Raw genomic sequence first — 55961 nt, forward strand, 5'->3', positions numbered from 1 at the left:
CGCCCTCCGTCGTCGTAGGCCTCGAAGGGCTCAGCTGTCCTCGCGTCGCACCGACAGCAGGTCCTCCAGCTGCTCCTCGCGGGCCTGGGCGGCGACGAAGAGGAGTTCGTCGCCCGCTTCCAGGGAGTCCTCGCGGGACGGGGTGAGGACGCGGGTGCCGCGGATGATCGTCACCAGGGACGTGTCCTCCGGCCACTCCACGTCGCCGACCTGGGTGCCGGCCAGGGCCGACTCCTCCGGCAGGGTCAGCTCGACGAGGTTGGCGTCGCCGTGGCTGAAGCGCAGCAGGCGGACCAGGTCGCCGACGCTCACCGCCTCCTCGACCAGGGCCGACATCAGGCGCGGGGTGGAGACCGCCACGTCCACGCCCCAGGACTCGTTGAACAGCCACTCGTTCTTGGGGTTGTTCACGCGGGCCACGACGCGCGGGACGCCGTACTCCGTCTTCGCCAGCAGCGAGACGACCAGGTTGACCTTGTCGTCGCCCGTCGCGGCGATCACCACGTTGCAGCGCTGCAGGGCCGCCTCGTCCAGCGACGTGATCTCGCAGGCGTCGGCCAGCAGCCACTCCGCCTGCGGGACGCGTTCGACCGAGATGGCGGTCGGCGCCTTGTCGACGAGCAGGACCTCGTGGCCGTTCTCCAGCAGTTCGCCCGCGATGGAGCGACCCACCGCGCCGGCACCGGCAATGGCGACCCTCATCAGTGACCGCCCTCCTCTTCGGGACCCTTGGCGAAGGACGCCTCGACCTTGTCGACCTCGTCGGTGCGCATCATCACGTGCACCAGGTCGCCCTCCTGCAGCACCGTCTGCGACGTGGGCAGGATCGCCTCGCCGAGCCGGGTGAGGAACGCGACGCGCACGCCCGTCTCCTCCTGCAGCTTGCTGATCTTGTGGCCCACCCACTCCGTGGACGCGTGCACCTCGGCGAGCTGGACGCCGCCGGTGGGATCCCGCCACAGCGGCTCGGCGCCCGAGGGCAGCAGACGGCGCAGCATCTGGTCGGCCGTCCAGCGGACCGTGGCCACGGTGGGGATGCCCAGGCGCTGGTAGACCTCGGCGCGGCGGGGGTCGTAGATACGGGCCGCGACGTTCTCGACGCCGAACATCTCGCGGGCCACGCGCGCGGAGATGATGTTCGAGTTGTCACCGCTGGAGACCGCGGCGAAGGCACCGGCCTCCTCGATGCCCGCCTCGCGCAGGGTGTCCTGGTCGAAGCCGACGCCGGTGACCCGGCGGCCTCCGAACCCGGGGCCCAGACGGCGGAAGGCGGTGGGGTCCTGGTCGATCACGGCGACCGTGTGCCCTTGTTGCTCCAGGGTCTGCGCCAGAGCGGAGCCCACCCTTCCGCAACCCATGATGACGATGTGCACGGCGTTTACCCCGCACTCCTCGTGAGGCGTCTGACTTGCGTGAACGTGGTGCTCATATCCTTCTCTCGGTTCGCCGGGCAACAGGCGCGGGCCGGTCGCGGACCGCTGGGCAACATCATGCCGGGGAATGCCGTGGATGATCCCTCGCGGTTCGGATCGTGGGCTCGCCTGTGCCTCAGTCCACCGTAACGTTCGGCTCGCCGCGTCCCGTACGAGCCCTCAACGGCGGTTGAAGCTGCGCAGGCTGGCCAGCACCAGGGCGCCGAGTCCGGCGAGCGAGACGAGGGCTCCGACGAGCTGAGCGGTCGTCTGCGACATGAGGTCTCCCGGATGTGATGAGCGTATCGACGCAGGTCATGGAGGCACGCGCGGGCCGCCCGGACCGGCGCCCGGCGCGTGCGCGGCACGGAATTCACCCCCACGCCGCGCGCGATTTCACCCGGATGTGCTCCGACCCAGGCTGGGGGCCTACGATTCTCTGTTGTGTCCAAACTGACCGACGTGCCCAAACGGATTCTGATCGGGCGCGCGCTGCGCAGTGACCGGCTCGCGGAAACGCTCCTGCCGAAGCGCATCGCCCTGCCCGTTTTCGCCTCCGACCCGCTGTCCTCCGTGGCATACGCGCCCGGAGAAGTACTGCTGGTCCTCTCCATCGCGGGCGTGTCGGCTTACCACTTCAGCCCCTGGATCGCGGTCGCGGTCGTCGTGCTGATGTTCACGGTGGTCGCCTCCTACCGGCAGAACGTGCACGCCTACCCCAGCGGGGGCGGCGACTACGAGGTGGCCACCACCAACCTCGGCCCCAAGGCGGGCCTGACGGTCGCGAGCGCCCTGCTCGTCGACTACGTCCTGACCGTCGCCGTCTCCATCTCCTCCGGCATCGAGAACCTCGGCTCGGCGGTCCCGTTCGTCGTCGAGCACAAGGTCGAGTGCGCGGTCGGCGTGATCGTGCTGCTGACCCTGATGAACCTGCGCGGCGTCAAGGAGTCCGGCAGCCTCTTCGCGATCCCGACGTACGTGTTCGTCGCGGGCGTCTTCATCATGATCGCGTGGGGCGCGTTCCGCGGCCTGGTCCTGGACGACACCATGCGGGCGCCCACGGCGTCGTACGAGATAAAGCCGGAGCACGAGGGCCTCGCGGGCTTCGCGCTCGTCTTCCTCCTCCTGCGCGCCTTCTCCTCCGGCTGTGCCGCGCTCACCGGTGTCGAGGCGATCTCCAACGGCGTCCCGGCCTTCCGCAAGCCCAAGTCGAAGAACGCCGCGACCACGCTCGCGATGATGGGCCTGCTGGCCGTCACCATGTTCTGCGGCATCATCGGGCTCGCCATGGTGACCAAGGTCCGCATGGCCGAGAACCCGGCCGTCGACCTGCTGAAGGACGGTGTCGCGGTCGGCGCCGACTACGTCCAGAACCCGGTGATCACCCAGGTCGCCGAGGCCGTCTTCGGCAAGGGCAGCTTCTTCTTCATCGTGCTCGCGGCGGCCACCGCGTTGGTGCTGTTCCTGGCGGCCAACACCGCCTACAACGGCTTCCCGGTGCTCGGCTCGATCCTCGCCCAGGACCGCTACCTGCCGCGCCAGCTGCACACCCGCGGTGACCGGCTCGCCTTCTCCAACGGCATCGTGCTCCTGGCGGGCGCGGCCATCCTGCTGGTGTGGATCTACGGCGCCGACTCCACCCGGCTGATCCAGCTGTACATCGTCGGTGTGTTCGTGTCCTTCACGCTCAGCCAGATCGGCATGGTCCGCCACTGGAACCGCCTCCTGGCGACGGAGACGGACCAGGCCAAGCGCCGCCACATGATCCGCTCCCGCGCGATCAACACCTTCGGCGCCTTCTTCACCGGACTCGTCCTGGTCGTCGTCCTCGTCACCAAGTTCACGCACGGCGCCTGGGTCGCCCTGCTCGGCATGGTGATCTTCTACGTGACGATGACGGCCATCCGCCGCCACTACGACCACGTCTCCGACGAACTCGCCGCCCCCGAGGGCCCGAGCGACGACAGCGTACGGCCGTCCCGCGTGCACTCGGTCGTCCTGGTCTCCAAGATCCACCGCCCCGCGCTGCGCGCCCTGGCCTACGCCAAGCTGCTGCGCTCGGACACCCTGGAGGCGCTCAGCGTCAACGTCGACCCGGCGGAGACCAAGGCGCTGCGCGAGGAGTGGGAGCGGCGCGGGATCGACGTACCGCTGAAGGTCCTCGACTCGCCCTACCGGGAGATCACGCGGCCGATCATCGAGTACGTGAAGGGGCTGCGCAAGGAGTCACCGCGCGACGCCGTGTCGGTGATCATCCCCGAGTACGTGGTCGGCCACTGGTACGAGCACCTGCTGCACAACCAGAGCGCCCTGCGCCTGAAGGGCCGGCTCCTCTTCACGCCGGGCATCATGGTGACCTCGGTGCCGTACCAGCTCCAGTCCTCGGAGGTGGCGAAGGCCCGGGCCGGCAAGCGGCAGGAGTGGAACGCGCCGGGTTCGGTGCGGCGCGGGCCGGCCCAGGAGAGGGCGAAGGAGCCGGACGGCCGGCGCTGACGGCGGGGCGGGGCGTCGGCGGGGAGCACGTAGACTGGTGGGCTGTTGTCAGGCCCTCCACAGCCCTTGGGGAGAGGGCCGCATCCCCTCTCGATCTGGAGTCACCCCGCCATGCAGGCAGAACCGAAGAAATCGCAGGCGGGGTCCCTGGTGGGGGAGGAGTACGAGGTCGAGATCGGCCCCGTCGCCCACGGCGGGCACTGCATCGCCCGCACCGACGCCGGCCAGGTGCTGTTCGTCCGGCACACGCTGCCCGGCGAGCGGGTCGTGGCCCGGGTGACCGAGGGCGAGGAGGGCGACCGCTTCCTGCGCGCCGACGCGGTCGAGATCCTGTCCGCCTCCAAGGACCGCATCGAGGCGCCCTGCCCCTTCGCCGGCCCCGGCCGCTGCGGCGGCTGTGACTGGCAGCACGCCAAGCCGGGGGCGCAGCGCCGGATGAAGGGCGAGGTCATCGCCGAGCAGCTGCAGCGGCTCGCGGGGCTGACGCCGGAGGACGTCGGCTGGGACGGCACGGTGATGCCGGCCGAGGGCGACAAGTTGCCGGCCGGGCAGGTGCCGCAGTGGCGGACGCGGGTGCAGTACGCCGTCGACGCCGACGGCCACGCCGGACTGCGCCGGCACCGCTCGCACGAGGTGGAGCCGGTCGACCACTGCATGATCGCCGCGGAGGGTGTCAGCGAGCTGGGCATCGAGAAGCGGGACTGGACGGGTATGGCGTCGGTGGAGGCGATCGCGGCGACCGGTTCGCAGGATCGCCAGGTGATCCTGACGCCTCGGCCGGGCGCGCGGCTGCCGATCGTGGAGCTGGACCGCCCGGTGTCGGTGATGAGGGTCGGCGAGAAGGACGGCGGGACACATCGGGTGCACGGCCGCCCGTTCGTCCGCGAGCGCGCGGACGGCCGCACGTACCGCGTCGGCAGCGGCGGCTTCTGGCAGGTCCACCCGAAGGCCGCGGACACCCTGGTGACGGCGGTCATGCAGGGCCTGCTGCCCCGCAAGGGCGAGATGGCCCTCGACCTCTACTGCGGCGTGGGCCTCTTCGCGGGCGCCCTGGCCGACCGCCTCGGCGACAAGGGCGCGGTCCTCGGCATCGAGTCCGGCAAGCGTGCCGTGGAGGACGCCCGGCACAACCTCGCCGACTTCGACCGGGTGCGGATCGAGCAGGGCAAGGTGGACGCCGTACTGCCGCGCACCGGGATCACCGAGGTGGATCTGATCGTGCTGGATCCGCCGCGGGCGGGGGCGGGACGGGGGACGGTGGCGCATCTGGCGTCGCTCGGGGCGCGGCGGATCGCGTATGTCGCCTGCGATCCGGCGGCGTTGGCGCGGGATTTGGGGTACTTCCGGGAGGGGGGGTATCGGGTGCGGATGCTTCGGGCGTTCGATCTGTTTCCGATGACGCACCATGTTGAGTGCGTGGCGATCCTTGAGCCTGCCGGAAAGGGCGCCTGACCTGCAGGTTCGGGCGGTGTGCGTTATGTGCGCCGTGGGCGTTGCGGGCGATGTCTTGACGCATGTTTGACGCACGCGGCGCATGTTTGACGCACGTTCTGACGTGCCGTCAGGCGCCTTGGGCCGCAGGGCGTCAGGGCGGGGTTCTGGGACGGCGGGTAGCTGGGGAGTCCTGTTCAGAGGGTTCAGGCGCTTGAGATGTGCGTCGGCGAACTCGAGCCATGCCTCGGCTCTGGTCTTCTCCTGTCCGGTCGGCAGGGCTTCTAGCTGGGCTCGGGCGGCGGCGACGTATTCGCTCAGTCTGGTCGCGTGGCGCCATGCTTCCGCCTGGGCTTCGAGGTGCTTCACGTGGTATGCCTCGGTGTAGTCGATGCGGGCCTGCTGCATCGCGGGCTTCCCAGCGCAGTCTCCGCTGTCTGGCCGCTTCCACGTCTGCCAGTCGCTTGCGTTCGGCGGCTTCTCCGCGGAGGGCCACTTCCTGTGCGATCTCTGCACGACGGCGGCGTCAGTCTGCACCCTGGCCTGCCATGAGTGCTCCTGACGCGCCTGGGGCGCCCCATGGTCTCGGGGTGCCCCAGACGCGTTGGTGCCGGTCCGGCTGATGGTCAGTGGTAGGCGTGGACGACCGCGTGTCCCTTGCCACGGCCGATCATCCACTTGTTGACCGGGGTGGTGATCAGGAAGGCGACCCCGAAGCCGCCGAGCAGGGCGTACCAGAACAGCCCGTCGGAAAGGTGGGCGTCCATCGCACCGGGGGTGAGGGCGATGATCGCGTTGTCCACCAGCTCCATCACGGCGATGGAGACGGTGTCGGCGGCTAGCGCGACCTTGACGGCGGTCTTGAGGTTCAGGCCGGCCCGGATCACCGCGAACAGTGTGAAGGAGTAGCCGAAGAGGAAGGCGAGCGTGATCGCCAGGACCATGGTGGGCACGTTGCCCCAGAGCAGGGCGGTGCCGATGACCATGCCGAGGATCTCGCCGATGGCGCAGCCGGTCAGGCAGTGCAGCGTCGCCTTCGCGGCCGTTCCCCAGGACGCCCCCGTTTGTCCGCCGTGCTGGGCGTGACCGTGGTGGCCCTCGTGGGTGGCATGGTCGTGCGCGGTGCCGGTGTGGTGAGCGGTGTGGTCCATGACCTCTTCCCTCAATTTCATCCGGAGCAGCCCGGGTTCCCGAGCCCCACTGCTGTGAATCCTATACCCCTAGGGGGTATATAGGTAGGTGGGGGAAGCGGGAGTCCGTTCGTCGAGCTTCGGCTGCTCCCTTGGCCGGCGAGCATCAGTGCACGTGCGGGCCACCGGTCATCTGCGGCTTGCCGCGAGGTACGAGGCCCAAGGCCACCGCGGCACTCGCGGCGGCCGCGACGGCGCAGACGGTGAAGGCGTCGGTGAAGCCGCCGACGGAGCCGTACTCGATGCCCGAGGCTGCGACCGTGGAGACGACTGCCACGCCGATCGAGCCGCCCACCTCGTGGAAGGTGTTGACGACTCCGGAGGCGAGGCCGGCCTCGTGGTGGTCGATCATGCCGAGCGCGGTGGTGGTGGCGGTGACGAAGACCGTGCCGAGGCCGAGGGAGGCCATGATGAAGCCGGGCAGTAGACCGGTGTACGCGCTGCTGTCGGCGGACAGTCGGGTCAGCGGTGCGGAGCCGGCGGCGGCGATCACCATCCCGGTCACGGCGACAGTGCGGCTGCCGATCCGGCCGACGAGCCGGGAGGCGAGATGTGCGCCGAGGCCCGTGGCGACGGCCATGGGAAGGAAGAGCAGGCCGGTCTTCAGCGGGCTGAAGCCCAGGACGTGCTGGAGGTAGACCGAGCCGAGGAAGAAGTACGCGATCAGCAGCGCGGTGGCGATCAGCATCAGGCACGCGCCCGCGAGGACCGGGCGCCGGGTGAACATCCGCAGGTCCATCAGCGGGGCCCGGCTGGCTCGTTCGACCGCGGCGAAGCCCGCGTACAGTGCCACCGCGGCGGCCAGCGGCAGGAGCGTGGCCGTGTCGCACCAGCCGGCGTCACCCGCCTTCACCAGGCCGTAGATGAGCGAGCCGGTGCCCCCGGTGACCAGGAGTGCGCCGGGGATGTCGAGCCTTGTCGGCTGCGGGGCGCGGGCGGGGACGAGCGTTGGCAGCGCCGCGAGAACGGCCAGGCCGATGGGTACGTTGATGTAGAAGACCCACTGCCAGCCGGGTCCGTCGGTCAGCGCCCCGCCGATCAGGACCCCTGCCGCCGCGCCTGATCCGCCGATCGCGGCCCACACGCCCAGAGCCTTGTTGCGCTCGGAACCGTGGAAAGTGGTGGTGACGATCGACAGCGCCGCGGGGGAGAGCAGGGCGGCTCCGATGCCTTGGGCGATTCGCCCGCCCAGCAGCAGCGCCGTGTCTCCGGCGAGCCCGGTGACCAGGGAGGCCGCAGTGAAGATCGCGAGCCCGGCGAGGAGCGTGCGGCGGGCGCCGAGGGCGTCGGCGAGGCGGCCGCCGAGCAGCATGAGGCCGCCGAAGCACAGGGTGTACGCGGTGACCGCCCAGGTCAGCGTCGCCCGGTTGAGGTGGAGGTCGGCGGCCATGTCGGGCAGCGCGACGTTCACCACGGTGACGTCGAGGATCAGCATGAACTGCGCGACGCAGATGACCGCCAGGGCAGCCCAGCGTCGCGGATCGGCCGGCGGGTGGTGGTGGTCCTGCGCGTGGTGGTGGTCCGGTGCGTGGTGGGTGCCGGTTGGGGGGTGAGTCATGACGTGTCCTTGTCGCGAGATGCGGAAGTGGTGCGGGAGGGGGCGAAGGCGAGCGCGATGGCGATGCCAAGCGCGGTGACGCCGACCCCGGTGGCCATCGCCGGGCAGGTGCCGGGCGGCCGCGAGCGCCGTACCGACGGACTCGTGGGCGGAGCCGAGCAGGCCGGGCGGCATGGCACCGGGTTGCGGATCCGCGGCGAGGTCGTCGCGATAGCGGTCGCAGAGCAGGCTGCCGCTGACCGCGACACCGGTGGCCGCGCCCAACTGGATCGCGGCGGTGTTGGTGGCCGAGCCGACGCCGAGCTCCGTGTCCGGCAGGGAGCCGACGATCGCGTCACTCGTGGACGGAAAGCAGGCTCATGCCGAGCACGGCCAGGTGAGCCAACGACTTCCAGTGCCCGGCGGAGCCCCGGAGTCTGGCGGTGTGGCGAGCGGTTGAGCATTCGATGACACGGGATCTCCTCCCGTCATGGAGCGGACACGGTCTGCCTCCGCCCGCAACTGAACTGTACGGCCCAGTACATGTGAACTCAACCGTTCAGTTCAGTCAATTGCTAAGATCGGCCCATGAGCGTGGAAAGCGTCAGGCAGCCCCCCAGCGGCCCGCGTGCCGAACTCAAGCGGCAGGCCATCGTCCGGGCGGCGCGCGAGCTCTTCCTGCGGGACGGCTTCGGCGTCGGTATGGACGCCATCGCCGCCGAGGCGGGCGTGTCCAAGGTGACCGTCTACAACCACTTCGGCAGCAAGGAAGCGCTGTTCAGCGCGGTCATCACCAGCGCGCTGGACGAGCCCCTCGCTCACGCCTCATCGGCCGCGCTGGAAGGGCTGGCCGAGGCCGAGGATCTCCGTACGGCCCTCATCGACGCCGCCCGCACCTGGGTGCACGCCATCAGGACAAACAAGGACGTCATCGCCCTGCGCAACCTGATCGCTGCCGAACAGCACCGCTTCCCCGAGCTCGGGCGGGGCTGGCAGGGACACGGTCCGGAGGGCCATCACCCGGCCGTCGCCGGGGCCCTGCGCACGCTCGCGGACCAGGGGCGGCTGGTCATCCCCGATCTGGAGGCCGCGATCATCCAGCTCTACGCCCTGCTGGTCTTCCCCCACATGGTCTTCAGCACCTACGGCACCCGCATCGAGGACGGCCTCACCGATCGCCTCATCGTCAGCGGGGTGGACATGTTCCTCGGGCACTACGGCCCGGTGCGGGACAGCTGAGTCCCGCACCGGGCGTGGAGATCCCTCAGGCGCTGTAGGCCACGAGCGTCATCATCCCGGCCTCGCCGTGGTAGGCGTTGTGGCAGTGGAGCATCCACTGGCCGGGGTTGTCGGCGTCGAAGAACACGGACAGCTTCTTCTTGGGCAGCACGATCGCGGTGTCCTTGCGCGGGCCGGAGCCGCCGAGCTGGTAGGTGTGGCCGTGCAGGTGCATCGGGTGCCACATGGTGGTGTCGTTGACGAAGTCCAGCCGGACCCGCTGGCCCTCCTCGATCAGGATGGGGTCGGCGTCCGGGCTGGCCATGTCGAACGGTTTGCCGTTGATGGCCCAGTCGTAGTGCGTCATGCCGCCGGTGAGCCTGACCTGGTGCGTGACGTCGGTCTTGGCGGACTTCAGCCGCACGTCGTCGGCGGCGCGGAGCCGTGAGGCGGTCATGACCGCGCCGTCGAGTTCCTTCGGCCGTGCGATGGCCGCGGGTGCGCTGCCCGAGCCGGTGCGCACGAGGGCCCGGCCGATCGCGTTCTTGCCCTCTGCGAGCGCGACCAGTGGGAAGACGCCGTCCTGGAGGGTGACCAGCACGTCGTAGCGCTCGCCCATCCCGACGAGGACTGCGTCCGTCTGCTGGTGCTGGACCGGGAAGCCGTCGGTGTGGGTGATGGTCAGCCGGTGGCCGCCGAGCGCGACGCGGTAGGCGGTGTCGCCGCCCGCGTTGATGATCCGCAGGCGCACCTTGGTGCCGGGCTTGCCTCGGTAGACGTCCGGGTCGGCGGGAACGCGTCCGTTGACCAGGTGGTACGGGTATTTCACGTCGCCGGCGTCGCCGCCGAGCAGGTCGCTGTCGGCGCCCATGAGCATGAACGTCGACGACATCCCGTCCGGCGAGCCGGAGGCGGACGGCGACGCGTCGCCGTTCATGTCTCCCATGCCGTGCATGTCGTGGCCCCCCATGCCGGAGCCGGAGTCGCCGCCCATGTCCATGCCGGCCATGCCCTGCTTGAGTTCGGCGAAGACCTCGTCGGGGGTGCCGGTGACGCCGTCGACCCAGTCATCGAGGACGATCACCCACTCGTCGTCGTAGGTGAGCGGCTCGCGCGGGTCCTCGACGATCAGCGGGGCATACAGGCCGCGGTCGAGCTGGACCCCGACGTGGGGGTGGAAGAAGTACGTGCCGGGGGCGTCGGCGATGAACCGGTAGGTGAAGGTGCTCCCGGCGCGCACGGCGGTCTGGGTGGCCGGGGGCACGCCGTCCATGTCGTTGCGCAGGGCGATGCCATGCCAGTGGATCGATGTGGCGGTCTTGCCCGGGAGCTGGTTGGCGAGCTCGGCGGCGAGGGTGTCTCCGGCTGACAGCCGGATCTCCTTGCCGGGCGTGCGCCCGTCGAAGGCCCAGGTCTTGGCCTTGACTCCGCCGCCCAGGTCAGTGGTGGCGGGAGCCGCGGTGAGCGTGACCTTGTGCTGCCTGCCGGTGCCGGCCCGCCTCTTCTCCGCGGCGGCGACCGCGGAACTGGACGGGCCGACCAGAGCCGGCGTGGCGGTGGAGGTGGTGCAGGCGGCGAGCGCGCCCGCACCGGCGGCGCCGAGTCCGGCGAGCAGGAGGGAGCGGCGGTCGATGCTGTTCACGATGTGAGTCCTCTGGGTCGAACTGCCTGTGGGCTGCGGAGGAGACGGCACACGGGTGCCGTGGACGCGGCCTAAATGCGCAGTCGGGAGAGGACTGACAAGTCGGGTGGTGCGCGGCTGATCGTCCCGGCGGGCGACCGCCCGGGCATGGCCTGGTGCGGATCCGCTGCCGGTTCGGCATGGCCCTGTGGCGGCGGGGCGAGCTGGACCGTATCGACGCTCGCGGTGATGCAGTGCTGCATGCCGGGCTCGGCGCAGGCGCTGCTGTCGGCGCCGTGCGTGCCCGTGGGGTTGGCGGAGGAATCCTGTGGGGCGGTGGCTGACGAGGACGTCATGCCAGGCAGGGCGTGCCCGGAGTGTGTGGACTGCGCGGTGTGTCGCGCCGGGGGCGTGATCGCTGCCGTTTCGTGGTGCACCAGGACAACCAGCACTGCGAGCAGGGCGACGACGGCGCCGCGGGTCCAGCGGACGTCGCTGAGGTGAACCGTCGCCATCGTCACCGCCTCTGCCAGGACTTGTCCTCTCCGAGCCCGCGTCTCCTGAGGGCTCGCTTGGGCGCTCAATATACCCCCATGGGGTTTCTGGGGTGTCGGTCGCCAGTACAGGACACCCTGCTCGAAGTGCGGGCCGGAGCGTTGGCCGGGCCGGCATTGCCTCGTGGGGCGCCGTGGGTAGGCTGTGGCGTCCAAGGAGAACCAGCAGCGCCTGCATGGGCGTCGGGCGAGGCGGTAGGAGCGGGTCTGTGGGTAGCGGTATGAGGGCGAGCGGCGTCGCCGTGCGTCTCGTGCTGCTGACTCTGCTGCTGCTCGGCGTCGGTGTGCTGCACACCCTGAGTCACGCCGGAGCACATGGCGGTGTGTCGGCCCCCGCCGCGGTCGCGCACTCTCACGAGGCGGATGCCGTCGGTGCGGAGCAAACGGGTGCTGCGCACGCTCCCTCGGTTGCCCAGGTGAGCGTGGACGTGGAGCAGCAGGAGCTGCAGCACCGTGCGCATGCCGAGGGGACGACCGCGGCCGACTGCTTCGCGCTGATCCCTGTGGGGGCGGGGCTGGCCCCGCCGCCCTGCACGGCGGTGTCGAGCGGTGCGATGGGCCTCGGCGTGTTCACCGCCGGTGTGGTTCGGGAGCCCGGTGGTGGCCTGGAACTGGCACAGCTGTCGGTTCTGCGGATCTAGGCCGAAGGTGATCTGACGCGCTCACGCCAGCGCGTCGCGCATCGGCGGGCCGCGCCTTCTGCGCCCGGCACGCCCTTTCCCCTTCACTGTCCACGCTCCGGCGGGCCGAGCCACGCACTCGCGGGCCGGCCCGCGCTGAAAGGCGTTCTCCTTGTCCCAGCATCACCTGGCCCATCGCGCCGCCGTACCCGCGCCGAGACGGGCACCGCACGCGGATGAGCCGTACGGCGCCGCTCCTCAGCAGACCGTCCCCGCGCGGGACTCCGCCGGACCCCGAACAGAGCCGAGTCCCTCCCCTGGGGGTCGCGCGGCGCGGCGACGGGGCCGCCGCCGTGCCTCGAAGCGCACACCTCTGCTCGGCAACTACATCGGCTACGCCGCCACGTTCGTCGGCCCCGGGCTTATCAGCGGCGCCGTCGTGCATCATCCGCTGGATCCCGCCCGCTACACCCTCATCGCCGTCGCCGGTGCGGCGGTCTTCCTTTTCGCCACCGTCCTCAACGAGTTCGTCCTCACGAAGCGGCGTCCGGGGGCCACCAGGGTGCTGGGCATTGTGGCCGCGTCGCTCGCCCTGTCGTTCGGCGTCGGCATGCTCAGCGGTGGACTGCAGCACTTCGAGGACTTTCCCGAACGCGCCGCGATGCTCATTCCCTTCGGGCTGGTCCTGTCGTTCGTCGCCTACGTGCTGCGGCACGAACCCGCCCGCCGGCGCAGCATCGTCGGTCCGGTGGGGGTGCTGGTCCTGATCACCGCGGCCCTCGCCTTCGTCGGCCTGCGCGGCATCGCCGACCAGATGGCCGCCGAGTCGGGCGGTGGCGGGCACAGCCATGGCGAGGAGACCACCGAGGAGACGGAGACGCCGGACGCGGAGAATCCCGGCCACGGTCACGACACCGGCAGTGGGACATCCGTCCCCAAGGAGCCCGCAAGGACCACATCACCCGCCGAGACCGAGGAGGCTGGGCACGGCGACGACGGACACAGCCACTGACGCCCGGCCCGTGCAGGGCTCCCGGTCACGGCGTCGCCTACGAACGGTTCGGGTCCGGACCATGGGCGGAGTGGGGCCCATGGGGGTGCGCCGGATGTGCGGTGGCGTCCGTGTGTCGGGGGTCTTCCGGTGCGCCGACGGCGCTGGGTTGCAGCCCGGTGAGGGTGACGGTGACGAGCCGGTGCACGGCCGGCCCGGCGGGCAGGTCGCCGGCTGCGGTGAGGGCGTGCAGGCAGAAGCTCGCGAGTTCGCCGGGTGCGGTGTCATCGCGGACGGCGCCGGCTTGTACGGCCTCGGCGAGCAGTTCCTCGACCATGGCGTGGAGCCTTTGCTGCGCCTGGGTGACCTGGCGGTCGCGGTGCAGGAACGCCGCGAGGTCGCCGTCGTGGTGCTTTCGTGAGGCTTGCGAGATGAGGGCGAACGCCCGCAGCACCGCCTCCAGACGCTCCTTGGCGCCTTCCGTCCGGTCCCGAACCTCGGCCAGGTGGTCGAGATGGTGGCCGATCTGCCGCTCGTGCCAGGCCAGAAGGATCGAGTCGACGTCCGGGAAGTACTTGTACAGCGTCGCGCGGCCGATCCCGCAGTCCTTGGCGATCCGCGACATCGTCACCGACGTCAGCCCATATTCGGCGACCAGCGCCGCGGTGGCTTCCAGGACCGCATCCCGCACGGCGGCGCGGTGCGCGTCGATCGTCTCGTTCCAGAGCTTGGGCACGGTGCCAGCATACGATCCGGCACTGCTGTGACACTCTGGATTGACAGAGACACTGTGTCTCGATAAAGCTGGAAGTCGTCCGGGGACCCGGACGATCAGGACAGACGGGAGAGCGCGACATGGCCGGCTCGACCCTCCCTCCCCGCCACAACGCTGCCCTTCACGGGCCGCAAGACCTGTACGTCACCAGGCCGCCCTGGGACATCGACCGGCCCCAGGCGGCATGGTGTGGTCCCTGCGGCAGGATGCCCGGCGGCTCGGCGAACTGGGCGAGTCGTTCGACACGGTGCTGGACTGCGGGCTCTTCCACATCTTCGACGGCCACGACCGCGCCGCCTACGTCGATGCTCTGCGTTCCGTCGTGTCGCAGGGTGGCCGCTACTTCATGCTCGGCTTCAGTGACCGGCAGCAGGGCGAGTGGGGGCCGGTGCACAAGCTGACGCGGGCGGAGATCGAAGCCGCGTTCGCCGATGGATGGAGGTTGGACTCCATCGAGCCGTCCACGATCGAGATCACCACCGACCCGGACGGCATCCGGGCGTGGCTCGTGGCCCTCACTCGTACCTGACCACCTGCCCTGCGCGGCGGGCTCCGGTGTGCCGCCGTCCCCACGAACTGAACCCGCGCACTAAAGACGTCGGCCCGGCAGGCCGACAGAACAGGAACGCCATGCCAGCCGCCGAAGCCCGTGTCGAGACCGAACGGCCCAGCCGGTACCTCGTCCAGCTCTGCAAGCACTTCTCCAACAAGGGCCGCCACCTCGGCCAGAGACTCCATGGTCATCAAGGTGGTGATGGGCAGGCGCTCCGTGAGATGCGGGCCGTGGCCGAGCAGGCGCAGGTCGAGTGGTCCGACACCGAAGGGCAGGTCACCCTCCCCTGGGGGCAGATCATCCTGCGGGCCACGCCGGGAGTTCTGGTGCTGCGTGTCGAGGCAGCCGCAGAGGACGACCTGAGCCGACTGCAGGACCTTGTCAGCGGGCACGCAGAGAGGTTCGGCCGGCGCGACGGACTCCGGGTGAACTGGCAACCCACCAGTTCACCCGCGGGTACTGGCGAAGCCGCCGCCGGTGTGCCCCAGGTGCAGGCAGGGGGCGCGGTGCGACGCCGTGGGCACCTCAAGGTGGCGGGTCTCGTGGCCGCCGTCGTGATCGTCCTTGCTGTGCACCTGGGGCTCGGCAGTGTCCTAGTCTCCAACTGGCGGTGGACGGGGTGGGCCGCCGGCGGCCTCCTGGCGGTCGTCCTGGTGAAGGTTGCGCTGCTGGGCGGGTTCGCCCTCCGTCGAGGCCGAGCCTCGAAGGGCCGCTGACCATGCCCGATCGCCTGGGGCCCCTGGACGGGTGCCGGCTCAGTGCCCGCAGCTCGCCTCGACGTCGAGGCGCTTGGTGAAGGTTCGGCCGCCGTCCTTCGACTCGTACACGCCGTTCTGCGTTGCGGCCAGGATGCGCTTGGGGTCGACGGCGGTGAGTGCCTGGGGTTGGCCCCCCGGCACGGCGGCCAGTGCCTTCCATGTGCCTCCGCCGTCGGTGCTGAGGTGCAGTTCGCCGGTGGTGTCGATTCCGTACAAGGCATCCTTGGCCGGCCAGGAGAGGAAGGCCATCACGGGCTGCTTACCTGCGGTGAATGTCTTGCCACCATCGGTGCTACGGGCCACTCCCTCGCCCGTGGTGGCGAGGACGAGGCCGGGATCCTGGGGGCTGACCGTGATGTCGAGTGCATCGAGCGTCGCGCCGTCATGCCAGGTGCTGCCGTCCTTGCTGGTGCGCAGCAGGCCGTTGGTGGCGTCGTATCCGTAGACGGTGTCGTGCACATAGTCCAGGGCGTGGAAGTCGGATACGCCGGACAGTGCCTTCCAGTTCTTGCCGGCGTCCGTGCTCTTGATCAGCCCCTTGTTGCTGGGGCCGTTGTCCCCTGCGGCGGGGTGTCCGCTCGCGAAGAACGTCTTGGCCCCGGCCACGGTGAAGCCCATGAAGTCGTCCCTGCTGTCGCCCACCAGCGTCGGTCGGCCGTCGGCGTCGGGGGTGTAGACGCCCTCGTGCGTCGCGACGTACAGGTGTTGGTCGGACGGGTCCAGGCCGAGTCCGTGGATGTGGCTCATGGTGACGCCGGATCCGGATAGGGCCGTGTCGTCGTCGCTGCCGGAGCAGGCGGTCAGGGAAAGGGTGAGAACGGCCGCGGTGGCTGCCGCGGCGGCAAGGCGCTGGTTCATGGGTCCTCGGAGGAAGGCGTGCGGGCGCACCCGGGGGGTGCGGATGGGAGGCGGCGGTTGTCCGGCCTCCGCGGCACGGGGGCGGCGGAGCCCGGACAACTGATGTGTGACGCGGGCTGGACGTGGGCCGCGTCGATGGGGCTCAGAGCCGGTCGAGGATGCTGTTCAGCTGCTTGACCTCGGCGGACTGGCCCTCGACGATGTCGCCGGCCATCTGCACGGCGTCGGCGTTCTCGCCGTTCTTCTGCTCGTCCTTGGCCATGGCGATCGCACCGTCGTGGTGGTCGATCATCATCTCCGCGAACATCTTGTCGAACTCGGCGCCCTTCATGCCCTTGAGGTGCTCCATGTCCGCGTCCGACATCATGCCGTCGCCGCTGCCGTGGTCCATGCCGGGCATGGCCTCCACCGCGGTCGGCTTCTTCCAGGACTCCAGCCAGCCCTTCATCGTCTTGATCTCGGGGTCCTGGGCCTTCTCGATCTTCCCGGCGATGTCCTTGACCTCCGCGTCGGAGGCGCGGCCGTCGGCCAGCTGGGCCATCTCCAGGGCCTGCTCATGGTGCGGGATCATCATCTGCGCGAACGTGACGTCCGCGTCGTTGAAGCTCGTGGACCCGGCCTCGGCGGTCGCCGACGCCGAGCTATTACCGCTGCCGTGGTCCATGCCGCTCATGTCGTCGCCGTCGCCACCGCAGGCGGCGAGGAACAGAGCGCCGGCGGCGACCGCGCCCACGGCGACTACGCGGCGGGCAGGCTTACGGCGCAGGGCACGCGTGAAGGAAGTCATGGTGAATCACCTCGTGTGTCGGTTCTGGGGGCTGTTTTGGCGTACGCGAAGTCGCGGGATCGCGCGTCGTGCGCGTCCGCGAGAACGGTTCGGCCTACAGCCGCAGGACTGACAAACGGGTGAGATCGGGTCTGCGTGGCGGGGGATTGGGCCGCGCTACGGCGGCGATCTGCGAGAGAAGCTCCGCGAGCCATTCCTCGTGTCGGGCGAACGCCGAGCGGAGGAGGGCGGCGAGCAGCCACGCACCGAACAGCACCGCCAGGCACAGGGAGAACATGTCCATGGCCATGGTGGGCGCGTGGGTGGACGGATCCGCCCGATCCGTCGTGTGACTGCCCATGCCCGCTTCGGTGTCCGCGGGTGCGCTCACGGGAGTGTGGGCCGAGGCGGCCGCGTCCGTCGTCGTGGCGTGCGACGCGGTGCTCATGGCGGAGTCGTGCGCGGTGTCGGGGTGGCCCAGGGTGTGCATCGTGAAGACGCCGAGGGCGAGTACGACGACGAGCAGCAGGTGCCCGAGGGCGCCTCCTGCGCGTACGTACCGACTCGTCTTCACTCCGGTCCCGTCCCATTCGGTTGTGGTGGATCCGTTTTCCGACAGTACCCAAGGGGTGCCGTACCTGCCGCAGAGGGATACGCAGGCCGACCCGGCGTTGGTCGGATCACGGCTGCGCGTGGTGGGCCCGTGGAGCGCTCGCGCGTGCACGCGGCCCCGGCACGATGAGCCCGCGCCCCCTCTGCTGTCCGAGATGGGCGGCCAGTGCCTGGAGCAGCGCGGCGGCCGTCGTCCTCGACACCGGGTGCCCCGCTGTCCGCCGCAGAGCGCCTTTCCTGGGTGTGTTCACGGTCAGAATCCCCCTCTTATCTGCGGGAGCCTCTGATCTGTCCGCTCTGTCGGCATGTGTCGACGGCCAGCCAGAGTCTTTACGGATCTGGCGGACTGCCGGCCATGACATCGCCTTACGACAGTTCGACAGCCCATCAGTCAGACCCCGACCTGCCTGCCCCGGCCGGTGGCCCCAGTGCTTGGGGCGGGCCTGCTTGAAGGATCGAAGACGCAGGCTATTGGTGACGACGAAGACCGACGAGAAGGCCATGGCGGCACCGGCGATCATCGGGTTGAGCATGCCGGCGGCGGCGAGCGGCAGGGCTGCGATGTTGTAGCCGAAGGCCCAAAAGAGGTTGCCCTTGATGGTCGCCAGGGTCTTGCGGGAGAGGCGGATGGCGTCCGCCGCGCCTCGCAGGTCGCCGCGGACGAGGGTGAGGTCGCCCGCTTCGATCGCCGCGTCGGTGCCGGTGCCCATGGCCAGGCCCAGGTCGGCGGTGGCGAGGGCGGCCGCGTCGTTGACGCCGTCGCCGACCATGGCGACCGTACGGCCCTCGCTCTGGAGTCGCTTGACCACGTCGACCTTGTCCTGCGGCAGGACTTCGGCGATGACCTCGTCGATGCCGACGGCCTTGGCGACCGACTCGGCGACGAGCTGGTTGTCGCCGGTGAGCAGGACGGGCTTCAGGCTCAGCCGGCGCAGTTCGGCCACGGCCTCCGCGCTGGTGTCCTTGATGGCGTCGGCATCGGCGACGGTGAGGACGCCGTCTGCCTCGCCGTCCCAGGCGACGGCGATTGCTGTACGTCCCTCGGCCTTCGCGGCGGCCTTTGCCTCGGCCAGCTCGTGAGGCAGTCCGATGACCCACTCTGCGAGGAGCTTCTCGCAGCCGACGAGGACGGCGTGCCCGTCGACGACCCCCTGGACACCGAGGCCGGCGACGTTCTCTACCTGGATCAGATGTCCTCCAACTCGCAGAAGTACAGGCGTCAGTGCACTCGGCGTTCCTCCAATGGCGCGCGCCTGACCACCTCGTCACCCACCCGTGGCAGGTGCGGGGTGTGGTTGACCAGGCGGGCCGAGTTGCCGACGACGGCGATGCTGCTGGTGTTGTGGAGGAGGGCGGCCAGGACGGGGTTCATGGATCCGCCGGCGCCCGCCACCAGGCCGAGCAGGTTGACTCCGATGGCGAGGCCGTAGTTCTGGCGTACGACGCGCAGGGTGTGGCGGCTGAGTTCGACGACGGCGGCGACCTGGCGCAGGTCGTTGCCGGCCAGCGCGATGTCGGCGGTCTCCAGCGCCACGTGCGAGGAGTGTTCGCCCATGGTGATGCCGACGTCGGCCAGGGCGAGGGCGGGGGCGTCGTTGGTGCCGTCGCCGACCTTGCCCACGGTGTGGCCCTCGGCCTGCAGGTCCCGGATCAGCTGGAGTTTGGCTTCCGGCAGGGCGTGCGCGTGGACCTCGGTGATGCCGAGTGCGTCGGCGACGACCTGTGCGGTCTCGGGGGCGTCGCCGGTGAGGAGCACCAGGCGGGAGACGCCGAGGTCGCGCAGCTGCTGAATGACGGTTTCGGCTCCGGCGCGTACGGCGTCGGATACGACACGCCATCGAGATGGGCGCCGATAACCGTGACCACGCCATCAACCTCGACGCGCTGTGTAAGGCGGCGGGAGTGTCGAAGCGCTCCATGTACCAGCTGTTCGAGAGCAAAGGCGAACTGTGGGCGGTGAGCCTGGAGGAACGCGCCTCCGCCTGCGTCGCGACTCTCCTGCCTGAGGCTGACGACAACCGTTCATCCGGCGAGCGGATCATGCACGTCTTCGACCAGTTGGCGTCACAGGCGGGTGCGCCCGACTTCCAGGGGTGCCGGTACCTGGCCGTGCAGATCGAGCTCAAAGACCAGAGCCACCCTGCGAGCCGGGTGGCCCACCGGGTCAAGGAGAACTTGACGGCCTTCTTCCGCGCCGAGGCCGAACAGGGCGGGGCGAGCGGCCCGAATCTGCTGGCCCGGCAGCTGATCCTGGTCTTCGACGGCGCCAGCGCCCGTGCGGGAATCAAGGCCGACACGCCGACGGGGCTCATCGCTCCCACCGTGCAGCCGGCCCGGACGAACTCGCGGGGTGGGGCTCTGATCGCCTGGCGATCGACGCCAACATCCGCGAGGAACGTGATCGACAGGCCGAAGGGAGCCTCGCCGCTTGGGCTTGCGTCGAGAAACCGATCGGTTTACGGTGGTGAAACTGTTCGGTTTCTCGCCGTGAAGGCGAGCCTCGAGCCCGAATCCCCAGGAGTACGGATGACTGCCGCGCGCGACGCCGAGGGGCAACGGGCGACCCCGGCCCCCAGGCTTCCGGCGAAGCTGGCCGCCCACCCCTCGGTACAGGCCGTACTCGCCCGGCGCAGAGCAGATGACGCGGTGAACCCGCCGGCAGTGATCGACGCGGACTGGCTGCGCGAGTTGTGTCTGGCGGCCGGTGCGGACGACGCGGCCGCGGTCGGTCTGGACCACCCGGACCTGGTTGACGAGCGTGAGTACGTACAGTCCGCGCTGCCCGGCACCCGCACCCTGATCGCGATGGCGGTTCGGATGAACCGTGACAACTGCCGCTCCCCCGCCCGCAGCGTGGCCAACCAGGAGTTCCACCAGACCGACGAACAGGCCAACCACGCCGCCCGCACGGTCACCCAGGCACTCCAGGACGCCGGCTACCGCGCCCTCAATCCCTCCGTCGGCTTCCCCCAGGAAATGGACCGCTTCCCCAGCGAGCGGATCTGGGTCGTGGCGCACAAGACGGTCGCGGTGGCCGCCGGGCTCGGCGTGATGGGCCTGCACCGCAACGTCATCCACCCGAAGTTCGGCAGCTTCGTTCTGCTGGTCACCGTCCTGGTGGACGCGGAGGTCAGCGCGTACGGGCAGGCGCTGGACTACAACCCCTGCATCGACTGCAAGTTGTGCGTCGCCGCCTGCCCGGTCGGCGCCATCGCCAAGGACGGCGCCTTCGACGCGCTGGCCTGCACGTCGCACAACTACCGCGAGTTCATGAGCGGGTTCACCGACTGGGCGCAGACGGTGGCCGACAGCGAGGACGCCGCCGACTACCGCTCCCGCGTCACCGACTCCGAGAGCGCCTCCATGTGGCAGAGCCTGAGCTCACCTCCCGGCTACAAGTCCGGCTACTGCCTGGCCGTCTGCCCCGCCGGCGAGGACGTCCTGGGCCCGTACCTGGACGACCGCAAGACGTTCATGGACACCGTGCTGCGACCGCTCCAGGACAAGAAGGAAACCCTGTACGTCCTACCGGGCTCCCACGCACAGGAGTACGCCCGGCGCCGCTTCCCCCACAAGCCCGTCAAGGAAGTCACCGGCGGCTGGCAGTCCCCGGCGAAACGCTCCACGTCCCCTGACCGAGAGACACGTACGTCATGACTGGCATTCCCCCCTTCCGTGTCCTGCGTGCCAAGCCGCTGTGGATGGCCAACGGCGTCATCACGGGCGTACTCGCGCTGTTGTTCGCCGTGTTCTACGTCGGCGCGAACATCGATCCTGCCGACCACCTGACCAAGCTGCCCGTCGGGCTGGTCGACGCCGACAAGGGAGCCGCCGTCGGCGGCAAGCAGGTCGACCTCGGGGCCCGGATCACAGAGTCGATCAAGAAGTCGACCGCGAGCGGGGACAGGATCGACTGGAAGGTGATGGACGAGAAGGAGATGAAGGAGGAACTCGGCAAGGGCAAGCTGTTCGGCGCGCTCGTCGTCCCCGCCGACTTCACCGCCTCCGCCACCGCACTGACCGCCACCGAACCCACCGCAACCCCGGCCCGCCCGGCACTGACGGTGCTGACCAACCAGTCCGCCGGCAGCATCGGCTCCGGCCTGGCCCGGACGGCGACGACCCGGGCAGCCGAGAACGCCTCGCTCCAGCTGGGCAAGGAGCTGACCGCCCGGATCGGGACCGCGCAGGCGAAGCTGCCCGCAGCGGCACGCGTCCTGCTCGCCGACCCGGCCGCCGTCACGGTCGAGGACGGCCATCCCCTCGGCTCACACAGCGGCCTGGGCCTGACGGCGTTCTACTACGCACTCACGCTCGTGGTCGTCGGCATGCTCTCCGCCAACGTCATCAGCGGCCAGGTCGACCACGCCCTCGGCTACACCCACAACGACATGGGGCCGCTGCGCCTGCACCGCCCGCTGATCCGGGCGACCCGGGTGCAGACCCTCGCCATCAGCGGCACCCTCATGACCGGTCTGTCCCTGCTGATGGGCACCCTGGTCATGGCCGGCGCGGTCGGCATCATGGGCATGGACGCCGCCCACCTGCCCCTGCTGTGGCTGTACTCGGTGTGCGCCATCGCCGTCACCGGGGTCGGCGCGCTCACCCTCCTCGCGGTCTTCGGCACGCCAGGCATGCTGGTGGTCACGCTGGTCTTCATCGGGATGGCGGTACCCACGGCCGGCGCCACCACCCCCATCGAGGCACTGCCCGGCTTCTACCGCTTCCTCGCGGAGTTCGAGCCGCTGCGGCAGATCACGGGCGGCATCAGGTCGATCCTCTACTACGACGCCCAGGGCGACGCGGGTCTGACGCGGGGCTGGGTGATGATGGCGGCCGGACTCGCGGCAGCCGGCCTGTTCGGCTTCGGCGTACTGGGGTGGTACGACCGCAAGGGGCTGCACCGCATCGCGGCGGAGACGACGCCCGGCAAGACCGCAGTCCCGGCGTAGCGGCAGGTCACCCAGGACGGGGCCATTACTCGTCGCTGCCCGGAACCCCTGAAAACCGATCGGTTTTAGTTTCGTCCGCTTCGGGTTAACCTCTCGGTATGACCACCGAAGTGAAGCTGAGTTCCAGGGAGCGGTTGCTGGAGGCGGCGGCCACGCTCACCTACCGGGACGGCGTCGGTATCGGCGTCGAAGCGCTGTGCAAGGCGGCGGGGGTGTCGAAGCGCTCCATGTACCAACTGTTCGAGAGCAAGGACGAACTGCTGGCGGCGAGCCTGGAGCAGCGTACGTCCGCCTACGTGGCCACGCTCCTGCCGGCGGCGGAGGATGACCGTTCACCCCGCGAGCGGATCCTGCACGTCTTCGAGCAGGTGGAGTCACAGGCAAGCGCGCCCGAGTTCCACGGCTGCCCGTACCTGGCCGTGCAGATCGAACTCAAGGACCAGAGTCACCCCGCGAGCCGGGTCGCCCGTCAGGTCAAGGCGAACCTGACCGCCTTCTTCCGCGCCGAGGCCGAACGGGGCGGGGCGAGCGATCCCGATCTGCTGGCCCGGCAGCTCAGCCTGGTCTTCGACGGCGCCAGTGCCCGCGCGGGAATCCAGGCCGACAGCCTGACCGGGCTCATCGCACCCACGGTGACCACTCTGCTCGACGCGGCAGGCGTGCGCTGACGCGTCGCCCGTCCAGAACAATCCTCACCGCCCGGCACTCGCGGGAAGCCCGATAGCCGTAAGCGTGTTGCCGAGCATGCCGCACGCGAAGAAGCTTGCCGTCTCGTCGGCATCGGCGCCCAGCGACAGGTGCACGGTTTCCCAGATCCTCATCCAGCCGGCCCGGACGACCTCGCCGATCAGGTCATCACCTTGCGCCTCGGCGGCCGCCACGGCGGCGTATCCCTGCATCTGCATCAGGAGCGTTTCGGGGCGCGTCGACATCAGATGCGCGTAAGCGCCCGTCATGGCCCGCAGGGCCTGCTCGCCGTCCTTCATCCCGTCGGCCGCCCTCTCGAAAGCCAGGCGGGTGTCGTCCATGCTCCGCATCAAAGCGGCGACGAAGATCGCCTTCTTGTCCGGGAAGAGCCGGAAGAGATACGGCTGCGTGACGCCGACCCGCTTGGCGATCGCCGCGGTGGAGGTGCCGTGGTAGCCCGTACGCGCGAACTCGGCGATCGCCGCGCGAATGACGCTCTCACGCCTCTTCTGTGCACTCGTCCTGTCCACGCCGTCACGCTTCCTGCTCGAGCTTGCATGCTGAAACCGATCGGTTTACTGTAGTGGAAACCGATCGGTTTCTAATGAGTGAGGGAGTCCATGATGGCGACAGATCGGCCGGTGGCACTCGTGACGGGTGCGTCATCCGGCATCGGGAAGGAAACCGCGCTCGCCCTGGTCGCAGCCGGATTCACCGTGGTAGGCACCAGCCGCGACACCTCACGCGTCACCCCGCTCGACGGCGTGACGTTCCTCGGCCTCGACGTCGCCAGCGACGCCTCGGCCGCCGCGGCGGTCCAGGAGGTGAGCGAGCGGTTCGGGCGGATCGACGTCCTGGTCAACAACGCCGGCGTCGGCTCGATGGGTGCGGCCGAGGAGACCTCCATCGCGGAGGCCCAGGGCGTCTTCGACACCAACGTCTTCGGGGTCATGCGCATGGTGAACGAGGTCCTGCCGCACATGCGCGCCCAGCGACGCGGACGCATCATCAACATCTCGTCCGTGCTCGGGTTCCTGCCCCAGCCCTACATGGCCGCCTACGCCGCCTCCAAGCACGCGATCGAGGGCTACACCGAGTCCCTGGACCACGAGATCCGTGACCACGGCGTCCGGGCGCTCATCGTCCAACCCGCCTACACCAGGACCGGGTTCGAGGCCAACAGCGCGAAGCCCGACACGCCCCTGCACGCGTACGCGAAGCAGCGGCATACCGTCGACCGCGTCATGGCGGAGGCCGTCAGGAACGGCGACGCCCCCGCCGTCGTCGCCCAGGCGATCGTCACGGCAGCGACCGACCCGAAGCCGAAGCCGCGCTACACCGCAGGCCCCCTGGCCGGACGCGCACGCGTACTGCGTCGTCTCGCTCCCGCCGGGGTCTTCGACAGCCAGATCCGCAAGATGAACCGGCTGGCCGGCTGACGCGCAGGCGGTGTCGCCGGCGAGATCGGTGGTGTGAGCCGGACGATGGTCGACATCCTGCTTGAACAAGGGCACCCGGTACGGGCGTTCGTACGGCAGGACGACGAACGCGCGCACTCGCTCCGCCAGGCCGGCGCCGAGGTCTGTCCTCACCCGGCGGGCGAAGCGGAGCGCCTCCGGCAGGCCGGCTGACCGCTGGATCCGGCGTACGGGTATCCGGCGGCGCACTGCGCGCTGACCTGTTCACGCTGGCTTCCCGACGCCCGAGGACATGGGGGCCGGCGTAGAGGGACACACCAGGGGTCGGCTCCAACTGATCACCGTGCCGATGGGGTCGCAGCCTGCCCGCAGACTGATCTCTCTCCCCCCCCGGGCCTGCCCGGTGTGGTTGACGCGGGACAGGCCCGCGACCTGCTGCTTTGCTACCTACTCATTTCTTGGTTCTTGCGCTGATCGATTGAAGATGTGACTCATCCGGACGTGGTCAGCCGATGTCCGGATCATCGGCCTCTTCCAGGAGACGGGCCGCGAGGTCATCGGCCCACTCCACCGCCCAAGCCCAGGGCCGGGGCGCCCAGACACGGCAGCGCCACCCCGGTGGGTACGGCCCACACGGCGGGCCCCGAGCTCAACACCGTGCGCAACCTTCGCAGCAAGTGAGGGGGCGTCACTCCCTCGCCGTCGTAAGCCTGTTCTCGCAGCACCGCACACCCCGCGACCAGCGCCGGGAAGGCGGTGATCACGGGCGGGTGAGGCGAGCAGCAGGAGGACGCCGGGCAGTGGACAGTCGGCGAAGAAGATCGTCGTCGTGGCGATCGCCGGTTTCAGTAGCGGCATGATCACGGGCCAGAAGGCGCGGTACGGACCGCAGCCGTCGATCGCCGCCGCCTGGTCGAGTTGGGCGGCGTACAGCCAGTTGTCTCGCGTTCTGTCGGCGAACCCACCCCGGCCGATCGCACGCCGATCGCATCGCCGGTTGCCGGCCGGGCCGGCCCTCCCTGCAAGGGGTTGTGGTGCTTCGTGCGCCGCAGGGATTTGGGATCACTCTGGTCCGGCCCATTGACGTGCTCTCGGCGGAATTCTATCTTCTGGTCGAACTTGCGAACAGTGTTCGATTTCTCGAACCATGGCCGTCAAAGGGGACAGCCCGTGTTCCGCACCCGTGACTGGCTCACGCCTGGGACAGCTCTGCTGGCCCTCTTCGCCGCCTTCGCCGCCTTCGCCGCACGGCCCGCCACCGCGGGGTCTCCGGTCGCTGCCACGCTCAGGCGGAAAGCGCGGCTCCTCGGCCATTGTCCGGCAGATCGCGACGTTCCGCGTCGCACGGAGCAGGCTGCAAGTCACGTCCCCCCACCGGCACGGAGACCGGGCTCCGCGCTTCTCCCTCGACTCCACTTTCACCCGATCGTGGCACCCGCAGAAAGACAGGAGACACACATGGCCAGGCTTCTCGCCCGGCTGGCGGCGACGGTGATCGCCGCCTGTCTGCTCTTCACCTCCCAGGTCCTGACCACGCCTCAGCGGGCGGCCGCAGCCGACCCCGGCTATCTGATGACGCACTTCATCGGAGAGGGGGCGACCGGCCAGCAGATGTACTTCTCGTACAGCGCGGACGGTCTGAACTGGACCGATCTCAACGGCGGGGGGATGACCCTGCGCTCCACGGTGGGCACGCGTGGTGTGCGCGACCCCGCACTGGTGCGCTCACCCGACGGCAGCAAGTACTGGATCATCGCGACCGACCTGTGCATCGGCTGCGGCCAGTCCTGGAGCGACGCCATCAACAACGGCAGCCGCAGCTTCGTGGTGTGGGAGTCGACGGACCTGGTCACCTGGTCCAAGCCGTGGCTGCTGAACGTGGCCGGCGCGATCCCCGAGGGGCGCAACGCGTGGGCGCCTGAGGCGATCTGGGACTCGGCCACCAACAGCTACGTCCTGTACTGGGCGACGAACGGGAGCCTCAACGGCGTACAGAAGCACCGCATCTACTACGCCCGCACGACCGACTTCCGCACGATCAGCGCCCCGCAGGTCTACATCGACCGTCCCGGCACCCAGGAGATCATCGACACCCAGATCGTCGAGGTGCCGTCCGGTGTCGGCAACTTCCGCTATGTGCGGGCCTCCGGTGACGGCCAGATCACGATCGAGGGCAGCAACTCGATCCTCGGCACCTGGACCAACCTCGGCAACCTCTCCGGCATCGGTCTCACCGGCTCGCAGGTCGAGGGCCCGATGTGGATGAAGTTCAGGGACCGCAACGAGTGGACCCTGTACCTCGACCAGTACGCGGCCGGAAAGGGCTACATGCCGGTCCTGACGACCAACCCGTCCGCCCCCGGCGCCTTCAAGCTCCCGGCGTCGGGCAGCTACTCCCTGGGCGGCACCAAGAAGCGCCACGGTTCGATCCTGAACCTGACGGCCGCCGAGGACACCCGGATCAAGGCGCGCTGGGCCAACGTCCCCGGCAAGCGGCTGCAGTCCTTCAACTTCCAGGACCGCTACGTGCGGCACGCCAACTTCGACGTGCGCATCGACCAGAACGTCACCAACGCGGACGCCCAGTTCCGGCCGCGGCCCGGTCTGGCCGGCTCCGGCACCGTCTCCTTCGAGTCGGTGAACTTCCCCGGCCACTACCTGCGGCACGACGGCGCCGACTTCCAGCTGGTCCACAACGACGGCACCACCGCCTTCGCCGAGGACGCCACGTTCCGCCAGGTCGCCGGCCTCGCCGACTCCTCCTGGTCCTCGTTCCAGTCGTACAACCACCCCGACCGCTACATCCGCCACTACGCCTTCCAGCTGAAGCTCGAAACGATCACCACCGCGACGGGGCGCGGCGACGCCACCTTCCGTCTGACCAGCTGACCAGCGGACCAGTTGATTCGGCCGGCTGCCGGCGCCCGCCTCAGGGGGCGCCGGCAGTGCACCCGGGGTGGAGGACCGCCCCTCGAGACCAACTTCCCCGGGTACGTCCGCCACTTCAACAACTCGACTGGGCGATCGTGCGCCAGACCGCCCCCGTACGCGGCACCACGGCGACCTCGCCCTCAACGCCGTGCGCATCCACGGCGGTTACGGCTACTCCACCGAGTTCGACGTCGAACGCTACTTCCGTGACGCCCCGCTGATGATCGTCGGCGAGGGCACGAACGAGCGTCGGCGATCACCCGCAGCCCGTCCGCTTTGGCCAGCTGGACGGCGTAGCCGCCGACCGCGCCGGCCGCTCCGGTGACCGCCACGGTGGCGCCCGCGGGAAGTTCCAGCAGGTCCAGGGCCATGTGGGCCGTCAGCCCGTTCATCGGGAGCGTGGCGGCCTCGATGTCGGTCGCGCCCGCCGGGACGCGGACGACCGACTCGGCGGGCACGACCAGGTGCTCGGCGTACGCTCCGCGCGTCCCGGAGACGACCACGACGGCCATGACGTGGTCACCGACGGCGAGATCGGTGTCGACTCCCTCGCCGATCTGCTCGACCACGCCCGCCGCGTCCATCCCGGGAACATAGGGCGGCTCGGCGTCGGAGACGAAGGCGATTCCCCTGCGCACCATCGTGTCGACGGGGTTGACCGTCGCCGCGTGCACCCGGATCCGGATCTCGCCCGGCCCGGCCTCGGGGACCGGAAGCTCAAGGACCCGCAGGACGTCGGGCCCGCCGAATTCAGTCAGTCCTATGGCCTTCATGCCTATGGCCTTCATGGAAGTCCTTCCTCAGGGATGAGTCATTCGACCGCCGCGCCTCCCGACAAGCGGACCTCTTCGCTGTCGAGGGCGGCCTGCAGGCGCCGCAGTACGGTGTCGTCGATCCGGCGCTCGTCGCGGAGCCGGACGACGGTGGCCCGTTTGTTGGCGATGAGGGCCAGGCGCAGTGCGAGGTAGTCCTGGTGCTGGAGCAGTGCCGGGTCGTCGTGGGCGCCCGCGCTCCTGGCCCGGACGGACGCCAGGTGCGCTTCGTACTCCTGCCGCAGCCACTCGGCGATCTTCGGATCGCTCCGCAGGTCGGCGGCGAGTCGGGGCATCGCCTTGATCGCCTCTTCGATGGCGGTGGTCTCGGCGAGGTCGTGTTCTTCGTCGACCGACGTGTCGGGCGGCAGCTTCGCCCAGCGCACCGCCACCGGCAGCAGCAGTCCCTGCACCACCAGCGTCACGAGGATGACGCCGGAGGTGACGAAGACGATGAAGCTACGGTCGGGGAACGGCTCGCCCGAGTCGAGTGTCTGCGGCACCGAGAGCACCATCGCGAGCGAGACCGCGCCCCGGAAGCCGGCCAGCCCGTTGACGACACGGGTCCGGTGACCGACGCGGAGCATGCGTTGCTGGGGTCGGCGGTCGAGGGCGCGCACCAGATAGGTGGAGGCGTACAGGAACGCGAAGCGCACGGCGACCAACACCACGCAGATGACACCGACCGCGATGAGCGCCTCCTGGCGATCGGCGCGGCCCAGGTCGCGGACCGCGTACTGCAGTTCCACCCCGACCAGGACGAACAGCGCCCCGTTGATGATGAAGGTGGCGAGCGGCCAGAACGCCAGTGCCTGCGTGCGGTGTTCGGCCTGGATGATGCGCGGGGCGACCTGGGACATGATCAGGCCGCTGACGACCACCGCGAGGACGCCGGACGCCTCGACCAGTTCGGCCAGCAGATACGCGGTGAAGGGCGCCAGGATCATGACGAGGTTGCCCAGCAGGGGATCGGTCAGGCGGCGCCGCAGGTTCATGTTGACCCACGCGACCGCCACCCCGACCAGGGCTCCGCCGCCGTAGGCGAGCAGGAACAGCCCGCCGACGTGCGGGATGCTCAGGTGTTCCCCGCCGACCGTGATGCCGACGGCGAGACCGTAGACGACGAGGGCCGTGCCGTCGTTGACCAGGCTCTCCGCACGCAGGATGGTGACCTGACGGCGTGGCAGGGCGCGGGCGAGGACGCCGACCGCCGTCGCGTCCGTGGGGGCCATGGCCGCGCCGAGCACCCACGCCGGCCCCCATGGCAGCCCGAGGGCGTGCCCCGCCGCTGCGACGGCCCAGGCCGTGAGGATGACGAGTACGGTGCTCAGCTGCAGGATGCCGCGCAGGTTGGTGCGGATCTCCCGGAGAGAGGTGGTCAGGCTCTCCCAGTACAGCAGCACCGGGAGGAACAGCAACAGCACGACTTCCGGAGGCAGTTGCGCGTTCCGTACGGCCGGGATGAACCCCAGCAGCACACCCGTCACGAGCAGGACGACGGGCGGCGCGATGCCGAGGCGCTGTCCCACGGCGTTGCCCACCAGCACGGCCACGCCCAGGACCACGACGAGTTCGAGACCGAGCAAGGTGCTTCTCCTGGAGGGGTGAAAGAGCTGCTGTTCAGCGCGGTACGAGCTTCAGGGTCGTGTCCCGCGAGGCCACCATGGGATCGACGTAACTCGCGCCGTAGCGGCCGTACTTGGTGCGGTAGGCGGTGTCGATACGGTCGTTGACGCCGGGGTCGGTGACCTCGACGAGGGTGACGTCCTTGTCGACGCCGCCGGAGCGGATACGGCCGTCGTGGCTGGCCCGGGCCGCCCGGTACCAGGCGCCGGCGCTGCCGCGGAAGGAGCGGACGTAGAGGTCGTCGCCGTCGCGGACGACCCAGATCGGCACGGGTGTGCGCGGTGTTCCGTCGCTGCGCGAGGGGGCCATCTGCAGTTCCTCGGCGTGCTCGATCCGGGTCAGTTCGTCGTTCGTCCAGGCAGTCACGGGCTTGCCTCCTTCACGACCGTGCGGCGGGGTGTGCCCTCGTGGGCGTGAGCGCGGCCGGCGCAGCTCACGCCCACGAGGCGATCGGGTAGACCGGGTCAGGGCGTGAGGAGGGCCTTGATGGCGCGGCGTTCGTCCATCGCCTTGTAGCCCTCGGCGACCTGCTCCAGCGGCAGGGTGAGGTCGAAGACCTTGCCCGGGTTGATGTGGCCCGACAGCACGCGGTCGATCAGGTCCGGCAGGTAGCGGCGCACGGGAGCCGGGCCGCCGCGCAGGCCGACCTGGGAGAAGAACAGTTCCTGGCCGTCGACGGCCACCTCGTGCGGGACGCCGACGAAGCCGACGTTGCCGCCCGGGCGGGCGGAGTGCAGGGCCTGGCTCATGGACTGGGAGGTGCCGACGCACTCCAGGACGGAGTCGGCGCCGATGCCGCCGGTGAGGTCCTTGATGCGGGCGATGCCTTCCTCGCCACGCTCGCTGACGATGTCGGTGGCGCCGAACTCCAGGGCGAGCTTCTGCCGGGACTCGTGCCGGGACATGGCGATGATCCGCTCCGCGCCGAGTTCCTTCGCGGCGATGACACCGCACAGGCCGACGGCTCCGTCGCCGACCACGACGGCCGTCGAGCCGGGCTTGACCTCGGCGGCGAGGGCCGCGTACCAGCCGGTGCCCATCACGTCGGACACGGCCAGCAGGCTCGGCACGAGCTCGCCGGAGGGGTGCTCGTCGGTGGCGACCAGGGTGCCGTGGGCGTTGGGGATGCGTACGTACTCGGCCTGGCAGGTGCCCATGAACTCGCGGTTCAGGCAGGAGGACTGCCAGCCCTTCTTGCAGTTGGCGCAGGTGTTGTCGGAGGTGGCGAAGGAGCCGACCACGAACTGGCCCGGCTTGACGTTGCCGACCTCGCTGCCGACTTCCTCGACGATCCCGACGTACTCGTGCCCCATCGGGTGCGGATCACCGATGGGCTCCAGGCCGCGGTACGGCCACAGGTCCGAGCCGCACACACAGGTGGCGACCGTGCGGATGATCGCGTCCGTCGACTTGAGGATCTTGGGCTCGGGGGCGTCCTCCACCCGGATGTCACCGGGGGCGTGGATCACGGTTGCGCGCATGACTTTTCTCCTGATGCGTTTCTCGGGCAGCGGTGTCACCCGGACGTGCCGGATTCGTCGACGGAGGCCAAAAGGGTGTACAGAAGCGCCGACGGCTTGTGAAAAACAATTGTCGGTCTCTGACTCTGCCGCCGCCCGCAGGGCCCGTACAGAGGAGAATTCCACCCCCGGAGGGATGTATCCAGGGATAGAATCTTCCTACCCAGCCGAGTGGCGGACAGCGCAGACTGGCCAGTATGAGCAGCAGCGCGCACCGTAAGGAGCTGGGTCAATTCCTGAAGGCCCGTCGGGCCGAGCCCAGCCCCCGTACGGTCGGGCTGCCCGAAACCGACCGGCGCCGCCGCGTGGCCGGACTGCGCCGGGACGAGGGGGCCGTGCCGGCCGCCATCAGCACCGACTATTACACCGTCTGGAGCAGGGCCGTATGGCCCCCACTCCGTCCGTGCGATGACCAGCGGCGCCAGTGGTGGGGAGGTCGCCCTGTGGTGCCCCGCACCTGAGGCACCAAGGGACGTACGAGGGGCTGCGCTTCCTCTCCTCCTGGGCGGCGACCTGCGCCATGAATTCGTAAAACCGGCAGGTGGCCCCGGCGTAAAACCAGGGACAGTAAAGCCAGGGACGAATCCCTCCTACCTTTGCATTTGAATTCCGTGCCATGCTTCCAGAGCACGATTCACGCAATCCTTTTCGAGGAGCAATACCCCCATGTCCTCCACCTCCCGCCCCACGGTCGCTGTGGCTTTCCATTCCGGCTACGGCCACACCGCCGTCATAGCCGAGGCCGTGGCGCGCGGTGCCGCGGAAGCCGGTGCCGAGGTGATCTCCATCCCCGTGGACACGATCACCGACGAGCAGTGGGCGCAGCTGGACGCCGCCGACGCCATCATCTTCGGTGCCCCCACCTACATGGGCACCGCCTCCGCCGCCTTCCACACCTTCGCCGAGGCGAGCAGCAAGCGCTGGTTCACCCAGAGCTGGGTCGACAAGATCGCCGCCGGTTTCACCAACTCCGGTGCCAAGAACGGCGACAAGTCCTCGACCCTGGGCTACTTCTTCACCATGGCCGCCCAGCACGGCATGCACTGGGTCAGCCTGGGCGTCCAGCCGGGCTGGGCCTCCACGCAGGGCAGCGAGGACGACATCAACCGTCTGGGCTACTTCGTCGGCGCAGGTGCCCAGACCCCGACCGACGCCGGCCCGGAGGCCGTCCACAAGTCGGACATCGCCACCGCCGAGGGCCTCGGCGCCCGCGTCGCGCAGCAGACGGCGTTCTTCCGCGCCGGCCGCGCCGCCCTCGCGGCCTGACACACCCCCCGCAGAACAGCCTTCCAAGGAGGACGACATGTCCGACTCCCCGAACCTCGCCCTCGTCCGCCGTCTCTACGACTCCGGCATGGCCCCCGACGTGGTCGCCGAGGTCATCGACCCCGACATCGTCTGGGACATCACCCCCGGCTTCCCCTACGGCGGCATCTACAAGACCTGGGCCAGCGCCGGCGGCGACTTCTTCGGCCGGCTCGCGCCGCGCTTCACCTCCTTCGGCGCGGTGGCCGAGGACTTCTATGACGCCGGTGAGCACGTCTTCGTCCGCGGCCACTACCACGCCGTGTCCAAGTCCGGCGAGGAGTCGGACGCCCGCTTCATCCACCTGTGGACGGTCGGCGACGGCAAGCTCACGCACCTGATCCAGGCCGCCGACAGCCACGTCGTCCAGCAGGCCGCGAACAGCTGACCGCCCGCACTCATCCCAGGGAGCACTTCATGGCGAAGATCCTCTTCCTCATCACCGCCGCCGATCACTGGACCCTGGCAGACGGGTTCGAGCAGCCGGCCGGCTTCTGGGCCGAGGAGGCCATCGGCCCGTACGGCGTCTTCAAGCAGGCCGGCTACGAGATCGCCGCGGCCACCCCGGGCGGCGTCCCGCCGACCCCCGACGCACTCAGCCTCACCCCGGACTTCAACGGCGGAGAGGAGGGCGCCGAGCAGATGAAGACCGCCCTGCGCGAGGCCACCGAACTGGCGAACCCCGTCCGCATCGAGGACGTGAACATCGACGACTACGACGCCGTGTTCGTGCCCGGCGGCTGGGGCCCGATGGAGGACCTGTCCGACGACCCCGCGGCCGGCAAGCTGCTCAGCGACTGGCTCGCCTCCGGCAAGCTCGTGACGCTGGTCTGTCACGGCCCCGCCGCGCTGCTGTCCACCGTGGACGCCGACGGCAAGTCCCCGTTCTCCGGCTACCGCCTGACCGGCCTGTCCAACTCCGAGGAGATCCAGAACGGCCTCGCCGACCGGGCGAAGTGGCTGCTCGAGGACCGTCTCGTCTCGGACGTGGGCGCGGACTACCGCAAGGGCGAGGCGAACTTCGCCCCCCACCTCGAGGTGGACCGCAACCTCATCACCGGCCAGAACCCCGCCTCGGCCGTCCCGCTCGCCCAGGAAGTCGTCAAGACCCTCGGCTGACGACACCCCGCACCGCCGCTCGAAGGCTCAAAGGCTCAAAGGCTCAAAGAAAGAGGTAGTACCGATGGACAGCAACGCGACTCTCCCCAGCGTCGGCCAGACCTGGCTCGCGGACCTCGGCCCCGACACCCCGCTCGGCCACTTCACGGTGGAGATCACCTTCGACTCGGCGACCCAGGTCAGCTTCGAGGTGACCGGCGGCGCCATCAAGGGCCGTAAGCAGACGATGGAGTACACCACCACCCAGCTCCGCGACGGCCTGTTCGTCGTCCGCTGGACCGAGCCCGACGCCGGCGACCACGTCACTCACATCGAGGACTACACCGAGGGCACCTGCATGGCCAGCTCCGTCATCGGAGGCGAGTTCGTCCAGCTCCACGGGAAGTGGAGCCGCGTCCGCTGAATCGGCGAGGCGACCGAGGACTTCCAGGGACAAATCTCTCCCCCTGACAACGCCGCTCTCCGATGCCAAGGTGATGGCATGAACCGCGATCCTCACCGCCACGATCTGGGGGAATTCCTCAAGGCACGCCGCGCCGAGCTCGACCCGGCCGCCGTCGGTCTGCCCGACGGCGGCTCGCGTCGTGTCGCGGGCCTGCGCCGTGAGGAGGTCGCCGTACTGGCGGCCATCAGCACCGACTACTACGCCCGCCTCGAACAGGGCCGTATCCAGCCGTCGCCGTCCGTGCTGGAGTCCCTGGCCCGGGTGCTGCGCCTGGACGACGACCAGCGCGCATACATGTACGAGCTCGCGGCCAAGGACGAATTCCGCCCGCCCCGCCGGCAGCCGCGCCTCAAGGCGCAGCCGCAGCTGCAGCGCATGCTCGACGACATGGCGCACACCCCCGCCTTCGTGATCGGTCCGCGGACCGAGATCGTCGCCTGGAACGCCATGGGCGCCGCCCTGATCACCGACTTCGGGAAGATCCCCGAGAAGCAGCGCTACTACATCAGGCTGCTCATCACCGACCCCAGGATGCGCGAGCTGTACGCGGACTGGGAGGGCGTCACCCGGCTGGCCATCGCCCAGATGCGGATGCACAACGCGAACAACCCCGGGGACGCGCAGCTCGCCGCCCTGGTGGGCGAACTCTCGGTCCGGGACGAGCAGTTCCGGCAGTGGTGGGGCTCCCACCACGTGGCCGTCCGGGACACCGGGACCAAGCACCTGCGCCACCCCGTCGTCGGCGACCTGCACCTCGACTGGAACGCCGTCACCTGGGCCGCCGACCCCGACCTGGCGATCATCGTCTGGACCGCCGAATCCGGCACCCCGACCCACGACAGCCTGCGCATGCTGGCGTCCTGGGCAGCGGACCCGAGCCATTCGACCAGCGACAGCTCCGCCTGACCGTCGCCCAGGCATTCCCTTCGTCGCCGAGGTATTCCCTTAAGCCGAGGTATTCCCTTCAAAGGGGGAGCCTTTCCTCCTACGCGCCCCGCGCCTAGGAAGAGGCTCTCCCTTTTTCGTGTACGGCTCTCCTGGCACGCTCGTCACGAGGCCGACCGCGCCGCGCGTCCCCGCCCCCGGTCCGGCCCTCTCCCCAGCGACAGAACCGGTTCCTCAGCGCCGAGGCGTCCGACCTGCCTGCTCATCCGCCAGGAAAGAGATCCACCTCCCCATGTCCCTGACCCAGTCCCGCCCCGGGACGCTGCCCTCGGTCGTGCCCGAACCGCGCTGGACCGCTCGCCTCTGGGCCGTCCTCGCCGTGCTGTGCCTCGTGCTGTTCCTCGACGGCCTCGACGTCTCCATGGTCGGCGTCGCCCTGCCCTCCATCGGCCACGACCTCGGCATGGCCACCGGCTCACTGCAGTGGATCATCAACGGCTACGTCCTCGGCTACGGCGGACTGATGCTCCTCGGCGGCCGCACCGCCGACCTGCTCGGACGCCGGCGGGTCTTCCTCGTCGCGCTGGCCGTCTTCGCCGCCGCCTCGCTGCTCGGCGGTCTGGTCGACGACGGCTCGCTGCTGATCGCCACCCGCTTCGTCAAGGGCGTGGCCGCCGCCTTCACCGCGCCCGCCGGCCTGTCGATCCTCACCACGACGTTCCCGGAGGGCCCGCAGCGCAACCGGGCGCTGTCGGTCTTCAGTCTCTTCGGCGCCCTGGGCTACTCCTCGGGCCTGATCCTGGGCGGTCTGCTCACCGGGATCGGCTGGCGCTGGACCTTCCTGATGCCGGTCCCGCTCGCCCTGCTCGCACTGGTCGTCGGCCTTATCCTGATCCCGCGCGACCGCCGCACCGAGAACGGCGGCCAGGACCCGGCCGGAGCGGTCACCCTCACCGCGGGCATGCTGCTCGCCGTGTACGCCGTGGTCACCGCCCCGCAGACGGGCTGGACGTCCGCGGCAACCCTTGCGGCCTTCGGTGTCGCCGCCCTGCTGCTGCTCGCCTTCGTCCTGGTCGAGCAGCGGGTCCGGCACCCGCTGGTCCGCTTCGGCATCCTGCGCAAGGCCACCACGGTCCGGGCCAACCTCAGCATCGTCGCGCTGATGGGCTCCTACCTCAGCTTCCAGTTCATGATGACGCTGTTCCTGCAGGACGGGCTCGGCTGGTCGCCCCTGCGCATGGCCTTCGCGCTGCTGCCGGTCGGCCTGATCGTCGCCGTCGGCTCGCCCCTCACCGGCCGACTCGTCAACCGCTTCGGCACGGCACCGCTGATCATCGCCTCGATGACCTCGCTGACCCTCGGCTACGTCTGGTTCCTGGCGACGGCCGGCTCCTCACCCGACTACGTCACCGCCATGCTTCCGTCCCTGCTACTCCTCGGCGGCGGCTTCGCGTTCGGCTACAGCGCCATCATGGCCCAGGCCACCGAGGGCATCGACGACTCCGAACAGGGCCTCGCCTCCGGCCTGGTGCAGACCTCGGGCCAGGTCGGCGCCGCCCTCGTCCTGGCCGTACTCACCGCCGTGATCGCCCAAGCCGGCGACAACGGCGGCGACTTCACCGCCTTCCGACCCGGCCTGAACCTGGTCACCGGCGTCGCGGCGATCGGGCTGCTCCTGAACCTGGTCCCCGTGCTGCGTCTGCGGCGGCGCTGAGCCCCGACAGACGGAAAGCCGACCCGGGGTCGTCCTCGGGTCGGCTTTCCGCGAGCACCGCTCACGCCAGGTGCTTGCTGTTCGTCAGCGGACGTGGGCGTCGAACCAGTCGACGGCGACCTCGGGGTGCTCGCTGAAGTAGTTGTAGCCGTCGAAGCGGCGGGTGCTGCCGTGGATCCAGTGCATCTGCTTGTCCTCGACGGGGATGGCGTCGTGGACGGCCTGCACGGCTTCGGGGGTGGTCATGACGTCGTCGTGCTCCTGCGCCACCAGCGTGGGCACGGTGATGGCGGAGGCGTACTTCGCAGGCGACTGCTCTGCCAGATGGAAGCCGGTGCGCTCCAGCACGGCCTGGTCGAGCCGGTCGTAGCCGCCCTCGAAGCCGAGGGCCTTGGAGAACTGTTCGCCGATGGAACGGCCCTCCAACGGCTGGAGCATGACCAGCGCCTGGATCTCGGCGAACTCCTCGGGGTGCTTGGCCCAGGCGACGGCCGTGGAGTTGGCGCCCAGGCACACCGACAGCAGGGCCTTCTTCATGTTCTTGGTGTCGGGGCGTGCCGCGGCGTAGCGGAGGGCGCCGATGACGTCGCGGTACTCGGTGAGGCCGATCGTGCAGATGCCGCCGTTGCCGTACCCGCTCATACCGTGGTTGCGCAGGTCGTAGGCGAGGACGTTGTAGCCGGCGTCGTGCAGTGCCTTGTAGGCGGGGAGGAAGTTGACCTCGAAGCCGCCGAAGCGGTCCCAGCCGGGCAGGTGTCCGGGGTAGCCGTAGCGGTTGCCGGGGGAGAAGTGGTTGTGGGTGATCAGCCGGTCGGAGTCGGCAGGGATGAACCAGCCTTCGAGAGGCACGCCGTCCATCGACGGGAACGTCACGTCCTCGTAGGCCAGGCCCAGTTCGGAGGGGCGGCGCAGCAGGGGCGCGCGCCGGCCGTCGGTCGTGCCTTCCGTCCACTGCCCGACGAATCCGTTGAATGCCAGCTCGGCCATGTCGAGTTCGGTCATGGTGCGCTCCTGATTTCCCGGCAAGTGTGCTTGATGTGTGATACTCCGGGCGCCTGGATTTCCCTCAAGATAGGCCCGTAAGCGCATTTAGCGCATCTTGAGATCGGCCTGGGTAGAGAAAGAGAGGGGGAAGGAATTCTCCCAGGGAAGAATTCCTCCCCCCTTTCGGGAACGGAGTGAATCCGGGGTCAGATCGTCGCGGTGTCGATCACGAACCGGTACCGGACGTCACTCGCCAGCACCCGCTCGTACGCCTCGTTGATCTCGGACGCGGCGATCACCTCGATCTCGGCGCCGAAGCTGTGCTCGGCGCAGAAGTCCAGCATCTCCTGGGTCTCGGCGATGCCGCCGATGGCGGAGCCGGCGATCGACCTGCGGCCCATGATCAGCGGGAAGACGTTGACGGACACGGGCTCCTCGGGGGCGCCCACGTTCACCAGGGCACCCTCGATCTTCAGCAGGTTCACGTACGCGCTGAAGTCGAGCGGGGCCGAGACCGTGGAGACGATGAGGTCGAATGTGCCGGCCAGCTCCTCGAAGGTCTTCGGGTCGCTGGTGGCGTAGTAGTGGTCGGCGCCCAGCTTCAGGCCGTCGTCCTTCTTGCGCAGCGACTGCGAGAGGACGGTGACCTCGGCGCCCAGCGCGTGGGCGATCTTGACGCCCATGTGGCCGAGGCCGCCCAGACCGACGATCGCGACCTTCTTGCCGGGGCCCGCGCCCCAGTGCTTGAGCGGGGAGTACAGGGTGATGCCCGCGCACAGCAGCGGGGCGGCCACGTCGAGGGGGAGGCCGTCGGGGATGCGGACGGCGTAGTTCTCGTCGACGACGATCTTCTCGGAGTAGCCGCCGTAGGTGGGCCGGCCGTCCTTGTCGAGGTAGTTGTACGTCTGGATCATGCCGCCGCCGGTGCAGTACTGCTCCAGGCCGGCCTTGCAGTGGTCGCACTCGCGGCAGGAGTCGACGAAGCAGCCGACGCCCACCCGGTCGCCGACCTTGTACTTCGTGACACCGGGGCCGACCTCGGAGACGACACCGGCGATCTCGTGACCGGGGACCATCGGGAAGATGGCGGTACCCCAGCCCTCCTGGACCTGGTGGATGTCGGAGTGGCAGATACCGGCGAACTTGATGTCGATCAGCACGTCGAACTCACCGACCTCGCGCCGCTCGATGGTGGTGCGCTCCAGGGGAGCCTTGGCGGCGGGAGCGGCGTAAGCAGCAACGGTGGTCATGAGGGGGATCTCCTAGCAGTGCTCTCGCGCCCGGCTGCCTTCCGACCAGGCACGGTGTCGAGCCTGCCTCGCCGCCGGGAAATCACCCAGGGCGGGAATGTGCCTACGTTCGCGGTTCCTACCACTGGCAGAGTCAGGCTCTTGCCCGGCGGCGCGCGAAATGTGCCATTCCCTCAAGAGTCATGCCCTCAAGACTCAGGCCCGCAGGAATCAGGCCCTCAGGAATCAGGCCTTCAGGAATCAGGCCCGCAGGAATTCGGCTCGCTCACCGCCTCCTTGCCATGGAGAAGACCACGAGAAGGCAAAGGGGGGATAAAAGTCTCCCTGCCGCGAGTGTCGCCGGTGATGCAAGACTCCCGCCGTGACCAGCCGCCGCTGCCAAGGCGCGCGGTCGCCCTTTCCCCGCGGTGGCGTTGATCCCGCGCCTGCTGTCCCGCTGTTGTTCACGTCTGTCCCGTCCGTGATGCGAAGGCGTACGTATGTCTGCTGACCTCTCTGAATCCGCTGTTCCACCCTCGACCGAATCGGGTGAGTCCTCCTCGGGGCCCAGCCGGCGTACCGTCATCGCCACTGGTGTCGTGGTGGGCGGTGCCGTGGTGGCCGGAGGGACGTTCCTCGCCGGCTCGGAGGAGGCTTCCGCCGCGGGGGCGGCGCCCTCCAGCCGGGTCTCCCTGACCGTCAACGGCACCCGCCGGACCGTGACGGTGGACAACCGCACGTCGCTGCTGGACCTGCTGCGCGAGCACCTCGACCTGACCGGCTCCAAGAAGGGCTGCAACGCCGGGGCCTGCGGAGCGTGCACGGTGCTGGTCGACGGACAGCGGGTCAACTCCTGCCTGACGCTGGCCGTGCGGCTGGAGGGCGCCGAGGTCACCACCATCGAGGGCCTGGCCAAGGGCGACGAACTGCACCCGCTGCAGCAGGCGTTCATCGACGAGGACGCCTTCCAGTGCGGGTACTGCACCCCGGGCCAGATCATGTCCGGCGTCGGCTGCATCCAGGAGGGCCACACCAACTCGCCGGAGGAGATCCGGGAGTACATGAGCGGCAACGTCTGCCGCTGTGGCTGCTACGTCAAGATCGTGCGCGCGGTCGAGCAGACCGCCGCCCGGAAGTAAGGAGCGGCCCGTGTATCCCTTCGCCTACACCCGCGTGAACAGCGTCCGGGAAGCCCTGGACGCCGGCAGGCGCGGCGGCCGTTACATCGCCGGCGGCACCACCCTGGTCGACCTGATGCGCGAGACCGTCGAGACCCCCGAGACGGTGGTCGACATCAGCGCGCTGCCCCTGCGGGAGATCACCGCCACCGCGGGCGGGGGCATCCGCATCGGCGCCCTGGTCCCGATGGCCGTGGCCACCGCCGACCCCAAGCTGAACTCCCTCTACCCGGTGGCCGCCCAGGCGCTGCGGGGCGCCTCGGCCCAGCTGCGGAACATGGCCACCATCGGCGGCAACATCATGCAGCGCACCCGCTGCACGTACTTCCGTGACGTGACCGCCGATTGCAACAAGCGCGAGCCCGGCTCCGGCTGCGCCGCCTTGCAGGGCTACAACCGCGGCCATGCGATCCTCGGCGGCTCCGATCACTGCGTGGCCGTGCGCGCCTCCGACTTCGCCGTCGCCCTCACCGCCCTGGAGGCGACGGTCCATCTGCAGGCCCCGGACGGCAAGGAGCGCAGGCTCCCCTTCGCCGACTTCCTGCTCCGCCCCGGCGCCACCCCGAACAGGGAACACGCCTTGAAGCCCGGCGAGTTGATCACCGCCGTGGAGATCCCGGCGCTCCCGCGTCCGCTCAAGTCGGCCTACCTGAAGATCCGCGACCGGCAGTCCTACTCGTTCGGGCTCGCCTCGGCGGCCGTCGCGCTGCATGTACGCGGCGGCGTGATCCGCGAGGCGAAGGTCGCCGCGGGCGGTGTGGCCACGGTGCCGTGGAAGCTGTCCGCCGTCGAGCGAGCCCTGATCGGCGAGCGCCCCTCGGACCGCCTGTGGGCCGAGGCCGCCGGTCACGCGGCCGACGGCGCCCGCCCCCTCCAGCACAACCGGTTCAAGGTCGACCTCCTGAAGCGGACCGTCGAACGCCAGCTGCGCACCGTAGGAGAGATGGAATGAGCCCCCAGCCGCAGGCAGCCGTAGGTGCGCCGCTGTCCCGCGTGGACGGCCGGCTCAAGGTCACCGGCAAGGCGGAGTACGCCGCCGAGCACGACCTCGACGGTGTCGTGCACGCCGTCATCGTCGACGCAAGCATCGGCCGCGGCCGCATCAGGTCCATCGACACACGCGCCGCTGAGAAACACGCGGGCGTTCTGCGGGTGATCCACCACGGCAACGCGCCGAAGCTGCCGTACCGCGACAACGCCGGCTCCAACAACCCGGCCGGACGCAGACTTCGGGTCTTCCAGGACGACAAGGTCCTCTTCCACGGCCAGCCGGTCGCCGTCGTGGTGGCCACGACGCTGGAGGCCGCCCAGCACGGGGCGAGCCTGGTCAAGGTCCGCTACGACGCCGAGCAGCCCTCGACGGACATCACCAAGGCCGAACCGGGCGAGCCGACGCCCTATGCGCGCGGGGACGCGGAAGCAGGGCTGCGCTCCTCCGCCGTACGGCTGGACCTGAAGTACGAACTGGCCCGCAACCACCACAACCCGATGGAGCCGCACGCCACCGTCGCCCGCTGGGAGGGCAACCGGCTGACGGTGTGGGACAAGACGCAGTGGGTGATGGGCACGCACGACGAGATCGCCGCGGTCTTCGACCTCCCGGCGGACGCGGTGCGGGTCATCAACCCGTTCGTCGGCGGCGGCTTCGGCAGTGGACTGCGCTGCTGGCCGCACACGATCGTCGCCGCGCTGGCCGCGCGGGTGACACGGCGCCCGGTGAAGCTGGTGCTGTCGCGCAAGCAGATGTACTTCGGCACCGGATTCCGTCCGGCGTACGAGTACCGGCTGCGCCTCGGCAGCGACCGGCGCGGCAAGCTGAACGCCGCGATCCACGACATCGACCACGAGACCTCGTCGTACGAGACGTTCCTCGAGGCCGTCCTGGGCACGGGCCAGATGATGTACAGCATGCCCAACGTCCGCCAGGCGTATCGGCAGGTGCCGTTGGACGTGAACACCCCGATCTGGATGCGCGGGCCCGGCTTCGCCCCCGCGTCGTTCGTGATCGAGTCGGCCATGGACGAACTCGCGCACGAACTCGGCATCGACCCGATCGAGCTGCGCCGGCGCAACGAACCGGCCGAGGACGAGTCGACCAACGAGCCTTTCTCCACCCGGCGACTGAGCGAGTGCTACACGGTCGGCGCCCGCGAGTTCGGCTGGGACCGCCGCAACCCCAAGCCGCGCTCCACACGGGACGGAAACCTGCTGATCGGGCTGGGCATGGCCGCCGGGGCCTACGACTGCGGGCGGTATCCGGGGCAGGCCCGGGCACGGCTGGATGCCGACGGCACGGCGGTCGTGGAGGCGGCCACCACCGACATGGGGCCGGGCACCTACACCTCCCAGACCCAGGTCGCGGCCGACGCCCTCGGGCTGACCATGCGCACGGTCACGTTCCGGCTGGGGGACTCGGAGTATCCGTTCACCTCGCCGCACGGCGGTTCGTCGACCATGGCCAGTGTCGGCTCGGCCGTCGTCGACGCCTGCAACAAGGTGCGGCAGCAGGCGATCAAGCTGGCCGTGGAGGACCGGGAGTCTCCGCTGTACGGCGTGAACGCGGACGACGTGGTCGTGCGCAACGGCCGACTGCACGTGCGGAACGACACGGCGCGCGGTGAGACGTACAAGCGCCTGCTGGCCCGCAACGACCGCTCCCGTCTGGAGGCGAACGGTTCCTACGCCGGACCTGGCTCCGAGCGGTCCGCCTACTTCGCCTACAGCGCGACCTTCGCCGAGGTCTCGGTCGACGCGGACTTGGGGCTGGTGCGGGTGCGCAAGATGCTCGGCGTGTACGACGCGGGGCGGATCATCAGCCCCAAGCTCGCCGACAGCCAGGCGATCGGCGGCATCGTGGGCGGCATCGGCCAGGCGCTGCTGGAGCACACGGTCACCGACCACCGCGACGGGCGGATCGTCAACGCCAGCCTCGCCGACTACCTCGTGCCCGTGAACGCCGATGTCCCCGAGATCAAGGCGATCTACCTCGACGGCGAGGACAACGCCGGCAACCTGCTGGGCGTCAAGGGACTCGGCGAGGTCGTCCAGGTCGGTGTGGCGGCCGCGATCGGCAACGCCGTCTTCAACGCCACCGGCCGACGGATCCGCCAACTGCCCATCACCGCCGAGGGGTTGCTCTGACGGCACCGCCTCCATGAACGGGTCCGGCAGCCGAACCCCCCGTACGGCTGCCGGGCCTCCCCGGGCCGCCGCCGCGCATGCGCCCCGTGGACGCGGCGGCGGCCCGCTCACCTTCTGCGACAGCGACCGCCTGCTCTGGAGATCCTGGAGACTCCCATGCTGAACATCGCGGACACACTGCACCGCTGGTGCCGCGAGGAACGCCCCTTCGCCCTGGCGACCGTCGTCGACGTCACCGGCAGCGCACCTCTGCCCGTCGGTACGTCGGTGGCGGTGGACGCCGACGGCAATGCGGTCGGCAGCATCTCCGGCGGCTGTGTCGAGGGGGCGGTGTACGAACTGTGCCGACAGGTGCTGCAGGACCGAGGGCCGGCCCACCGGGCCTGGTTCGGCTACTCCGACGACGACGCCTTCGCCGTGGGACTGACCTGCGGCGGCGAACTCGACGTGCTCGTGCAGCGAGTCGACCCGGCCGCCCAGCCGCATCTCGGCGCGGCGCTCGCCGGGGCGGTCGAGGGCCGGCCCGCTGCCGTCGCCCAGGTCGTGGACGGGCCTGAGGGATTGCTCGGCGCCACTTTGAGCGTCCTCGGCAACAGTTGGATCGCCGACAGCACGCTCGGCGACGGGCCGACCGGCCGGGCAGTGGCGGACCGGGCCACCGCCCAACTGCGCACCGGACGCACCGCACGTCTCTCCCTCGGCGGAGACGCCGACACCTGCCCCGAGCAGCTCACCGTCCTCGTCCACGCGGCCGCCACCCGCCCCCGCATGCTGATCTTCGGCGCCATCGACTTCGCCGCCGCCCTCGCCCAGGCCGGTCGGTTCCTCGGCTACCACGTCACCGTGTGCGACGCCCGCCCCGTCTTCGCCACCGAAGCCCGCTTCCCGCACGCCGACGAGGTGGTCGTCGACTGGCCCCACCGCTACCTGGCACAGACGGCGGTGGACGCCCGTACCGCCGTCTGCGTGCTGACCCACGACGCCAAGTTCGACATCCCCCTGCTCCAGCTCGCCCTCGACCTGCCCGTCGGCTACGTCGGTGCCATGGGCTCGCGCCGCACCCACGACGAACGTCTGCGCCGCCTGCGTGAAGTCGGGGTCAGTGACAGGCAGTTGGCCCGGCTGCGCTCCCCGATCGGCCTCGACCTCGGCGCCCGCACACCCGAGGAGACGGCCATCTCCATCACCGCCGAGATCATCGCTCACGCCAACCAGAGCACGGGCCTGCCCCTGACCCGGGTCACCGGCCCGATCCACCGCGTTTCCGGTGCGGCTTCAGACATCCATGCGGTGTGCGATTTTCTGTGAAGTTCCCTTGAAGGCGTGAGTGGAATAGGAAGCACGTGCTCATCGACACCTACGGCCGGGTGGCCACCGACCTGCGAGTCTCGCTGACCGACCGGTGCAATCTGCGCTGTACGTATTGCATGCCCGAAGAGGGTTTGCAGTGGCTGGCCAAGACCGACCTGCTCACGGACGACGAGATCGTCCGCCTGATCGGTATCGCGGTGACCTCCCTGGGTGTCGAGGAGGTCCGCTTCACGGGCGGCGAGCCGCTGCTGCGGCCGGGCCTGGTGGGCATCGTCGAGCGGGTGGCGGCGTTGGAGCCCCGCCCGCAGATGTCGCTGACGACGAACGGCATCGGCCTCAAGCGCACCGCGGCTGCGCTGAAGGCGGCGGGCCTGGACCGGGTCAATGTCTCCCTCGACACTCTCCGCCCGGACGTCTTCAAGACCCTGACCCGTCGGGACCGCCACAAGGACGTCATCGAGGGCCTGCACGCCGCCCGTGAGGCGGGTCTGACGCCGGTGAAGGTGAACTCGGTGCTGATGCCGGGCCTGAACGACGACGAGGCTCCCGACCTGCTGGCCTGGGCGGTCGAGCACGACTACGAGCTGCGCTTCATCGAGCAGATGCCGCTGGACGCCCAGCACGGCTGGAAGCGCGACGGCATGATCACCGCCGGGGACATCCTGGCCTCCCTGCGCACCCGCTTCGAGCTGACGGAGGAGGGCTCCCAGGCCCGGGGTTCGGCGCCGGCCGAGCGCTGGATCGTGGACGGCGGCCCGCACCGCGTCGGCGTCATCGCCTCCGTCACCCGTCCGTTCTGCGCCGCCTGCGACCGCACCCGGCTCACCGCCGACGGCCAGATACGAACCTGTCTGTTCGCCCGGGAGGAGACCGACCTGCGCGCAGCCCTGCGCTCGGACGTCCCGGACGAGGAGATCGCGCGGATCTGGCGCGAGGCGATGTGGGGCAAGAAGGCGGGCGCGGGCCTGGACGCCCCGACGTTCGTCCAGCCGGACCGCCCGATGTCCGCGATCGGAGGCTAGGTAATTTTCTCCTGGGCGAGCCGGCCACCGGATCGCCCAGCCCTCCCGCGACGCCGTGACCGCCACGGCGACACGTGTCGCGCAGCAGAGCACGGCACGATGAAGGTCACCGGACAGGTCGACAACAGCGGGCGGGGCGCCGAGGGCAGCGGCTTCGTCCACGGCGACGGCATGGTGATGACCAACGCCCATGTCGTCGCCGGCGTGGACCGTCCCTGGGTGCGGACCGGCGGGGTGGGGGAGCGGGTGCCCGCGACCGTCGTCCTGTACGACCCGGGCACCGACGCCGCGGTGCTGCGCGTGCCCGGTCCGGACGTCCCGGCCGTCTCCTTCGCCGGGAGCGACACGATGCGGGGCGGCTCCGCCGTGGTCGCCGGGTACCCGCAGAACGGCGGCCTGGACCTGCGGGCGGCCACGGTGGCGGCCCGCATGGACGCCACCGGCCTGGACATCTACGACGCGTCCACCGTCACCCGGGATGTCCACCAGCTCCGCGCCACCGTCCGCCCAGGCAACTCGGGCGGACCGCTGCTGACCACCGACGGGCAGGTCTACGGGATGGTCTTCGCTCGCTCCTCCGCCCACCCGGACACGGGGTACGCGCTCGCTGCCGACGAGCTGCGCGCCCTCGCCGACCAGGGCGCACGGGCCGACGGGCCGGTCGAGGCCCGGGTCGTTTCCTCGTAGCCGCGAGCGGGCGGCAGCGTAGGCCGGGCCGCGGTAGGGCGAGGGCGTCACCCGGGTTGACGAATCTGTGGCCCATCGCAGTCGGGGTCGCTCCTGCTGCCTTCTGCCGTCGAGGGGAACAAGCGCTGGACGGCGGCGACGATGGCCGCCCGGCGGGCCGCCAGGAAGGCGTCGCGTTCCTCGCCGAGGGGAACGAGGTCGGTCTGGCCGGCCCACGACAAAGCCAGTTGGCTGACGAACACGAGGATGTCCTCGGGCTCCCACGCGGGATCGAGGTGGCCGGCCTCCTGCGCCTTGCGTACCAGCTCGATCTTGCGGCGCAGGGACTCCTGTACCGGGTCGTCGGAGGGAGCCTCCCCGGCCGGCAGCTCCAGTTGGCCCCACATCATCAGCCGGTGGCGTTCGGGGTGGCGGGTGGCGTGGTCATGCATGCGGCCGGCGTAGCCCGGAAGGTCGGCGGGATCCAGGGGGACGGCTTCGGCCATGGCCGCGAGCTCCCGGCCGGCGACGAACCGGTAGAGCGCCTCCTTGCTGCGGAAGTACGCATAGACGCGTTCCTTGCTGGTGCGCGCCGCCTTGGCGATCCTCTCGACCCGCGCTCCCGCGATGCCGTGACGGGCGAATTCGGCGGTGGCCGCGGAAATGATGCGGTCACTGGTGGCGTCGGTGACGCTGCTGCGGGAGGCCATGAGGCCCAGCTTACCCAACCGAACCGTTCGGTTTGGCAGAGGCGGCTGACGGCTGTATGGTCGAACCGAACCGTTTGGTGTGACTTACAGGAGTGGATCATGCAGCAGCGCAATCTGGGCCGCCAGGGCCTGACCGTCTCCGAGCTCGGCTACGGCGCGATGGGTACCGCCGTCGGCTACGGCCCCTCGGAGGACACCGGGTCGATCGCCGCGATCCGCCGCGCTCACGAGCTCGGCGTGACCCACTTCGACACCGCGGAGATGTACGGCTGGGGAGAGGGCGAGAAGCTGCTCGGCAACGCTCTGGCCCCGATCCGCGACGAGGTGACGATCGCGACCAAGTTCGGCCTCACCCCGACCTTCGCTCGGAACTCGAAGCCGGAGCACATCCGGGAGGTCGTCGAGAACAGCCTCCGCAACCTGAACGTCGACGTGATCGACGTGCTCTACCAGCACGGCCCTGACCCGAGCGTCCCGATCGAGGACGTGGTCGGTGTGATGAAGGAGTTCGTCGACGCCGGCAAGGTCAAGTACCTCGGCCTGTCCAACACCGACACCGACGCCATCCGCCGTGCCCACGCGGTGCACCCGATCTCGGTCCTGCAGCACGAGTACTCGATCTTCGCCCACGACTCCGAGCAGTTCTTCCCCGTACTGGAGGAGCTCGGCATCGGGCTGGTCGCCTACTCCCCGCTCGCCCGCGGTTTCCTCAGCGGCGCGGTCAAGTCCCGTGAGCACTACGACGCGAGCGATTTCCGCCAGATGATTCCCTGGTGGGCCCCGGAGAACTTCGACCAGAACCTCTCCATCGTCAGCGAGCTGACCAAGCTCGCCGAGAGCAAGGGCGTCACCCTGTCCCAGCTCGCCCTGGCCTGGCTGCTGGCGAAGAAGGACTACATCGTCCCGATCCCCGGCTCGCGCAACCCCGAGCGCGTCGCGCAGAACATCGCCGCCGCCGACCTCGAGCTGACCGCCGACGACCTCGCCCGCATCGACGAGATCGCACCCGACGGCGGCATCGGCGGACGAGGCATGTGACACCCGCCCACCGGAGCCCGGCCGACCCAGCCGCACTCCGTTTCCTGGCAGGGCACACCGCGCCGTCCGTCTCCTGTTCGGCAGGCGTGGTTCCCGTGGTCAGGCGAGAGGAGGAGAAGCCGGCAGATTCTGGTCGGCGGCCCAGGAGGCGAGGATGCGCAGCCGCTCGTGGGTGGGGGAGCCGGGTGCGGCCGTCCAGACGGTGAGGTGCTGGTCGGGGTCGGTGTTGGCGGTCAACGTGTCCCAGTCCAGGACGAGTTCGCCGACCACCGGGTGGTTGAGGGTCTTCGTGCCCACCGTGCGGGCCGCGACGCGGTGGTCGCCCCACCACTGGGCGAACTGCTTGTCGCGCAGGGACAGTTCACCGACCAGCTCGATGAGGCGGGGGTCCTCGGGATACTTCGCGGCTTCCATCCGCAGCTGCGCCACGGCGAGCCGCGCGGAGGTCTCCCAGTCGGCGTACAGGGTGCGCATGGCCGTATCGGTGAAGATGATCCGCGGGTAGTTGCGGTGCTTCTCCGGGATCCGGGAGAAGTCGGTGACCAGCGCTGCCGCCAGTGCGTTCCAGGCCAGGATGTCCCCGCGCCGGCCCTGCACGATGGCCGGGGTGGCGGTGAGATCGTCCAGCACCCGTTGCAGCTGCGGCTGGACCTTCTGTCGTCCCCGGCTGCGGGCGCGGGTGGTGGTCTTGCCGGCGAGCTGGAAGAGATAGCCGCGTTCGTCGTCGTCGAGATGGAGCACCCGGGCGAGGACGTCCAGCACGGGCGCGGACGCCTGCATACGGCCCTGTTCGAGACGCGTGTAGTAGTCGGTGCTGATGCTGGCGAGCTGGGCGACCTCTTCGCGGCGCAGTCCGGCGACCCGGCGGGGGCTGCCGTTGTCGGGCAGGCCGACAGTGCGCGGGCTCAGCTCGGCGCGGCGCTTCTTGAGGAATTCTCCCAGCTCGTTGAGGGGAACATTGCCGGTCATGCCGCTCAGCATGACACCGAACGCACCTGAGGAAGGAGGGAGAGTTTCCACCCAGGATGTCTCCCTCCCCGGATGTCTTTCTCCGCTTTTCGCTCTTGCCTCGGCATGTGAGGCTCGACATGGAGCAGCCGGCCCGGCGAGCCCGAGCGCCGCGCCGGCAAGCCCCCGCAGCCTGAGCGAAGCCCCTCCACCCACAAGGACTCACCATGACGACCTTCGCCCTCGTCGGCGCCGGCCCCGGCCTCGGACTCGCCACCGCCCGCCGCTTCGGAACCGCCGGTCACACCGTGGCCCTCATCTCCCGCAGCGCCGAGAAGCTGGACGGACTCACCGCCGAGCTGGCCCGCGACGGCATCCAGGCGCGGGGCTTCACCGCCGACGTCCTCGACATCGAGTCACTGGACGCGGCCCTGTACGCGGCGGCAGCCGCCCTGGGGCCCATCGAGATCCTGCAGTACAGCCCCGTGCCCCGCGCCGATTTCATGAAGCCTGCCCTCGACACGACTGCCGACGACCTCGACGCGCCCCTCGCCTTCTCCGTCAAGGGCCCCGTCACCGCGGTCAACGCCGTCCTGCCCGGCATGCGCGAACTCGGCCGCGGCACCCTGCTGTTCGTCAACGGAGGCAGCGCCGTACGCCCCCACCCGGGCCGGGCCGGCACCTCGATCGCCTTCGCCGCCGAGAGCGCCTATGCCCGCATGCTCCACGACGCCCTCGCCCCGGAGAACATCCACGCCGCCCAGCTGATCATCCCCGGAGCGATCCGGCCCGACGCCGAGCACAGCAGCCCCGAGGTGCTGGCCCATCGCCTGTACGACATCCACGTCAAGCGCGACGGCTTCCGCCACTACGCCGAGCCTCTCCCCAACTGACGCCCCCGGAGGATGCCGTGAGCCTGACCACCCGTTCCAGCCTTGCCCGCGCCGTCCCGACCGCCTTACTGCTCGCAGTGACCGCCTGTACCGACGAGGCGCCCCCGTCCCCGTCTTCCCCGTCCTCGTCCTCCGTCTCCGCGTCACAGCGAACGCCGACGGCCACGGCACCAGCCCCACCGTCCGATGACAAGGAGACCGCCATGAACATCCGGCTCACCATCGACGGCCACCGGGTCGACGCCACCCTGAACGACAGCGCCACGGCCCGCGACTTCGCCGCCCTGCTCCCGCTCACGCTGAACCTGAGCGACTTCCACGAGACGGAGAAGATCGCTGACCTACCCCGTCGGCTGTCCACCTCCGGCGCCCCGGACCGCGCCGAGGCCAAGCCCGGGGACCTGGCGTATTACGCGCCCTGGGGCAACCTGGCCCTCTTCTACCGAGGCAGCGGCTCCAGCGACGCCGGCCTGATCATCCTCGGCAGCGTGCACGGCGACACCGAACGCCTCGCCACCGCCACCGAGGTCACCATCGAAGCAGCTTCCTGACCCGGCGCACTCTCAACGGGAGAAAAGCACGTGAACCCCGCCTACGACTTCACCGGCCAGGTCGCCCTCGTCACCGGCGCCGGCTCCGGCATGGGCCTGGCGACCGCCCGCGCCTTCGCCGAGTCCGGGGCCGCCGTCGCCCTCACCGACATCGACGAAGCCGCCCTGAACGCGGCCGTCAAGGAACTCACCGACTCCGGCCACCGAGCACTCGCCCTCACCTGCGACGTCAGCGACGAGGACCAAGTGGCCGCTGCAGTCGACCGGACCGTCGAGACGTTCGGGCGCTTGGACATGGCATACAACAACGCCGGTATCCAGATCCCGCCCAGCGACGCCGCCGACGAACCCGCCGAGCGGTTCGACCGCGTCAACGCCATCAACCTCCGCGGCGTGTGGGCCTGTATGAAACACGAGCTGCGGCACATGCGCGCCCAGGGCAGCGGCGCCATAGTCAACTGCTCCTCGCTCGGCGGCCTCGTCGGCCTGCCCGGCCGTGCCTCCTACCACGCCTCCAAGCACGGCGTGATCGGCCTGACCACCAGCGCGGCCCTGGAGTACGCCCCGCGCGGCATCCGTATCAACGCCGTCTGCCCCGGCACCATCGACACCCCGATGGTCAGCGACATGATCGCCAAAGGGGAGCTGGACCGCGCCGAGGCCGAGGCCAACCAGCCCATCAACCGCCTCGGTACGGCCGAGGAGATCGCCCAGGCGGTCCTGTGGCTGTGCAGCCCGGGAGCCGGTTTCGTCGTAGGCGTCGCCCTCCCCGTCGACGGCGGCTACGTCGCCCGATAACGCCGTGGGAGCCGCCGTCACGCAACGGACGGCGGCTCCCACGGCAGCATCGGACATCAACAGACGGCGAAGGGATCGACCCCGTCCCACGCCTCGCGCCGCGCGCCGGCGAGGCGGTCACGCACCAGACGCGGCTCCACGTCGAACGACAGGCACGCCCGGTCGCGAGGGGTGAAGGCCGGCCAGTCCGGCAGTGCCCGGGTCGCAGGCGTTCCGTGCCGGGCGAACGCGGCGAAGGAGTCCACCATCTTGTGAAGTCGCCCTGGCCCCAGTTGCCGAAGGTGAACTGGACATCGCCGCCGTGCGTGGGCCCGAAGGGCCCGGCCTGTGCGTAGTCGAAGGTGTACTGCCACACCCGGGCGCCGGCGCGGTGGGCGTACTCGGCCAGCCACACCGAGGGCATGACGACGAACCAGCCGCTGAGCACGTCGTTGAGGACTGCTCGCCCAGCAGCCCCGGGTCCGCGTCGGCGACCAGTGGCTCGCCTACACCCTGCCCAGCGGCGCATCGCTCACCTCGCCCACCGGCTAGACCGCCCTGCCCCGCGACAACTGGCAGGCGACAGCGTCCGCGAGCAGCTCGGACGACCCGCCGACCAAGGCCGTCGACGGTGACGCGGCCACCCGCTGGAGCCTGGGCCACGGCATGCAACCGGGCGACTGGTTCCAGCTCGACCTCGGCTCCACCCAGACCTTCGACCAGGTCGTCCTGGACACCGGCGCCTCGTCCGGCGACTTCGCCCGCCAGTACGAGGTGTACACCTCCGACGACGGCACCGACTGGGGCGAGCCCATTGCCACCGGCTCCGGCAGCACCGTGCCCCGGATCCTGCTGCCCACCACCGCCCGCTACATCCGAGTGGTCAACGAGGTGAGCTCCGGCAGCTGGTGGTCCCTCCACGACGTCTCTGTCCTCGCCCCCGAGGGCAGGACCACGTCGCCCGATGCCACGAGCGACGGCCTCCAGCGCAAGAACGCGCCCCTGCCCAACGGCACCCAGCTGCAGGTCACGTACAACTCCGGTGGCGGAGCTGCCACGTTCGACATCCCGTGGGGCGACACGACGTACAGCTACCGACTGCCAGCCACGCGGCCTGCCTGAGCGCACGCCTGCGGAAACCGCCTGTATGGAGCACACACAGCGAGGGCCCGCGCCGGAGGAAATCTGCGCGGGCCCTCGGGCCGTTCCTGGCGGCGCCGTTCGCCGTGCCCGAGGCCGCATAGGATCCGAACACCAGAACCCGGACCGCTTCAACGCCGAACCGACTTCGTTCCTGGAGACGACATGAGCAGCGCTCTTCTCGTGATGGACGTCCAACGGGCCATCGTGGACATCGCCGACGCCGACTCCGGATACCTGTCACGCCTGAGCAGGGCGATCGACGGGGCCCGGGCGGCGAACATCCCCGTGATCTACGTGGTCATCGCGTTACGTCCCGGGTTCCCGGAAGTCGGCACGCGCAACAGGGCTCTCACTGCCATCGCACAGGCCGGCCTCTACGTCGAGGGCGCCCCGGGCACCGAGATCCACCCCGAGGTCGCGCCCCTGCCGGGTGACGTGGTGGTCACCAAGAGGCGGGCGAGCGCGTTCTCGGGCAGTGATCTCGACGTGGTGTTGAGGGCACGCGGTATCGACAGCCTGGTGCTCACCGGCATCGCCACCAGCGCTGTGGTGCTGTCCACCCTGTGCCAGGCGAACGACCTGGACTTCGGCCTCACCGTCCTCTCCGACGGCTGTCTGGACATCGACCCGGAGGTGCACCGGATCCTCACCGAGCGACTGTTCCCGCAGTGGGCGGATGTCGTCACCGTTGACGACTGGGTCAAGGCGATCGCACCTCGATAGTGGCGGACCAGGTGGACGAGAACATGGGTGTTCGGCTCCGGCGGGCCTCCTGACCACGCAGGATGGCCGGCCGGGGCGTCGTCGCAAGGGCAGCTGAGCGGGCGACCGCTCATGCCTCCCGTGTGCCGACCGCGGGCTGCTGCTCCCCCGAGCCTCGGACGATCAGGCGGGTGGGGACGGTGATGGTCCGTGCCCGAGATCGGTCGCCGTCCAGGCGGGCGAGGGCGGCCGTCGCCGCTGTTCTGCCGATTTCCTCGGGGTCCTGTGCGACGACGGTCAGGGCCGGTTCGAGTGCCTCGGCGAGCGAGACGTCGTCGAAGGCGACGACGGCGACGTCCTTGCGCTTGCCGCGGGCGAGTTGGGCGACTATGCCCAGCGCCATGATGTTGTTGCCGGCGTACAGGGCCGTGGGGGGATCGGCCAGGTCGAGCAGCTTCGAGGTCGCGGCCTCGGCCCCCTGCTGGTCGTGTGCGCTGGTGACCAGTGAGCGGTCGTAGGGAATGTCGGCTTCCTGCAGGGCGGCGCGGTAGCCGGCGAGGCGTTCGCGGCGGGTGTAGAGCTTGGTGGGCAGGTCGCCGATGAAGCCGATGCGCCGGTGTCCGTGGGCGATCAGGTGGGCGACGCCCTCGTGGGAGCCGTCCCGGTTGGAGCTGACGACGCTGTCCGTGGCCAGGCCCGCGCCGGGGCGGTCGATGAAGACCACGGGCAGTCCCGCGGTGCGGTGGGCCTTGAGATGGGAGTGGTCGGCGCCGACGGACGGCACGACCATGAGGATGCTGACGCGGCGGGAGAGGAACTTGTCCGTCAACGAGCGTTCGCGGTCGGGATCGTCCGCGGAGGAGCCCACGAGCAGGGTCAGGCCACGGTCGCGGACCGTGTCCTCGATGCTCCTGGCCACGGCTCCGAAGAACGGGTTGGCCAGGTCGGGGATGACCAGTCCGATCGTGGTGTCGGGCCCTCCCACCCGGATGTTGCGGGCCATGAGGTTCGGCTGGAAGCCGAGCTTGGCCACGGCGGCGAGAACCTGTTCCCTGGTCTCGGCCGAGGCGTATCCGTCCTCGTTGAGAACCCGGGAGACGGTCTTGGCGCTGACGCCCACTTCTCGGGCGACGTCTGCCATGGTCGGGCGGCGGTTCGCTGCCATGGAGGAAACGGTCTCCTGTGCTCGTCGGTCCCGGCCGCGGCCTCGGCCGGAACCTGTGAGTGCTGCGGTCCTGTCGTCAGTTGGCCTGGACTCCCGCGGCCTTCGCGGCCTCGGAATCGGCTACGACAGTACCTCCGGCCGCATCGACGGTGAGCGCGCCGGTCATGATGGCCACGACCTCCGCCATGGAGTAGTCGGACGGCTTGATCACGGCGGCGCGCCGGCCCAGCCGGTGGACGTGGATCCGGTCGGCGATCTCGAAGACGTGCGGCATGTTGTGGCTGATCAGGACGACCGGCATGCCCTTGTCGCGGACACGGCGGATGAGGTCCAGAACCTGACCCGACTCCTTGACGCCTAGGGCGGCGGTGGGCTCGTCCATGACGACGACACTGCGGGCCCAGGCCACGGAACGGGCGACCGCGACGGCCTGCCGCTGTCCGCCGGAGAGCGTCTCGACCGCCTGCGTAAGCGAGCGCAGACCGATCTTCAGGTCGGCCATGTGCTCGGCGGCCTCCTGACGCATGCGCTTCTTGTCGAGCATGCGGAAGACACTGCCGAGGACACCGGGGCGGCGCAGCTCGCGCCCGAGGAACATGTTCGAGGCGATGTCCATGGAGGCGGCCACGGCGAGGTCCTGATAGACCGTCTCGATGCCGTGGGCGCGGGCACTCTGCGGCCCGGAGAACTGGATCGGCTTGCCGTTGAGGCGTATCTCGCCCTCGTCCGGGACCACCGCACCGGTGAGGGCCTTGATCAGGCTGGTCTTGCCCGCTCCGTTGTCGCCGATGACGGCGAGTACCTCGCCGGGCATCAGGTCGAAGTCGGCGCCGTCGATGGCGGTGACATGGCCGTAGCGCTTGACCAGACCGCGGGCCTGAAGGACAGGGGTGGGGGAGGTCGTGGTGCTCATCGGGCCTTCTTCCGGGAGATCTGGTCGACGGTCACCGCGAGGATCACCAGGACGCCGGTGATCAGGGTCTGGTAGATGGAGGCGACGCCCATCAGCTGCAGACCGTTGCGGAAGACACCGACGATGAGGACGCCGATGAAGGTGCCAAGGACCGAACCGCGTCCGCCGAAGAGGCTGGTGCCGCCGAGGACCACGGCGGTGATGCTGTCGAGGTTGTCGGTCTGGCCGGCTTGCGGGTCGCCCACTCCGGTGCGGGAGATGAGCAGCAGGGCGGCGAGGCCGTAGAGGAGACCCGCCACGGTGTAGACGCCGATGGTCAGACGGGAGGTACGGATGCCGTTCAGCCGTGCTGCCTCCTGGCTGTTGCCCAGCGCGTAGACGTGCCGGCCCCAACCGGTGCTGCTCAGCGCGTAGGCGAGGAGCAGGAACAGGGCGATGGTGACCAGGGAGCCGTAGGTGATGTCGGTGTTGCCGAGCGGGAAGGTCTCCCCGAGTGCCGTCAGCGGACCCGGCAGGTTGGTGACCGTCTGCTCCTCGGAGTAGATGTGGGTCAGCGCGAACGCCACGTTGAGCATGCCGAGGGTGACGATGAACGGCGGCAGCGGGATCTTCTGCACCAACAGCCCGTTGAGCAGCCCGAATCCGCCGCACACGCCGATGCCCAAGGCGATGGCGACGAGCGGCGGCAGGGAACCCTCGGCGGCCATCTTGGCGATCATGATGCTGCCGAAGGCCATGACGGCACCGCACGACAGGTCGATGCCCGCCGTGAGGATGATCAGGGTCT

Annotated in this window: 53 protein-coding genes and 5 pseudogenes (1 of these 58 running past the window's edge); 33 read left to right on the forward strand and 25 right to left on the reverse strand. The window is 69.8% G+C overall.

Annotated features, from left to right (window positions below; genetic code table 11):
• Positions 1–30 precede the first annotated feature (30 nt).
• Positions 31–702, reverse strand: a complete 672-nt coding sequence (locus ABD932_RS02915) for a potassium channel family protein (protein WP_345008477.1) — start codon at positions 700–702, stop codon at positions 31–33.
• Positions 702–1373, reverse strand: a complete 672-nt coding sequence (locus tag ABD932_RS02920) for a potassium channel family protein (RefSeq protein ID WP_126395612.1) — start codon at positions 1371–1373, stop codon at positions 702–704. The genes ABD932_RS02915 and ABD932_RS02920 overlap by 1 nt, the downstream gene beginning before the upstream one ends.
• Before the next feature lie 483 nt (positions 1374–1856).
• Between ABD932_RS02920 and ABD932_RS02925 the strand changes: the two genes are divergently transcribed.
• Positions 1857–3905, forward strand: a complete 2049-nt coding sequence (locus ABD932_RS02925; RefSeq protein ID WP_345008478.1) for an APC family permease — start codon at positions 1857–1859, stop codon at positions 3903–3905.
• Between the two features lie 111 nt (positions 3906–4016).
• Entirely contained in the window at positions 4017–5357 is a 1341-nt protein-coding gene (locus tag ABD932_RS02930; protein ID WP_345008479.1) for a class I SAM-dependent RNA methyltransferase, read from the forward strand.
• Between the two features lie 605 nt (positions 5358–5962).
• Here the strand turns inward: ABD932_RS02930 and ABD932_RS02935 are convergent.
• Positions 5963–6487, reverse strand: coding sequence for a DUF4396 domain-containing protein (locus ABD932_RS02935; protein ID WP_345008480.1), 525 nt, complete (start codon positions 6485–6487; stop codon positions 5963–5965).
• A 145-nt stretch (positions 6488–6632) separates the two neighbouring features.
• Entirely contained in the window at positions 6633–8084 is a 1452-nt protein-coding gene (locus ABD932_RS02940; RefSeq protein ID WP_345008481.1) for an MFS transporter, read from the reverse strand.
• Positions 8085–8651: 567 nt separating this feature from the next.
• Here ABD932_RS02940 and ABD932_RS02945 point away from each other — a divergent pair.
• The gene (locus ABD932_RS02945) at positions 8652–9302 is read left to right on the forward strand and encodes a TetR/AcrR family transcriptional regulator (RefSeq protein ID WP_345008482.1); all 651 of its coding nucleotides are present in this window, start codon (positions 8652–8654) and stop codon (positions 9300–9302) included.
• A gap of 25 nt (positions 9303–9327) precedes the next feature.
• Here ABD932_RS02945 and ABD932_RS02950 read toward each other — a convergent pair whose 3' ends face one another.
• Both ABD932_RS02950 and ABD932_RS02955 read right to left on the reverse strand, forming a co-directional pair.
• Positions 9328–10923 carry a multicopper oxidase family protein gene (locus ABD932_RS02950; protein WP_345008483.1) on the reverse strand — a complete coding sequence of 532 codons (1596 nt, stop codon included), beginning with the start codon at positions 10921–10923 and terminating at the stop codon, positions 9328–9330.
• A 71-nt stretch (positions 10924–10994) separates the two neighbouring features.
• A complete protein-coding gene (locus ABD932_RS02955) occupies positions 10995–11417 on the reverse strand; it encodes a hypothetical protein (protein ID WP_345008484.1) in 423 nt (140 codons plus the stop codon).
• Between the two features lie 248 nt (positions 11418–11665).
• Between ABD932_RS02955 and ABD932_RS02960 the strand changes: the two genes are divergently transcribed.
• Positions 11666–12097, forward strand: coding sequence for a hypothetical protein (locus ABD932_RS02960; RefSeq protein WP_345008485.1), 432 nt, complete (start codon positions 11666–11668; stop codon positions 12095–12097).
• Positions 12098–12248: 151 nt separating this feature from the next.
• Positions 12249–13088: a hypothetical protein gene (locus ABD932_RS02965; RefSeq protein WP_345008486.1), complete on the forward strand. Its 840-nt coding sequence runs from the start codon at positions 12249–12251 to the stop codon at positions 13086–13088.
• Positions 13089–13125: 37 nt separating this feature from the next.
• Here ABD932_RS02965 and ABD932_RS02970 read toward each other — a convergent pair whose 3' ends face one another.
• A complete protein-coding gene (locus ABD932_RS02970; RefSeq protein WP_345008487.1) occupies positions 13126–13803 on the reverse strand; it encodes a TetR/AcrR family transcriptional regulator in 678 nt (225 codons plus the stop codon).
• A gap of 223 nt (positions 13804–14026) precedes the next feature.
• On the opposite strand from ABD932_RS02970, the gene ABD932_RS02975 reads away from it, so the two are divergent.
• Positions 14027–14371 (forward strand): class I SAM-dependent methyltransferase, encoded by a 345-nt coding sequence (locus ABD932_RS02975; RefSeq protein ID WP_345008488.1) that lies wholly within the window; start codon positions 14027–14029, stop codon positions 14369–14371.
• A 101-nt stretch (positions 14372–14472) separates the two neighbouring features.
• Positions 14473–15111: a DUF2218 domain-containing protein gene (locus ABD932_RS02980; RefSeq protein ID WP_345008489.1), complete on the forward strand. Its 639-nt coding sequence runs from the start codon at positions 14473–14475 to the stop codon at positions 15109–15111.
• A 39-nt stretch (positions 15112–15150) separates the two neighbouring features.
• Here ABD932_RS02980 and ABD932_RS02985 read toward each other — a convergent pair whose 3' ends face one another.
• The 5 genes and pseudogenes from ABD932_RS02985 to ABD932_RS03005 form a co-directional block, all read right to left on the reverse strand.
• Complete coding sequence (locus tag ABD932_RS02985) at positions 15151–16011, reverse strand: F510_1955 family glycosylhydrolase (protein ID WP_345008490.1); 861 nt, start codon at positions 16009–16011, stop codon at positions 15151–15153.
• A gap of 142 nt (positions 16012–16153) precedes the next feature.
• Positions 16154–16798 (reverse strand): DUF305 domain-containing protein, encoded by a 645-nt coding sequence (locus ABD932_RS02990; protein ID WP_345008491.1) that lies wholly within the window; start codon positions 16796–16798, stop codon positions 16154–16156.
• A 94-nt stretch (positions 16799–16892) separates the two neighbouring features.
• Complete coding sequence (locus ABD932_RS02995; protein WP_345008492.1) at positions 16893–17351, reverse strand: DUF6153 family protein; 459 nt, start codon at positions 17349–17351, stop codon at positions 16893–16895.
• 484 nt (positions 17352–17835) lie between these two features.
• A pseudogene (locus tag ABD932_RS03000) lies at positions 17836–18564 on the reverse strand (HAD-IC family P-type ATPase); the annotation flags it as partial.
• Between the two features lie 44 nt (positions 18565–18608).
• Positions 18609–19208 (reverse strand): annotated as a pseudogene (locus ABD932_RS03005) (HAD-IC family P-type ATPase); the annotation flags it as partial.
• A gap of 50 nt (positions 19209–19258) precedes the next feature.
• Between ABD932_RS03005 and ABD932_RS03010 the strand changes: the two are divergent.
• The 4 genes and pseudogenes from ABD932_RS03010 to ABD932_RS03025 all read left to right on the forward strand — a co-directional run.
• A pseudogene (locus ABD932_RS03010) lies at positions 19259–19714 on the forward strand (TetR/AcrR family transcriptional regulator); the annotation flags it as partial.
• Positions 19715–20440: 726 nt separating this feature from the next.
• On the forward strand, positions 20441–21046 hold the full coding sequence (locus ABD932_RS03015) for a 4Fe-4S binding protein (protein WP_345008748.1): 606 nt from the start codon (positions 20441–20443) through the stop codon (positions 21044–21046).
• A complete protein-coding gene (locus tag ABD932_RS03020) occupies positions 21043–22341 on the forward strand; it encodes a DUF3533 domain-containing protein (protein ID WP_345008493.1) in 1299 nt (432 codons plus the stop codon). The genes ABD932_RS03015 and ABD932_RS03020 overlap by 4 nt, the downstream gene beginning before the upstream one ends.
• Positions 22342–22439: 98 nt before the next feature.
• A complete protein-coding gene (locus tag ABD932_RS03025; RefSeq protein WP_345008494.1) occupies positions 22440–23009 on the forward strand; it encodes a TetR/AcrR family transcriptional regulator in 570 nt (189 codons plus the stop codon).
• 24 nt (positions 23010–23033) lie between these two features.
• Here the strand turns inward: ABD932_RS03025 and ABD932_RS03030 are convergent, their stop codons facing one another.
• On the reverse strand, positions 23034–23558 hold the full coding sequence (locus ABD932_RS03030) for a TetR/AcrR family transcriptional regulator (RefSeq protein WP_345008495.1): 525 nt from the start codon (positions 23556–23558) through the stop codon (positions 23034–23036).
• Between the two features lie 93 nt (positions 23559–23651).
• Between ABD932_RS03030 and ABD932_RS03035 the strand changes: the two genes are divergently transcribed.
• From ABD932_RS03035 to ABD932_RS03050, 3 genes and pseudogenes are all read left to right on the forward strand, one after another.
• Complete coding sequence (locus ABD932_RS03035) at positions 23652–24467, forward strand: oxidoreductase (protein WP_345008749.1); 816 nt, start codon at positions 23652–23654, stop codon at positions 24465–24467.
• A gap of 1437 nt (positions 24468–25904) precedes the next feature.
• On the forward strand, positions 25905–27335 hold the full coding sequence (locus ABD932_RS03045) for a glycoside hydrolase family 43 protein (protein ID WP_345008496.1): 1431 nt from the start codon (positions 25905–25907) through the stop codon (positions 27333–27335).
• A gap of 175 nt (positions 27336–27510) precedes the next feature.
• Positions 27511–27702 (forward strand): annotated as a pseudogene (locus ABD932_RS03050) (acyl-CoA dehydrogenase family protein); the annotation flags it as partial.
• A gap of 115 nt (positions 27703–27817) precedes the next feature.
• Here the strand turns inward: ABD932_RS03050 and ABD932_RS03055 are convergent.
• From ABD932_RS03055 to ABD932_RS03070, 4 genes and pseudogenes are all read right to left on the reverse strand, one after another.
• Positions 27818–28165: pseudogene (locus ABD932_RS03055) on the reverse strand (alcohol dehydrogenase catalytic domain-containing protein); the annotation flags it as partial.
• A 23-nt stretch (positions 28166–28188) separates the two neighbouring features.
• On the reverse strand, positions 28189–29775 hold the full coding sequence (locus ABD932_RS03060; protein ID WP_345008497.1) for a Na+/H+ antiporter: 1587 nt from the start codon (positions 29773–29775) through the stop codon (positions 28189–28191).
• A gap of 34 nt (positions 29776–29809) precedes the next feature.
• Complete coding sequence (locus ABD932_RS03065; RefSeq protein WP_345008498.1) at positions 29810–30181, reverse strand: DUF2255 family protein; 372 nt, start codon at positions 30179–30181, stop codon at positions 29810–29812.
• A 98-nt stretch (positions 30182–30279) separates the two neighbouring features.
• Positions 30280–31296 carry a zinc-dependent alcohol dehydrogenase family protein gene (locus tag ABD932_RS03070; RefSeq protein ID WP_345008499.1) on the reverse strand — a complete coding sequence of 339 codons (1017 nt, stop codon included), beginning with the start codon at positions 31294–31296 and terminating at the stop codon, positions 30280–30282.
• Positions 31297–31532: 236 nt separating this feature from the next.
• Between ABD932_RS03070 and ABD932_RS03075 the strand changes: the two genes are divergently transcribed.
• The 7 genes from ABD932_RS03075 (at position 31533) to ABD932_RS03105 (ending at position 36803) form a co-directional block, all read left to right on the forward strand.
• Positions 31533–31796: a hypothetical protein gene (locus ABD932_RS03075; RefSeq protein WP_345008500.1), complete on the forward strand. Its 264-nt coding sequence runs from the start codon at positions 31533–31535 to the stop codon at positions 31794–31796.
• Positions 31797–32001: 205 nt separating this feature from the next.
• A complete protein-coding gene (locus ABD932_RS03080) occupies positions 32002–32601 on the forward strand; it encodes a flavodoxin family protein (RefSeq protein WP_345008501.1) in 600 nt (199 codons plus the stop codon).
• A gap of 37 nt (positions 32602–32638) precedes the next feature.
• Positions 32639–33028 (forward strand): nuclear transport factor 2 family protein, encoded by a 390-nt coding sequence (locus ABD932_RS03085; protein WP_345008502.1) that lies wholly within the window; start codon positions 32639–32641, stop codon positions 33026–33028.
• A gap of 29 nt (positions 33029–33057) precedes the next feature.
• Positions 33058–33759 (forward strand): type 1 glutamine amidotransferase domain-containing protein, encoded by a 702-nt coding sequence (locus ABD932_RS03090; protein ID WP_345008503.1) that lies wholly within the window; start codon positions 33058–33060, stop codon positions 33757–33759.
• 64 nt (positions 33760–33823) lie between these two features.
• Positions 33824–34162 carry a MoaF-related domain-containing protein gene (locus ABD932_RS03095; RefSeq protein ID WP_210584642.1) on the forward strand — a complete coding sequence of 113 codons (339 nt, stop codon included), beginning with the start codon at positions 33824–33826 and terminating at the stop codon, positions 34160–34162.
• A gap of 78 nt (positions 34163–34240) precedes the next feature.
• Positions 34241–35110 carry a helix-turn-helix transcriptional regulator gene (locus tag ABD932_RS03100; protein WP_345008504.1) on the forward strand — a complete coding sequence of 290 codons (870 nt, stop codon included), beginning with the start codon at positions 34241–34243 and terminating at the stop codon, positions 35108–35110.
• 271 nt (positions 35111–35381) lie between these two features.
• On the forward strand, positions 35382–36803 hold the full coding sequence (locus ABD932_RS03105; protein WP_345008505.1) for an MFS transporter: 1422 nt from the start codon (positions 35382–35384) through the stop codon (positions 36801–36803).
• Between the two features lie 84 nt (positions 36804–36887).
• On the opposite strand, the gene ABD932_RS03110 is transcribed toward ABD932_RS03105, so the two are convergent.
• Together ABD932_RS03110 and ABD932_RS03115 are read right to left on the reverse strand one after the other, a co-directional pair.
• On the reverse strand, positions 36888–37805 hold the full coding sequence (locus ABD932_RS03110) for an alpha/beta hydrolase family protein (protein WP_345008506.1): 918 nt from the start codon (positions 37803–37805) through the stop codon (positions 36888–36890).
• Positions 37806–37993: 188 nt separating this feature from the next.
• On the reverse strand, positions 37994–39037 hold the full coding sequence (locus ABD932_RS03115) for an NAD(P)-dependent alcohol dehydrogenase (protein ID WP_345008507.1): 1044 nt from the start codon (positions 39035–39037) through the stop codon (positions 37994–37996).
• A 479-nt stretch (positions 39038–39516) separates the two neighbouring features.
• On the opposite strand from ABD932_RS03115, the gene ABD932_RS03120 reads away from it, so the two are divergent.
• The 6 genes from ABD932_RS03120 to ABD932_RS03145 all read left to right on the forward strand — a co-directional run bounded on the left by ABD932_RS03120 (position 39517) and on the right by ABD932_RS03145 (position 46355).
• A complete protein-coding gene (locus tag ABD932_RS03120) occupies positions 39517–40155 on the forward strand; it encodes a (2Fe-2S)-binding protein (RefSeq protein ID WP_345008508.1) in 639 nt (212 codons plus the stop codon).
• Between the two features lie 10 nt (positions 40156–40165).
• Entirely contained in the window at positions 40166–41146 is a 981-nt protein-coding gene (locus ABD932_RS03125) for an FAD binding domain-containing protein (RefSeq protein ID WP_345008509.1), read from the forward strand.
• Positions 41143–43335 (forward strand): xanthine dehydrogenase family protein molybdopterin-binding subunit, encoded by a 2193-nt coding sequence (locus tag ABD932_RS03130; protein ID WP_345008510.1) that lies wholly within the window; start codon positions 41143–41145, stop codon positions 43333–43335. The genes ABD932_RS03125 and ABD932_RS03130 overlap by 4 nt, the downstream gene beginning before the upstream one ends.
• Positions 43336–43491: 156 nt before the next feature.
• Positions 43492–44643: an XdhC family protein gene (locus tag ABD932_RS03135; RefSeq protein ID WP_345008511.1), complete on the forward strand. Its 1152-nt coding sequence runs from the start codon at positions 43492–43494 to the stop codon at positions 44641–44643.
• Positions 44644–44678: 35 nt separating this feature from the next.
• Positions 44679–45668: a GTP 3',8-cyclase MoaA gene (moaA, locus tag ABD932_RS03140; RefSeq protein WP_345008512.1), complete on the forward strand. Its 990-nt coding sequence runs from the start codon at positions 44679–44681 to the stop codon at positions 45666–45668.
• A 99-nt stretch (positions 45669–45767) separates the two neighbouring features.
• A complete protein-coding gene (locus ABD932_RS03145; protein WP_345008513.1) occupies positions 45768–46355 on the forward strand; it encodes a trypsin-like peptidase domain-containing protein in 588 nt (195 codons plus the stop codon).
• A gap of 47 nt (positions 46356–46402) precedes the next feature.
• On the opposite strand, the gene ABD932_RS03150 is transcribed toward ABD932_RS03145, so the two are convergent.
• The gene (locus ABD932_RS03150) at positions 46403–47044 is read right to left on the reverse strand and encodes a TetR/AcrR family transcriptional regulator (protein WP_345008514.1); all 642 of its coding nucleotides are present in this window, start codon (positions 47042–47044) and stop codon (positions 46403–46405) included.
• A gap of 99 nt (positions 47045–47143) precedes the next feature.
• Here ABD932_RS03150 and ABD932_RS03155 point away from each other — a divergent pair, with 99 nt between their 5' ends.
• Positions 47144–48082 (forward strand): aldo/keto reductase, encoded by a 939-nt coding sequence (locus ABD932_RS03155; RefSeq protein WP_345008515.1) that lies wholly within the window; start codon positions 47144–47146, stop codon positions 48080–48082.
• Between the two features lie 99 nt (positions 48083–48181).
• On the opposite strand, the gene ABD932_RS03160 is transcribed toward ABD932_RS03155, so the two are convergent.
• A complete protein-coding gene (locus ABD932_RS03160; protein ID WP_345008516.1) occupies positions 48182–49063 on the reverse strand; it encodes a helix-turn-helix domain-containing protein in 882 nt (293 codons plus the stop codon).
• A gap of 194 nt (positions 49064–49257) precedes the next feature.
• On the opposite strand from ABD932_RS03160, the gene ABD932_RS03165 reads away from it, so the two are divergent.
• The 3 genes from ABD932_RS03165 (at position 49258) to ABD932_RS03175 (ending at position 51272) form a co-directional block, all read left to right on the forward strand.
• Positions 49258–49923: an SDR family NAD(P)-dependent oxidoreductase gene (locus ABD932_RS03165; protein ID WP_345008517.1), complete on the forward strand. Its 666-nt coding sequence runs from the start codon at positions 49258–49260 to the stop codon at positions 49921–49923.
• Between the two features lie 203 nt (positions 49924–50126).
• Complete coding sequence (locus ABD932_RS03170; protein ID WP_345008518.1) at positions 50127–50474, forward strand: cyclophilin-like fold protein; 348 nt, start codon at positions 50127–50129, stop codon at positions 50472–50474.
• A gap of 30 nt (positions 50475–50504) precedes the next feature.
• Positions 50505–51272 carry an SDR family NAD(P)-dependent oxidoreductase gene (locus ABD932_RS03175; protein ID WP_345008519.1) on the forward strand — a complete coding sequence of 256 codons (768 nt, stop codon included), beginning with the start codon at positions 50505–50507 and terminating at the stop codon, positions 51270–51272.
• A gap of 56 nt (positions 51273–51328) precedes the next feature.
• On the opposite strand, the gene ABD932_RS03180 is transcribed toward ABD932_RS03175, so the two are convergent.
• The gene (locus ABD932_RS03180; protein ID WP_345008520.1) at positions 51329–51520 is read right to left on the reverse strand and encodes a hypothetical protein; all 192 of its coding nucleotides are present in this window, start codon (positions 51518–51520) and stop codon (positions 51329–51331) included.
• A gap of 289 nt (positions 51521–51809) precedes the next feature.
• Here ABD932_RS03180 and ABD932_RS03185 point away from each other — a divergent pair, with 289 nt between their 5' ends.
• Together ABD932_RS03185 and ABD932_RS03190 are read left to right on the forward strand one after the other, a co-directional pair.
• Positions 51810–52373, forward strand: a complete 564-nt coding sequence (locus ABD932_RS03185) for a discoidin domain-containing protein (RefSeq protein WP_345008751.1) — start codon at positions 51810–51812, stop codon at positions 52371–52373.
• A 183-nt stretch (positions 52374–52556) separates the two neighbouring features.
• Positions 52557–53117, forward strand: coding sequence for a cysteine hydrolase family protein (locus ABD932_RS03190; protein WP_345008521.1), 561 nt, complete (start codon positions 52557–52559; stop codon positions 53115–53117).
• A 109-nt stretch (positions 53118–53226) separates the two neighbouring features.
• Here ABD932_RS03190 and ABD932_RS03195 read toward each other — a convergent pair whose 3' ends face one another.
• From ABD932_RS03195 to ABD932_RS03205, 3 genes are all read right to left on the reverse strand, one after another.
• A complete protein-coding gene (locus ABD932_RS03195) occupies positions 53227–54261 on the reverse strand; it encodes a LacI family DNA-binding transcriptional regulator (RefSeq protein WP_345008522.1) in 1035 nt (344 codons plus the stop codon).
• A gap of 76 nt (positions 54262–54337) precedes the next feature.
• Complete coding sequence (locus ABD932_RS03200; protein ID WP_345008523.1) at positions 54338–55174, reverse strand: ATP-binding cassette domain-containing protein; 837 nt, start codon at positions 55172–55174, stop codon at positions 54338–54340.
• A protein-coding gene (locus tag ABD932_RS03205) for an ABC transporter permease (RefSeq protein WP_345008524.1) crosses the window boundary here: on the reverse strand, positions 55171–55961 show its 3' portion. 223 nt of this gene lie beyond the right edge of the window; the window shows 791 of its 1014 coding nt (coding positions 224–1014); its start codon lies off the right edge, out of view; the stop codon is at positions 55171–55173. The genes ABD932_RS03200 and ABD932_RS03205 overlap by 4 nt, the downstream gene beginning before the upstream one ends.

This window comes from Streptomyces shaanxiensis, from assembly GCF_039537145.1.
GTDB classification, from domain to species: domain Bacteria; phylum Actinomycetota; class Actinomycetes; order Streptomycetales; family Streptomycetaceae; genus Streptomyces; species Streptomyces shaanxiensis.

Coding starts and splice junctions, on each gene's coding strand:
- ABD932_RS02915 (WP_345008477.1), bottom strand. CDS start 702: ATGAGGGTCGCCATTGCCGGTGCCGGCGCGGTGGGTCGCTCCATCGCG.
- ABD932_RS02930 (WP_345008479.1), top strand. CDS start 4,017: ATGCAGGCAGAACCGAAGAAATCGCAGGCGGGGTCCCTGGTGGGGGAG.
- ABD932_RS02935 (WP_345008480.1), bottom strand. CDS start 6,487: ATGGACCACACCGCTCACCACACCGGCACCGCGCACGACCATGCCACC.
- ABD932_RS02940 (WP_345008481.1), bottom strand. CDS start 8,084: ATGACTCACCCCCCAACCGGCACCCACCACGCACCGGACCACCACCAC.
- ABD932_RS02945 (WP_345008482.1), top strand. CDS start 8,652: ATGAGCGTGGAAAGCGTCAGGCAGCCCCCCAGCGGCCCGCGTGCCGAA.
- ABD932_RS02955 (WP_345008484.1), bottom strand. CDS start 11,417: ATGGCGACGGTTCACCTCAGCGACGTCCGCTGGACCCGCGGCGCCGTC.
- ABD932_RS02975 (WP_345008488.1), top strand. CDS start 14,027: ATGGTGTGGTCCCTGCGGCAGGATGCCCGGCGGCTCGGCGAACTGGGC.
- ABD932_RS02980 (WP_345008489.1), top strand. CDS start 14,473: ATGCCAGCCGCCGAAGCCCGTGTCGAGACCGAACGGCCCAGCCGGTAC.
- ABD932_RS02985 (WP_345008490.1), bottom strand. CDS start 16,011: ATGAACCAGCGCCTTGCCGCCGCGGCAGCCACCGCGGCCGTTCTCACC.
- ABD932_RS02990 (WP_345008491.1), bottom strand. CDS start 16,798: ATGACTTCCTTCACGCGTGCCCTGCGCCGTAAGCCTGCCCGCCGCGTA.
- ABD932_RS03015 (WP_345008748.1), top strand. CDS start 20,441: ATGGGCCTGCACCGCAACGTCATCCACCCGAAGTTCGGCAGCTTCGTT.
- ABD932_RS03020 (WP_345008493.1), top strand. CDS start 21,043: ATGACTGGCATTCCCCCCTTCCGTGTCCTGCGTGCCAAGCCGCTGTGG.
- ABD932_RS03025 (WP_345008494.1), top strand. CDS start 22,440: ATGACCACCGAAGTGAAGCTGAGTTCCAGGGAGCGGTTGCTGGAGGCG.
- ABD932_RS03035 (WP_345008749.1), top strand. CDS start 23,652: ATGGCGACAGATCGGCCGGTGGCACTCGTGACGGGTGCGTCATCCGGC.
- ABD932_RS03045 (WP_345008496.1), top strand. CDS start 25,905: ATGGCCAGGCTTCTCGCCCGGCTGGCGGCGACGGTGATCGCCGCCTGT.
- ABD932_RS03070 (WP_345008499.1), bottom strand. CDS start 31,296: ATGCGCGCAACCGTGATCCACGCCCCCGGTGACATCCGGGTGGAGGAC.
- ABD932_RS03075 (WP_345008500.1), top strand. CDS start 31,533: ATGAGCAGCAGCGCGCACCGTAAGGAGCTGGGTCAATTCCTGAAGGCC.
- ABD932_RS03080 (WP_345008501.1), top strand. CDS start 32,002: ATGTCCTCCACCTCCCGCCCCACGGTCGCTGTGGCTTTCCATTCCGGC.
- ABD932_RS03085 (WP_345008502.1), top strand. CDS start 32,639: ATGTCCGACTCCCCGAACCTCGCCCTCGTCCGCCGTCTCTACGACTCC.
- ABD932_RS03090 (WP_345008503.1), top strand. CDS start 33,058: ATGGCGAAGATCCTCTTCCTCATCACCGCCGCCGATCACTGGACCCTG.
- ABD932_RS03095 (WP_210584642.1), top strand. CDS start 33,824: ATGGACAGCAACGCGACTCTCCCCAGCGTCGGCCAGACCTGGCTCGCG.
- ABD932_RS03100 (WP_345008504.1), top strand. CDS start 34,241: ATGAACCGCGATCCTCACCGCCACGATCTGGGGGAATTCCTCAAGGCA.
- ABD932_RS03105 (WP_345008505.1), top strand. CDS start 35,382: ATGTCCCTGACCCAGTCCCGCCCCGGGACGCTGCCCTCGGTCGTGCCC.
- ABD932_RS03110 (WP_345008506.1), bottom strand. CDS start 37,805: ATGACCGAACTCGACATGGCCGAGCTGGCATTCAACGGATTCGTCGGG.
- ABD932_RS03115 (WP_345008507.1), bottom strand. CDS start 39,037: ATGACCACCGTTGCTGCTTACGCCGCTCCCGCCGCCAAGGCTCCCCTG.
- ABD932_RS03120 (WP_345008508.1), top strand. CDS start 39,517: ATGTCTGCTGACCTCTCTGAATCCGCTGTTCCACCCTCGACCGAATCG.
- ABD932_RS03130 (WP_345008510.1), top strand. CDS start 41,143: ATGAGCCCCCAGCCGCAGGCAGCCGTAGGTGCGCCGCTGTCCCGCGTG.
- ABD932_RS03135 (WP_345008511.1), top strand. CDS start 43,492: ATGCTGAACATCGCGGACACACTGCACCGCTGGTGCCGCGAGGAACGC.
- ABD932_RS03145 (WP_345008513.1), top strand. CDS start 45,768: ATGAAGGTCACCGGACAGGTCGACAACAGCGGGCGGGGCGCCGAGGGC.
- ABD932_RS03150 (WP_345008514.1), bottom strand. CDS start 47,044: ATGGCCTCCCGCAGCAGCGTCACCGACGCCACCAGTGACCGCATCATT.
- ABD932_RS03155 (WP_345008515.1), top strand. CDS start 47,144: ATGCAGCAGCGCAATCTGGGCCGCCAGGGCCTGACCGTCTCCGAGCTC.
- ABD932_RS03160 (WP_345008516.1), bottom strand. CDS start 49,063: ATGCTGAGCGGCATGACCGGCAATGTTCCCCTCAACGAGCTGGGAGAA.
- ABD932_RS03165 (WP_345008517.1), top strand. CDS start 49,258: ATGACGACCTTCGCCCTCGTCGGCGCCGGCCCCGGCCTCGGACTCGCC.
- ABD932_RS03170 (WP_345008518.1), top strand. CDS start 50,127: ATGAACATCCGGCTCACCATCGACGGCCACCGGGTCGACGCCACCCTG.
- ABD932_RS03180 (WP_345008520.1), bottom strand. CDS start 51,520: ATGGTGGACTCCTTCGCCGCGTTCGCCCGGCACGGAACGCCTGCGACC.
- ABD932_RS03190 (WP_345008521.1), top strand. CDS start 52,557: ATGAGCAGCGCTCTTCTCGTGATGGACGTCCAACGGGCCATCGTGGAC.
- ABD932_RS03195 (WP_345008522.1), bottom strand. CDS start 54,261: ATGGCAGCGAACCGCCGCCCGACCATGGCAGACGTCGCCCGAGAAGTG.
- ABD932_RS03200 (WP_345008523.1), bottom strand. CDS start 55,174: ATGAGCACCACGACCTCCCCCACCCCTGTCCTTCAGGCCCGCGGTCTG.